This window comes from Paenibacillus sp. NPDC058177 (assembly GCF_042883835.1).
GTDB classification, from domain to species: Bacteria; Bacillota; Bacilli; order Paenibacillales; family Paenibacillaceae; genus Paenibacillus_AQ; species Paenibacillus_AQ agri.
The window spans coordinates 57,672-111,523 of sequence record NZ_JBHVVB010000003.1 but is presented as its reverse complement, the minus strand read 5'-3'; the positions used below and the strand labels follow the sequence as shown (position 1 = coordinate 111,523).

The window sequence follows — 53,852 nt, the reverse complement described above, 5'->3', positions numbered from 1 at the left end:
AGCCATAGCGTAAGTAGAGATGCTGTTTTAGCAGAACTAGAGGGTGCAACTACCGAATCAAGCAGAGATGGTGTACTTCCAGAGCTAGAGAGAGCTAGCCATAGCGTAAGTAGAGATGCTGTTTTAGCAGAACTAGAGGGTGCAACTACCGAATCAAGCAGAGATGGTGTACTTCCAGAGCTAGAGAGAGCTAACCATAGCGTAAGTAGAGATGCTGTTTTAGCAGAACTAGAGGGTGCAACTACCGAATCAAGCAGAGATGGTGTACTTCCAGAGCTAGAGAGAGCTAACCATAGCGTAAGTAGAGATGCTGTTTTAGCAGAACTAGAGGGTGCAACTACCGAATCAAGCAGAGATGGTGTACTTCCAGAGCTAGAGAGAGCTAACCATAGCGTAAGTAGAGATGCTGTTTTAGCAGAACTAGAGGGTGCTACTAGCGAATCAAGCAGAGATGGTGTACTTCCGGAACTGGAGAGAGCTAACCATAGCGTAAGTAGAGATGCTGTTATAGCTGAGCTAGAAAGTGCAACTACTGAATCAAGCAAGGAGGGCGTACTTCCAGAGCTAGAGAGAGCTAATCATAGCGTGAGTAGAGACGCTGTTATAGCAGAAATAGAAGGTGCCAGTAACAAATCAAGCAAGGATGGTAGTTTAAGTGAGACATTAAGTGCTCACCTTACAGACGGTGGCAAACCTACCACCATCCAGGAGACGGAACTTGCAGATCATAGCGACAGAGGCCACGTCATCCATGACACAAAGATTGAGTGGGCGAAACAGGAACTTACTGAGGAAGCCTACCTACATGCTATAGAGAGTGCTTCTCAACAAGGCTCTTCCACTGGCGTTATCCATGAAGGCGAAGCTGCTTATATTGATGACAGTAATAAAGCAGCCGTCATTGAAAGCGGTGATCTGGCTGACAGTACTGTGAGCAGGGAAGCCATGGTTCATGGTACACATACTGCAGAAAGTGGTCAGGAAAGAGATGCAGTTCTTTACAGAACCACGCAGGCAGACAATGGTTCAGCAGATAATCATGCAGTTATAGATGAAACTGACGTGGCGGTTCGTAAGAAGAAACAGATTGTCACTAACATTGCGGACGACTCTGACGTAACTAATAACAGAGAGCCAATGGAGACTTCAATAAGTAAACCAGAAGTAGCAAAGAGACCTAAAAAGGTCGTTGAGGTGAACACAGATAGTTCTGAGCACGCAAGAAGACCTATGAAACTCATCGTGACCTCTATTGATGGACCTGAGAGTGCAAAGCGGCCTAAGCGTGAGATAGAGACAGTCATTGAGCAGATTGAGGGCGGCGTACTCAAGACTCCTGAAGAACCTAAGAAACCACGTATTTGGCTAATCATCGGTAAGATAGCATCATGGAGCATATGGAATTGGAAGAAAACAAGGTAGGTGAGATTATTGGGGATTTATAAGAAGTGGGACGGACTAATCTTCGATGATCAGTTCAATAGCGGGAATATTCATTCTCGCTATACCCTTTCCCCGAGCGAATCCATTGTGATAGATGAAACGCTCGGTCAGGTAGTTATCCCGCATACCGAAAGTGATACATCGCTAATGTTTGACATTCCAGAAGAACAGACCGTACTCATGGAGGTAACCGCCGATTACATACCTACAGAACTATTGGATGAGGGCGGTATTATCATCTGGCAAGATGGCTACCACAGGTTAGAGTTCTTGGAAAGTAAAGATACCACTGTACAGGAATACAGCCGTTGGAGAGCAATGAAGAAAGGTAACAAGTGGTCTTTCTTTGCGAACCGTGGTAATGGTTGGGAAATATTTGACACCGCACCATTGATGGCGGAGAAGATGGGTGTCGTCCTAAAGAACCGGATGGATGATGGTTTCCAGAACATTAACCTTGAGCGAATTGTTGTGTGTAAAAGCAATAAGTTTACGGTAGGGAATCTTCCAATGGGGTATTCTGTGTTCCTTTGTGACCCAGATGGTAACTCTATCGCCTCAGCAAAGGTAGAACCAAACTGGACGGGATGTGAGATCGAGCTCCCCTTAATGCCTTACAACGGAATTATTCGAGTTTACGATACACATGGAAACCTGCTATCTAGTCTTGGATCATTTGATATCTACGGCGGGGATGTGTACCTGTTCGGGACTGATATGCAGGTTGTCTGGAACGGTAAGGAACTGAATAAGGAGAAGGATACTTATTTAGGTACGATGTATGACAATCAGATTCTAGTTCAAATGTCGCTAGTAAATCCGTCAGAAGAGAAGCCTGCATTTAATATCACACTAGGGATATTGAAATATATGGAGACTTTTGGGTATGAGTGGGCCGACATATGCCATGATGATGGTAATAACATGCCAACCGGAGACTTCTCCAAGCTGCTAGAGATGGGTGATCTTGATTCACTAGAGTCTAAGAAGTTCTGGATGAAGGTAGAGCGGACAGGTAATATGCTTAACATTAAGCCGTTGCACTTTATTTTAGACATAAACCATACGTAAGGGGGTGAGTGTTAATGGCAGGTACTAAAATGAACCTACGCCGCTATGGTGGCGGTATTACTCAGAATTGGGATGAACAAGAAATCATTGTAGACCAAGTATACATCGACTCAGGTAGAGGGTTATACATCGCACTTGATTACGAGTATGCAATGGGTACAAGTCAGCTTGATGTGTATGTCAATGGTCAGCATTTGCTTGAAGGTGGTGGTTATGAGGAAGTCAACAATACCACAATCCGGTTGGACTTAGGTGTTTACGAAGGCGACACACCACTGGCAGGACAACCTGTTCAATTGCACGTAGGCGATGAAATCTATATCCGTAACTGGAAGCAGAGTGTGCGTGAAGGAACCGGTTCTATTGATGAACTCCGATTCAAGCAACTTGAGGATGAAGTCAGGGCGGCTAGGAAGTACAAGGATGGGGAGCAGCCATACCCTAACCTTGACACTCGGCTTGATTCTATCGAGCGTAGGATGGAGACCAAGACTATGGTTTTTGTTCTGAGTAGGGTGTTTGATGGCATAGCAAAACTTAATATGCGATTCCCGTATGAGGGAGATATCATGGAGGTTTATGCTTCTGCTTCTAGTGTTGGGGCGGATGACACTTCCTTTCTAATAGAGAGATGCACGCAAGATAGTTACGATACTGGCTTGCCTGAGTGGGACACGGTAACAACTCTTGTAATTGATGCTAACGAACACTCTAGCCGCACTTCGGATAGACCATACAGCGTACCTGTACCCCGTATTGCTAAGGATGAACATTTCCGAATTAACGTTGTAGAACGGGGTGAAGGTATCGAAGGGGTTACTATAGAGTTAGTGGTAAAACTCAGGTAAATATTACAAGGTCAAAATATTTTCTAGTTTTGCCAACCTATAATGTATATGCAGTGTCAAGAGACACTGTATGACTCAGAAAGAGGTGAAGACATATGGCAGGAACTAGAGGTTTAGCAAGATTCCGTGGCGAGCAGTTGAACAACAAACTGATGCGGAATACTCACTTTGATGAACAAAACAAAATCAATGAGAAATATCTTGACATTGATTTCCATGCACACCGTGAGACTCTTGAGGATACGAAGATTGATGTGTTCGTTCAGAAGAATGATGTAAGTGTCGGTGCGGGGGAGAACTCCATTGAGATTACTGACCACATTCTAAACGTCAATGAAGCCGTTGACTCCAATACTGAAGGTACGGTACTTGGCGTTGAATTGCAATTACGTAAGAATGGCACTTCTGATTTCCCATTCATCGATCCTGACGGAGATAGAGTTTACGGTAAGGTGCGTAAGGACGCTGATAAGTTCTACCTGGATTTCTACAGCTTGGAAGGTAACCCTGAAGTAGAGACAGCTTATACGTTCGTTGACGCTGTTACTCTTGACTACAAGTACATTACACGCACCAACCTGTCCGTAATCCCTGTAGATGCAATCGTGTCCGGTGGCGCAGGTCTCGTAGCAGATGCAGTCGATGCTAAAGCCTACATGAACCTTAATCAGTTGATGAAGGATATTTACGGCAGTGGCGGTACGCTAGATAATGACGGCAATGCCAATCTTGCAGTTGACGTATTGACACAAATCGCCAATGAGATTCAGGCACGTACTGATGCGGATACTTTAATCCGTAATGACTTGGTTTCCACTGCGGCTAATAAGGGTGCTAGTCTCGTAGGGGTTGTCGTAGACCCTAACTACACTGGTCTAACTGTACAGGCTGTCCTGTCAGATTTGGCAAAGCGTGTAGTAGAACTTGAAGCACTAACTGCGGGTGTTGCTGAACGTGACGCTGACTCTGCCAACGGGTACTTCAAAGCAGGGGACTTCGGTACTGCTGAGGGACGTATCGTTGACCTTGAGACGGTTGCTGATGCTGAGTTTAAGGCGCAGAGTGACCGATTGAACAAACTTGAGACCGAAGACGAAGAGGAAGTATTTGAAGCTGCCGGCGGTGAGACGGAGTACGTCCTTGTAAAAGGAGTAGCTAAAGCTAAGACAGTTTTGCTATCCGTCAATGGTCAGCTACAAGCGCCTGGCATTAATTTCGACTACAAGACTGATGTGAGCGGCGACGTAACCGGTTTTGACTTCGCACCTGAAGCACTTAAGGTGACTGAAGGAATTCCTGACGTAGTGTTCGTGAAGTACAAGAAAGTCCAGTAGTACAGATTGACCCCTTAAGAAGGGGTCTTTTTTTATTGCTATTACGAGACAAATGTTAAGGATTCACCCTGCTATCTTATATTGAATTTAGCAATGAGATAATAGTCAAGAGGTAACTCTTGCTATAAATAAGGAGGTAATTTAATGCCCGCACCATTAGTTTCTTGGTATACCGCAGATAACTCTTCACAGGTAACACAGTGGGATATTGGTACAGTTGACGCAGGTTCACTGTCCCCCACATTTACTGTATTGATTTGGAATAACCGTGGTGGTGCAACCGCCGTTTCGGACATGCAGAACTGCACGATTACAACCAAGGATAGTTCCGGTGGTAACACAGGTGAACTTGTAACAAACACTTGGATTGAAGTTAAGGTTGAGTCGCTATCTGAATCTACATTTACAGCGATCGGTGGTACTGTGACTAAAGATATTCGTGCCTCTAAAGCTGACACACCTTCTAAAACAATTAAAGGGGCAGCTAATGACGGTAACATTAACACAGCTAACACTACTGCAAATATGAGTAAAGTTACGCTGCGTGCAAACGTACCACCAACAGCTACAGCAGGTCTAGTAACATTCCTGACCCGTGTTTCCTACCAGTACGTGTAAAAAATAACTTCAATACAATGAAGGGGAAATTATATGCTTTCAATTTTCAATAACCATAGTGGAATATCCCCTGTGGCTCAAGACTTCATTTGGTTGGGTGAGTACTATGACGGTACTTACCTTGCCGAATTTGATCTTACTACCGGAATAGAGAACAGCTTCTACAGCATTAACAAAAGTAAATTGATTCGGTTCGGAATCCTGGGACATAATTATAAACTGTTCTTTGAGCACGATGGTGTTTTCAATCTCAACGGGGCAGGTATCGAAGTCGTTTATAGACACGGTGAGAAAGAATATAACCTAACTGGTCATAGCGGAAAGTTCAGTGATATCATCACCTACAAGGATGCAGAGTCAACTGTAAACTTGGCAGGTGGGGGTGGGCTAACCAACACGGTTATCAACCAGTACAACTTTGGATACAAGTCAGTCATCGAATTAGATGGAGTGACATTCCAGTTTAAGGCTACATGCAAAATTCCTTTTGGACAAGCAATGTACATGAACTTCTGGCTAGTAGCTGACAAGAAACTAGACGGGGTGCTAGTTATCAAAAAGAACAACCGCATCGTTGAGGAAATCAATGCTCCACTGAGAAAAGGCGTGGGCGGAGAAGTTAATTTCGGGCTGTCTTGAATCTAAGACAGTCCTTTTCTATATAAGGAGGATTGGATATGCCATTTAAAATGGGAGACTTAAACTTTACAGGTCAAGCATCTACGCTTACCACAAGTTCGAGTGGCAGCACTATTGGAGATGTTATGGTAGGCGATAAGTACATTTATGTAGTCCACGGATCTCTGAGCAATGTAGGTATTTATAATAAAGATACAGGTGGCACTATAGGATCATATGTGCTGAATGTTAACTGGTACTCTAATGACACTTACACAACCTACATCTGCGAACGTAACAGTTCTATACCATACTCCTATGCTGTTTACACTGAAAACGGGCAGGACTATTTAATAGGGTGGTCTAAGAGTCATAGCGCATTGTTTGGTTGGGAAATAAATCAAACCAACCAAACAATATCAGGGCGTACTCAGTATAATGTTGCTGATAGGTCTTGTACCGCATATAGCCGTGGCGGGTGGGACGGTGGTTATTATATTTACTTTTGGAACAGGGCTAATATGGGGCTGTACAGATGGGACTTAAGGGAAAAGACTAAGGCAATGAATCTCATGTGTACTATAGCAAGTAATGGTCTATCATTGGACTCAAGTTACACTGGAAGTGGTCTACTAGTAACCAACAACAAGGCGTATTGGGGTTCTGGATCAAATGAAGCTGATGGGTTATTGGGTTGCTTTAATGCAAACACGGGCGCTGTTATTCAAGGGGTAATACGACAAGGTAATCTAGGATCCTTCGGAGTGACTCCGATTAGCGGTGAAGTAGGGTGTATTCAAATTAATCCTACTAACCGTGGTATCGCCTACTATTTTGCGGCAAGTAATATTATAAAGACGTTATTTCTGTCCACTGTTACACCCACTAACATAAATATTGAAACTACACAACATGGGTTGGATATACCCCTTTCATTTGACCTTGTTCAAGGGGATGGAGCGATATCATCATCTACCGCAAGCTGGAGAGTGGAGGTCAATGGGGTATTAGTAAAAGACTATGAAAATTTACTCCCACTCCCGGTGACTAATCTTAGTGTAGTACTGCCCAACTCGATGTTTAATATAGGCGCTAACATTGTGGCAATATTCTGTAAGGATAACTATGGGGCTGTATCACAGAAGATTATTGATGTGACGATTACAAACAATCAGCCAGTGATCGTAACGTCAGTGAGCAAGTCTACTATTCATGATGAAAAAACCATCTTTGAAGCCAACGTTACCGATGAAGTAACTGACCTGATGACGTATCGAATCCTGGTGAACGATGTAGTTTATAGTGATTGGACTGTATCTGGGTACACGTCACCACTGGTCGTAAGGCGGGCATTTCGGGCGGATGAACTGAGGATCGGTCGCAACGAAATTTCTATTGAAGTCAAGGATAACTTTAAGACTAACACTTCATCTGTAATAGGCACTAGTGTAGTAACAAAGGTTAACTCAGCGCCTATAGCTACAGCGACACTAAAGGGAAACACGCTCACAATGACATTTGATGACGCTGACGGTGATGACATCAGGTATCGAGTCCTGTTGAATGGTGAGCAGATTTTACCTGAGTCTGGATTCTCAATCGCCTTCCATTCACCACTGACAACAACCTACACGCTACCTAGAAAAAAGGTCAGAACTAACCAGCCTAACGCTATAACAGTAGAAGTTATTGATACGGCGGGTGACACAGGGACGTGGACTTTCAATGGTGTGCTTGGTTACAGCGGTCTGATGTTCAAGGACACTAAGAGCGAATACTACACCACTGACGTAGGCGTCCTTTTGAAGTATCTTGACGTAGGCGTTCTTTATGCAAGGGAGCAGTCCGGTATCTTCGAAGTAGGGGTGGAGAACACTCTAGGATACCCTGTGAAGAATGTGAAATTATCTGTAATCCAAGGAGACCTTGATCCTATCACAGAGAAGGTCGAAATCTGCAATACCAACGCACCTTTTATACCGCAGAGTGAGTTCACTTACCCTGAAGTTTTCAATACAGGCGATTCCTTTAAATTCTATTTGAGATTGTCACTAAACAATGATGCTGTGGGCGGCGGCGTATTCAAAATCAAAGTGACAGGTGACGCACTTTAGAAAGGGAGGTAGAACATGCGTATAGTTGAGACATTTAGCCCTCTAGTATTCCCTTGGAAGGGATCATATAGAAATAGTGGCGGGCAATTAAGGACTGCTGGCATCGGTCACAGTCAATCAACATCATTCACGATGACATACAAATTCCCTAGTGTCGGAAAGATTCACTTCAAGTATAGAGTCAGTAGTGAGAGTGGATATGATTGGTTTACGCTTAATTTTGATGGTTCACAGATTTCTCGCATAAGCGGTACTCAAGGGTGGTATACCTTCGAAAAGGAAGTGCAACCAGGAAATCACACACTTACGGTATCATACTCTAAAGATGGAAGTGTAAACTCTGGGGAGGATTCAGGGTTTATTACTGACTTTTGGATTGAACATAATGTAGTTGAAATCACTAACTTGAAGGTTAATCCACCTTTCACACACAAAGAAAACGTTGACCTTACTTTTAAACTGAATAGCCTTGAAGAAGAGTCTGCGAGATACAGAATCTACACTGACAGTGGTCAACAGCTTTACCCTGATAGTGGATATTCATCCACGTTCCTACTACCGATAGATGCGAAGCACACGTTCCCTGCAAGTAAATTCCCGTTAGGTAAAACGACAATCTTTGTAGAAACCGTTGATGAAAGCAACCAAATATCCAACTATGTATTAAATTTTGTGGATTTGATGAGGATTAACACCCCCCCTGATGTGGGGATGACTTTTAGTTCTACTGTGACTCACAAAGATAATATACTCCTTGACCTGCTTTTTACTGATGCTGATAAGGATAGCGTACAGTTTAGTATCTCTCTTAACGGACTGCAGAAGTATCCGGAAACAGGTCAATCGGGGCTAATTAAAACACCATTCAGCTACAGCTATACAATCAGGAATACTGACTTGGTTGTGGGTGACAACACTATTAGAGTGGACTTGACTGATGACATGGGGGTTACGAATACACGATCTGTTGTCATCCAAAAGAACAACCATATACCAACCATTTTAGATCCGGCAGTAAAAGGTCAGATGCTATTCGCCACTCTGTCAGACGGGGATGGAGATATGATGCGGTACAGGGTATTGGTTAACAATGTTCAGGTTCATCCACCGACAGTAGGCTCTTGGACTCCGTACCTACAATCACCTGCTGAAATACAATACAAGATACCTGACGAGTTTATATCTTTTGGTAATACACATAAGGTGACGCTTGAGGTGGAGGATGACATAGGTGAGACTACCCTTTGGAGCGATACACCATTAATAGATTACTCAGGACTCATGTTTATGGCAGAGGATGGTTTGTACTACTCTACGGACGTTGGAAAGGTGCTTAAGTACCTTGAGGTGGGTAGTATTGTGGCTGGAAGTACTTCCAGTACTTTTGAAATTTTCTTAAAGAATACGGTGGGATACACAATCAATAATATTACCTTAACGGTGGCACAGATAGATTTAGACCCTGTGGAAGAGGTGGTGGAGTTAAGTGAAACTGACAATCCATTTATTCCATCTAACTATCTTAACATTCCTCCACTGGACTACGGGGATATCACACCTTTCTATGTAAGAATAAATACGACACGTAAAGCCATTGGCGGAGGCTTCTTCGACATAAGAGTCGTAGGAGATCCTGCTTAATAGGGCGATAGGAGGACACATATGAGTACACAATCCGCTTACCATTCCATGTATATAGGAAACGATGGAAAAGCATACTCATTCGGATACAACGCTTATTCTCAACTTGGGTATACAGGTACTAGCAGTTATGTACCTAAAGCTATACCGAACATGATTAATGTAAAGGCGATATCAGAAGGGACTTACCACTCCATGATTCTCCTTGAGAATGGCGATTTATATTCAATGGGATATAACCACTACGGGCAGTTGGGGCATAGTACAGGGTGGAGAAGCGGGAGCGCCATAGCGCCCATAAAAATTATGACGGATGTTAAAGAAGTAGCATGTGGTTACCTTCATACAATCATTCTTAAGAAAAACGGTGACGTGTACACATGTGGCTATAACGGCTACTATCAACTAGGTTGGAATGGCAGTAGTGACCACTATTCACCCGGGAAAGTGGATAGTGGTGTAAAACACATTGGGGCGGGTTATAATGCATCATTTCTTATTAAAGAAAACGGTGATATGTATTCCGCAGGTCAGAACAACTACGGTCAACTAGGTCTAGGTAATACAACTCAGTATTCCACTTTCAGGCTCTCTATTAAGGAGGTTAGACAGGTAGATGGCGGTGTTGGACATACGATCGTGTTGAAGAATGACGGGACAGCGTGGGGCTTGGGATATAATTACTATGGGCAAACGGGTAACGCTGTAGGCAACAGTACGGGTAATGCTTACGTGACTCCAGTAAAGATTATGGATAGCATTAGGTCTGTAGCATGTGGAACCTATTTTACAGGATTAGTTACCTCAAGTGGGGACTTGTATACGTTCGGGAATAATGGCTATGGGCAACTTGCTCTAGGTAACACAAGTAATATTAACCCAATCCCTAGAAAAGTAGTGGGCAATGTGCGTCAGGTGGCCATGGGTTATGATCATATTTTGGTACTTAGTGTAGATGGTGTAGCGTATAGCGCAGGTAGAAATAACTACGGACAGCTAGGTATAAGTGAAGCTTATAACACTAACGTAGCAGTTACTACGCTTAAGCAGATTAATAACGGAGTTAGGCGGTTAATGGGTGGGGCAGAAGCGTTATTCTTATTCGCTAACGTAACAGCAACTACCTCTTTTCACAAAGATGACTTTAAGCTTACTGCGACAATCGACCATGTGTCTAAGAAGCTGACCTCTTATAAAATAAGTGTGAACGGTGTTCAAAGGTTCCCTAGTGTCGGTTGGACTGCGCCACAGCTAACAGACTTCATTTTAAACAAAGATCTGCCACATACCTACTTCGATTTAGGGACAAATATAGTTCTGCTTGAACTTATAGATGAGTTTGGAGCGACTGATGGGATAGCTTGGAGCACAATAAAAGTTAACCAAGCACCACAAGTCTACCCTGAATTGTCAGCGGGGCAGATTCATAAGGATAACGTAACCTTGGGAGGTAATATAACTGACCCTGATGGTGATCGAGTCCAGTATCGTGTCCTACTAAATAATAATCAAAAATACCCAACTTCAGGATTTACAGAATTTGAGCCCTCTCCTGCCAACATAGGTATTGTTCTAAACAATGCAGACTTTAATGTTGGGGCGAACACATTAAAGATAGAGACGAAGGATGATTTAGGAACGCTGTTCACATGGTCTCAGGTAATAATCAAGACTAACACAGCACCAGCCATCACTGGAACAGTTCTAGGTAACTTCATCAACGCGAGTGTAGCTGATGCTGATGGGGATAAAGTACAGTATCGTATTATTCTGAATGGAGAACAGCTTTACCCTGAATTCGGCTATACCGGATATAATCCAGTGCCTTTGACTATCCAGTATACCATCCCTAGACCCAAAGTTAAGAAGAAGCAGAACAACATCGTCCGCATCGAGACCCTGGATGAACTAGGTGGAGCGAAGTCCTTGGATATCACATTTACGGGTATGTTCTCTGGATTGCTATTCTGTGATGCAACTGAATCATTTTACTCAGATGACTTTGGTGAAGTGATCAAGTACCTTGACTTTGGGACTATCGTGGCGGGGCAGACGACTGCCGCAGAGCGTGTGTACGTTAAGAACACTCTAGGTTACCCTGTAGATAATGTGCGCCTACGGGTGGACAATAGAGAACTTGACGGCGTAAATGCTAAAGCTGAAATAAGTAAACTGGATGCGCCTTTTGAGCCTAGTGATAACTTAGCCTACCTTGAGCAACTTGACCACAACGCTAAGATTGGTTTTTATGTACGCATAGCAACCAATAGGCAAGCCATGTGGGGAGGGATGTTTGATATCCTAACCAAGGCAGACCCAAAGAAAAGCTAGAAATAGCCCTTACTATCTTATAATGGTAGTAAGGGATTTTTTCTGTCTAATACTAATCGAGAGGTGGTTATATAAATGGCTAATGGAATGTACGGGGGCGGGGACGGCTCTGCTAACAAACCGTACTTAATCGAAGATGCTTATGATCTATTCGAGTTCTTGAATAAAGTAGACACCATTAACACCAACATGAGTGCAAAGCTTGTTAATGATATAGACCTTAACGTACTACCGTACAACACAGGAGTAGGTTTTTTTATTAAACATAACACGCCATTCATGGGCACATTTGACGGAGACGGTTATTTAATAAAAAACTACTTTTCACGCCCGAATGCAAATTATAGTGGATTATTTCCGTACATTGGTGCGACTGGTGTTGTTAAAAACTTTGGTATGGAGAATGTTGATATCCAAGCTACAGCTTACACTTATCAATCTGCCATATGTGGTTACATGGGTACTGGTGGTTCGATTGAAAATGTCTATGTTAAAGGTGGAAGGTTCTATGTCAATTCTAACTCCGGTGCAATTATAGGTCACCTAGTCAATGGTCTGGTACGCAACGTATACGTACTGGATGTAGACATAAGACAGTACGGTAGTTACGTAGGCGGGGTCATGGGTTATATGACCGCTTCTTCCTCTCTTCTTTACAATGTGTGGGCTTCAAATACAGCAAGCAATATGAGTCATACTTCCTATTTCGGTGGTGTTGTTGGAGGTATATCAGGAGTAAGCCCGCAACAAATGCTGAATGTTTATCAAAGTAGCAGGATTAGTAATTTGGGATATAGTGTAACAACGGGAATGGTGACACTTTATCCGGATTCTACACTTAAAGACCCTAACTATATGTTTAACTTAAACGCGAATCAAGGAAGTAGCGCTAATACTTATTGGGTTGTACAACCTGTAACCTTCCCTAAGTTGTGGTTCGAAGACTTCAGAGCTTTTCTAATGTTAGATGCAGGAAGACCAATATCCAACATCGATTTTGGGGCGGTACTTGAGGGTGGCAACTCTACGATAAAGAAGGTTAGGTTAAAGAACGGATACAAATATAAGATTAAGGGGATTGACGTTGGTTGGGTAAGGGCAGATGGGGTATCGACCAAAACGGAACTTGAGTTCAGCATGGACGGTACGTTTAAAGATAACTACAATCCAATGTCAGTTAACAACTTAAACATACTTCCGGGCAGGGAGTTTGATTTATTCGTTCGAGTAAAGACCCAAATTGGGGTTACGGGTGCGGGGCAGTTCAATATAACTGTAACAGTCACTTCGGCAGAGTAATGGGTTTTTCATCTCAATACAATGGGATAGGAAGTGATTGAAATGTCAGCGTCATCCATCATCGGTGCGGAGTCTGGATTTAAGGCTTTGCACGTTGTTATAAAGAAGCTCCAGCCCGTGGCACTGACGGCTAACTATAAAGTGGTGGCTAACGTACCAACGGTATTTACAGCATCTTCAACAACATTGCCGATAAGGGGCAGTATAAGTATTGGCGCTACTCATAAAGTGGTGGCTAACGTACCAACGGTATTCACAGCATCATCAACAACATTGCCGATAAAGGGCAGTATAAGCATTGGAGCTACTCACAGCACGAAGGAATATGGACGTAGTGTACTTCCTCTCACTGCACAACACATACTTCACGACATGTCAATGAGTTTCACTGCAAACTCAAGTGAATCATTGCCGATAAAATCCACCCTCAATATAGGTGTGAAGCATAGCACCAAAGCTTATAGTTACGACACGCACGCATTTACTTTAAATCATGGGCTTTACTCAAGGTCAATGACTTTTACAGCAGATACTATGACTGACCCTATTGATTCTTACTTTACAGCTAGTCATGAAGTAAATGGAGTAGTACTTTACAACAACACTGAGCTTGTAAGTAAGATCGCGGTATCTCCCCCGATCACAGAAGCTTTAGCAAGTTCCATATCAGTTCGTGAGAACAATATAATGGATGCTACTGCTTTCATTTGGGGTGTTAGAGATTCAGACCTTGGTTCTAATGTGAAAGTCAAGAGATACGGTAATGAGTATCTTAAAACGCACATAGCGGTTCGTGAGAAGAACATTATGGGCGGGGAAGTAGAGATTTTCGGGCGGGGAGATAGTGACCTTAACTCAAGAATCTTCGCCATGGGTGTCAGCACATCATCCCTAAACGGTAGAATTGGTGTCCGTATGAGAAACGTCATGACGGGTACTACAGATATTTGGGGTACTGACGATAGCGACATTGTATCTGAAATCAACGTAAAACAAGTGACAGATTTACTAATGACGCTAGGTGTAACTCCAAGCAATAGAATGACTGCCATCGTAGATATTCAACAGCCGTCAAGAATGACTGACACCATCATAGCTAAACGTGATGCGTTCATTCGTGAAGCTTACCCTAAGCTGAACTATGGCGGAGAGCAGACCTTATTAACTGGTTACAGCGAAGCCAAGTCCGAAATATTCCGAAGCCTTATTGGGTTTGACATATCGGATATTCTGAGTATGACGAGTGACTTTAAGCTTGAGAGGATCGTTGCCAAGTTTAAGCACTCTCTAGGAAGAACTCCAACGATCCCGCTTGAACTTAGAGCCGTGAATGGCACTTGGTCGGAGTATGGGGTAACGTGGAACAACCAACCGGACTCTGGAAATGTAGTAAGCGTTGGAGAATATCTGACAGACACAGATAAAGGTTTTATTACCTTTGACATAACTGATTTCGTACTGCAAGCCAAGGGGCAGGGAAGACACGACCTTGATCTTTACTTACAAGCGGTAAACGAAAGTGACACATCGGTTCAGTTCTTCTCAATGGATGCAGGTAAGTCATTAGCACCTACCATCGAGTACACATACTATGATGAAGTTATCAGAAGCACAGGCCGTTCTGGAATTGATACCATAATCCTAGTCGTTCACCCTGCATTCAAGAACCTGACTTCCAAGATTAACGTATTTAAGAAGTCGGACAAGGATGAAATATCGTCTAAGATAAATGTAACTCCTAACGGAAACAGGGACGAAAGCTGGCCATCTCGCTTCATAGTTAACAGACCGGACTTGGACGGTTCAGCTACAGTTAGGGTTAATACGTGGCATGACCTGGACGCAACGGTTTCTGTTCGTGAAGGTGATCTATACGACCTAGAGAACTGTACTATAACAATTTCCAAACCTGACTTGTCAATGGAGTTGTATGTAAAACATACTGCTGACCTTGAATTGCAGCTAGGAGTTCGAGTAGAAGCTGAAGAACCTCTCTATGGTTGGGCTGTAGTAAACGTTAAGGTAAGACCAGCAAGTATCTATGTCAGACCTTACGATGATAAAGCAGGTAGTATTACAGTAGTACGTTCGGATGACAAAGACTTAGAGTCCAGTTTCATGATTAGTGAGAGAGTCAGGGTTGGTAGCATTTACATATTGTACCGTGACGACTTAGAAAGTGAAATTATCGTTCAGGGCGGCAAAGACACCGATATACCTTCAAGCATTACAGCTAACAGATTCCAGTTAGTAAGTACCATTGAGGTTAGCCCGTACATTGACTTGTTGGGTAAACTGTCTGTAAGACGCTCTGCTTCTGATAAAGTGGATGGTAACATTGCAGTGAGCAGACCATCTTTGGTATCCACTATCAAGGTAAATGGTTACTCTTTGCTGGATGGTAGTGTAACCGCGAGACGTACTGAACACAAACCATTGAAGTCGTCTGTAGATGTATCCAGGCCAGACATGGCGGGTACAATCACTCCTAGACTACACTCAGATTTAACCGGAGCAATTACTGTATGCCAATCAGATTCTTCTAGCCTGCCGTCCAAGACATATGTCCTGTACAGAACAGACATCCCTTCTGAAATGGACATTGTTGGAGCAAGCATGATACCTTCCAATATCCGAGTAAACTCTGGATATCTGTTCAGTAGAATCGAAGTGCCTGCCTATGGTAACCGAGATATTGAAGGTCAAGCCGTTGTCCGGATTCGGATGGTAAGTGACGTAGACTCCACGATTGATGTTTACAGCTTTAATGTATTGGATGGACAAATTGTTGTTCGTCAATTCATTGAGAACACCATAAACAGCAAGATTATAGTGAGAAAGACCGACAAGGAAGACATTACTGCTAACATTGACGTTTGGATTACCAAGAACCTTAATGGTAAAATCACTGTTCGCAGGACAGAGCCCGTTGACTTGAACTCTGAAGTATATATTCTGCATAATGATAGTATTTACGGCAAGATTTCAATACCCTATCGTGCAGATATTAACGGTAAGATTAAAGTTATGTATCCTGACATGTCGGAGTTGGCTTCTAAAATTTCGGCTAAGATTCGTGCCCACAGTGACATTGCAACCAATGTTAATGTCGTTGAAGGTGGGGCGGCAGATCTCTTAAGTATCATGGGCGTAACACCTACAAATAAGATGACAGGTGTAGTGGATATCGTACAACCAGTACGTGAGCACTCAACACTAGAAGCCATCAAGGATGCTTACATTAGAGAAGATGTACCAACCCTAAACTATGGTGAAGAGACAACCTTTGCAGTAGGAAACTATAAAGGTAAGGTTTTACGTTCCCTTATCGGATTCGACCTTTTCAAACTAAAAGATAGTTACTTAGTGGATTATGTTGAACTCCGTATGTTCTACGGTAAGCCAGTAACCAAGAAGCTGAAGCTATTCGCAGTGAATGGTGAGTGGTCTGAGACCGGAGTTACTTGGGGCAACAAACCACTGCAAGGCGTAGAGATTTCTGACACGTTCACAATAAATGATACGGATGGTTATATTTCCTTCAACGTCAAAGAGTTTATTAGCGAGAACTACTTGGCGGGGAACAACTTAATTAGCTTCTACGTACTTGCTGAGGATGAGAGCAAACCTGAATCCGACTATTTCTTTACTAAGGAAGCTAAAAAAGCAGCTCAGTTAGTAGTTACGTACTTCGACCCTGCAATTTGGAGTTTCGGTCGTTCCAACATCGACACTAGCATTAGGGTGCCTTCACGTAAGAACTTGAACTCTAGGTTGAGAATTAGAGTACCTGCTTGGCTGAATTTGGACATTCCTTCCACCCTGGAAGTAACTCGAAATAATGAGTTCACAGGTATAGTTGATGTCAGCAAACCGGATATGCTTTCCACGATTAATGCAGTGCACCGCAATCTTTTTGAGGTACCTGCAAGTCTATGGGTGGCTGAGAAATCATTCAACACCATTGACTCCATAATGACGGTGAGCAGACCTGAGATTCCAGTTAGTTTCTATATACTTAACAGGGTGGACCTCCCATCTATCATTAGACCGAAAGTCATTGGGGAGCAAGACTTCTTCTCATGGCTGAATGTCAATATTAAAGAGAGACCATCATGCATTTACGTTCTTCCGCACAATGACATTGAGCTTCGTTTTACCGTCAGAGGGAATCCGGAAGAAAATCTGAATTCAAAGATAACTGTTTCAAGACCGAACTTGGACGGATCTGTTACAATCGAGGCTACTGAATGTGCAGACCTAGATTCCATCATCGCGGTTAAACGTCTCGATGGAGAGGATATAATCGCTGGTTCGGTAATAGTTGCACGTAACCTAACAAGAGACCTGTATTCTGAAATTCTTGTCAATGTTACCTATAAAGATGGAAAAGAAGACCTGCCTTCCACAATCAATGTAGTTACGGTTGTAGGAGAGAGTGAGATTCCTTCGGCACTGATGGTTTCAAGAGACAGTCTTGAAGTAAGATTAGAGGTTCTATCCAAGAAGGATTTAAAGTCCAAGCTGAATATAGAGCCAATGTGGTTCGATTCCCTCATTAGCACCGTCGCAGTATCTAAACCTGAGATTCAATCTAGTGCTGAAATTACACTGCCTTTCGATGTACCTTCTACTGTTAAGATCAAGGTTGAGAATTTGGATGAAATGGACGGAGTATTAGCCGTCAGCCGCAGTAACGCTGAACTAAAGTTTACGGTTAAAGAGCGTAGTGATCTTTCTTCTACTCTTCATATCAGAGGGACAAAGGAAGACGAATTGGCCGGTTCATTAATCGTAAGCAGACAGCAAATGGAATCGAGCCTTTCGGTTATCAAAGTAAGTGATCTCCGATCAAACATAGACGTTGTATATGCCGGCAGCAGGGTTTTGGATGCAGTTGTTTACGTTAAGTACAAGGATGATATAACTGGAAAAATGGCGGTTGTAGGCGCAAGCATGATACTTTCATTCATCCAGATCATCTCCGGTAATTTATTCTCCGTCATCTCTGTACCTGCTTACGCTGACAACGATCTGAAAGGCACAATTGGAGTTAAGAATCGATTCATTTCAGAGATCCCTTCCATTCTGCAAGTACAAGAATGGTCTCAGATTGTTGGTACAATTCAGCCCAAAGTTTTTGGTCACAATGATAGACTCGGCAAGATATTGGTTATGGCAGTAGGTAGTGAGGATATTAAAGCTACCGTTAACATTATGTATGGTCTTCAGGAGTACCTTCCTGCTAGAATCGCTGTTAGAGAAACCAACACGATGGAGGGCACGGCTGATATTATTGGCTGGGGCACAAACGAACTCGTGTCCTCAATCCGTCCGGTAGTAAGTTACGACATGCCTTCAACACTAGGTGTACGTTTCGACAATAGCATGACAGGTCAAGTTGACTTCATCCCTGTTGGAGAGAGCGATATTGAGGGCTTGTTAGGTATCACACCTACAGCGGACATTGAAAGTAGTGTAACAGTCGTATTGTACGATGGTATCGACATTCCTTCTGGTTTGACAGTTAAAGCTAAAGGGGGAGGGAACCTACCTTCAGACCTAAGCATTATCTACAGGGTTGACAAAGACTTGTCTTCTACAGTAGGAGTAGCGAGCATAAACAAAATGACAGGTAAGGTCTTCATCATTCCTGTAGATGACAGCGACATGCCTTCCAGTGTTGAAGTTCTATACAGAAACGACCTGAACTCCATGTTAGTGGTCAGACGTTCCATGGAATCAAATAAGCCAAGCAAGATTACGGTACAGGTTAGAGGCAATAGCGAAATTGACGGTAGTATTAACACCATCCAATGGAAATTCGTTAACTCCAAAATTATTGTACGCAGAAATGATTTCTCAGAGATTCCAATGCGGTTTGAAATTATGGAGAGTGCTGACTTACTAGGATGTAGAATTACCGTTAGACGTACTGAGAACTCGGACTTAGAATCTACGGTTACCGTAAGACGAAGTGCTGACAAGGACTTTGATGGTAAAATCGTGGTAAGGAAACGTGACAACTTAGATATTCCATCGTTTATTGAAACATGGCAATTCCGCACAATTCCATCTAAGGTTAACATACCTCATCGTAACGATTTAGTATCAACTATTGACGTTGTCGCTGACTACGGATATTGCTTCATAATGTAACAAAATAACCCCTACTAGGTAGGGGTTATTTTGTGTCTGAAATTACCTATATTGGAGTTGCGGAGGATGATATTTTTAGTGGTAATTCCTGTATAAATAGGGTTCATTCTTTTCTTGTTACCTTTACATATCATGCTAATCAAAATTGATGTTTTCTATCCTACTAGCAGTGGAAGAAAGTCTTGAGGGCACGAATCATCTGATTGCTGGTGGCGCTTGCTCTTTTTAGAAGCTCAAGATGGGAGATATACTTTCCAATATGTTTATGACTCGTTTGTAATTTCCGATAGTGTGCCTGGAAGAGTTCTTGTCTCTGTTTGTAGGTAATTAAGGAAGGTCTCAACATAATTCATTTAGCATCATCTCCCATTATCAGGTGGTACATAACCCAATAAAATATGGATTATGTGACTTGCCATTACTACAAGCAGTCTATGAGAAAGGTCGGGCAAAAGATATGGACGTAGGAATCATCGTAGCAATTGTTGGCGGCGCAGTTTCGGTAATTACGGGCGTGATCGGGTATGTCAGCGGCAAAGGTAAAGACAAAGTGACTGAGAGAGAATTGCTCTCGAAGGACGAACAAGTTTTCCGTGCTGAGATGCGCCAAGAAATGAAAGACAGCAAAGACGAAGTAAAAAGACTGAGTGACGAGATTACTGTCCTACGTAGAGAAAACATGGAGCTTATCACGGAGAATAGATTACTGAATAAGAAAGTGGAAGAGCTAGTAGAGAGACTTACTAGACAAGGAGGAAATGCCTAATACTGAAGTTAACTATAATTTCTACTCTTAAAAAGAAGAACGTGAAAGGAGATTTGCGAATGGCTTTCAAGATGAAATATGAGATTGTACAGAAACTACTACCAAACAAGACTAAGAGACGTTCCGGTAATCTAATGCCGCGGGTAACTTTTATCGTAGCACACGATACCGGAAATGACGGTAGTACAGCCGCGGGGAATGTAAGTTACTACACTAACTCTGCAAATGATATTTCTGCATCGGCACACACCTTCATAGACCACAAGCAGATTATAGAATGTATACCTGCTACTATAGGTAAGCCTGAGAAGGCTTGGCATGTTCTATATAATGTACCTACTGACAATGCCTTGTTTGGAGCCGACGCTAACGATGCAGCAATTGGTGTAGAGCTATGCTATTCGTGGCAGAAGGGCAGTATCGACAATGCAGAGTCTTACAAGAGGTATATATGGTATATTGCTTACCTGTGCTACAAATTCAACATTAGCCCAACTAAAAACATCGTAGGGCACAATGAACTAGACCCTACCCGCAAGACAGACCCTTTTAAAAATGCCCTTAAAATTATGGGGATCAGTAAAGCGCAATTTCTGAGCGATGTAGTTAAAGAGTATGCTAGTTGTACTGTAGAAGAACTATTCTATAGTGTCTATCAGGGCAATAAGAAACTTAAAGACTTTCCCGATTATGTTACAGCCTTTACTTATGCTCAACAATTGGAGAATGCCAACATACGTAAGATTTCTGATGGTTCGTGGGTTTGGTCTAACAGCAAGAAGGCGAAAGAAGAGAGTGAGGATGACTCCCCTATGAAACTCGAAGCATGGCAAAAGGCGCTATTTGTTAATGGTTTGAATGCAATGAGCAAACTGAACGGACTGGACGGATCGCCACTAATTAACAGTCCTGCTGACTGGATTAAGAAGGTTGAGAGCGAGACTTTAACAGCGGGGGAGTTGGCCACAATCAACTTCGCTATAATCACAAGGCAGGTGATTAAGTAATGGTTACACTATCAGCAGTATTAGCTAATGCTTTAGCTTCTGTAGGTATGTGGCTATTCGTGGCGAGCTTAACTGAAGCAGTTACAGAAATCATCAAAAATGTATTTCCTGTAAAGGACAAGACTACGTATGGAGTCTCTATAGGAATCGGTGTCGCGTTGGCACTAGCATTCGGCCTTAACCCGTTTGGTCTGACCGGGCTATCCGCTTACGCTTCGATGGTTACTGCAGGTATTCTAGCATCCCGTGGTGCAAACTATCTCAATGGTCTACTCAAGAAATTTGACATTCTTAAATCAACATAATATCCGACAAAATTCAAAATTACACACATAAGTAAGTGAGGTTGGTTGAACTGAATTACGATTGTAAGAAATGTGGCAGTAAACACCATAATGTATTGGAGCAAGTTATGCACACATTATATGGGTGTCAGGGGTTTACTAGTAATGAAAATCAATTGGAGACACCCGAACGAGGATGAATTGAGTTGAAAGTGCCTTAACTGCTGATCGGCAGTTCTTGATTTCGCTGTGAGATGATTAGCGGCAGGAAAGAGCGTATAGCCTAGTACAAGAAGCCTTCGGGCTTCTTTTTGTTCATTAAATCACTGTTATATTCGTTTGCGATGAAATCCTTTCAGAATTAGAACATATTTGAACCGTTATGTGTTTGGTCGTGGCATTACACGAACCCTAACTGCATAAGAACCCCGGACACTTACCTTAACTCCTGGCAGAAAGGACATGTGAGATTAGTCAGAAAAGGTTTTTGTATTTGTATTTCCAGTGTTGTGCTCTATAGTAATACTAATTTTACCTATTGACCTAATGTACGTAGATGTGTTAAATTTAACCACACTAAAAGCGAACACATGTTCCTCTATTTCGTATCCAGCAACTTTATTCATACTTATCACGACTACTGAGAGTGGGAGATGATTTGCGATGGAGGCAAATAAAGGACAGCTGGTAGTATCAAGTGAAAAGCAGTTTATTTATCATGATTCGGTAAATAGAGGGCATGTGCAATTACCAAGAATGGTTGTACATAGCTTAAATTTATCGGGTACAGCTAAAATAGCTTACGGAGTTATTTCCGGTTATATATTTGAGCAAGGGCGGTCAGCGTTTCCTTCAATTTCAAGGATAGCCATGGCTTGCAACTGCTCAAAAAAAACCGCTATCAAGTACGTTGATGAGTTAGTAGAAAAAGGGTTTATACAGAAAGAGCGTAATGGTAACGGAAGAACCAATACCTATTATTTGGTTGACATTGATAAGATCTCCCACCTGCACGTATCTGAGATGTTCTGGCGGGCAGTCAACAAGGTAAACAGGGAGATTGAAACAGGCCTTTACGAGAATGTATATGACTGTCTTATGGATGTAATCTCAAAAATTAATTATAGAGGTATAAAATTCAAAGACATCTCGGTCAACGATAAGACAGAGCTAGGTCTGAAGGAAACACTTTTGGAAATGGTAAATAAGGATAGCGAGGACACATTTAAACCTCTGGATTATTTGATTGAAAAATCAAATATATTATTTTCCCCACAACAATCCATAGCTACCGCAGTACCTCTAGGTGGCGGCCCTAAAAAAGTGGGAGATGTTCTATGCGGGACAAGTCGCTATTGTTTACCTGACGATGTAAGCAAGTGGAAGAATGACAACTTTGTTCAATACTTCTATGAGAAGTTCATTAACGCGACTGACAAGACACATGTAGTTGCGCGTAATAAGCATAGGGGAATGTTTGAGCGTGTAATCAGGAATCAAGGTGGCGATAAAGCCAAAGTTAAGAACTTGATTGACTCTTTCTTTGAAATGAAGTACGATCCCCAATCGCTTGAGGTGTTCTGCACTTCCGGTAGGATAATAGAGATTGAACTATTTATAGAGAAGGGCTTGCGTCCACATTATCTAGTGGCTAAAGACAAAAAAGTACAAACGTCAGAGGAAAAACATGAAAACTACGGTATATCTGCTAAAGAATTTCTGGAACGGATTAAACAATCTGACATTTTGTAATATTTTTCAATATTTGGTGATGGTATTAATTTTTCAATTGGGTCTTCCGATATAAAAAGGGGAATTATAATGAGGGACTTATTTACTACATGTAGTTCTTGCGTTGTGCGTGATTGGTGTAAACTTAAAAGTGGAGTAGTAAAACTACCGGCAGATTACTTAAAGACATACTGCGTTGGGTATGAAATGGTGACTAAGGCAGTGTGCTTAGCAAAAGTTCCTAAAGAATACCAAAATGCAAATCTATTCAATTACGTAGCTGATAAAGACAATGCGGATTTCTCTGAAATCATTAAAGAACTACTGAACAACCCAGTAGGGTTTGTAAAATCAGGTACTAATTTAGCGTTGATTAACAATCTAAAAGGTACTGGTAAGTCTTGGACTGCTAATGCTGTCCTTAATGAGTTTCTATATAAAGTTTGCCGTGACCCTGAGTGGTTTGATTACGAAAGTCCTGTAGCTATGTACATCAAGTTCGGGGCGTGGGCTAACCGGAATAGGGATGTATTTACTAGAAATGATGACCAATTCACTTACGAAGTGCACAAGGAATTAACACAAATGAAAGACGTTCCCTTGCTTGTTTTGGATGATATCGGCTCAGGTCGAATTACACCGATTATACGTGACCTGATTTATGACGTTATTGACTGCCGTAAAGAGGAAAAAAAAAGCATCATATTTACGTCTAACTTTTCGGATGTACTACTCCGACAGGATGATATGTTAGGGGAAATGGTAGTTTCAAGAATGATGTACAATACAATGGTAATCCCTTTGGGTGGTAGGGACAGAAGAGCCGACAACACATATAAATACTAAACCTACTAGGAGTGAAGCTTTATAATGGAAACAAGGTTAGTATATTCAACACCGGATTATCACAAATTAGTTGAGTATATTGCTCTCCGTTGTTACGACGATTTTGAAAAAAGTAAGGTTGAAATCCATAAATTAATGCGTGATATTATGAAAAAGGAACACATGAATATTATAAATCACGGAAATATAGTATTTACCATTTCTTCAGTTTACGGGGTTAATTACCATGATATACTGGATTCACTAGTTTCATTGAAGGAATATAATAATAATATTAGATGGTCAAGAGACCCGCAAAGCAATTGGGATTTTGTCATATCCTTGAATATCTTATCATTCATAGATCTATCACTCTCTTGTAATGAAAACAAATTACTCCAACATTTAATGAATAAGTTGTTTATTGTACCATCCCTCAGATGGTTTGTAGAGAACACATATCAAATAGAAGGTAGTGACAATCCTTACCTCCAAAACGACACAGATCATCTTCAACCTACGGTCTTGTCATCTGATTATATTGCACTGAAGGAATTAGGTTTAACGGACTATGAATTAGAAATGCACACCACAGTTACCGTTGAGATTGTTTCCGACAGGGCAATGCTCCTTCAGGACGCATGTCATTCAGACATGCTGGGGCGCTCCGAAATTTCCCAACGCAATGTATCTATGTCAGATTTTAAATACTATGTCCCCACTGGTTTGTCTAATACAGATGTTATATACAGCGAAGCAGATGGTCTTATTCAAGTGACTTACGGAGATATCATGCACACTATTGCCTTGTCTTATGACAAAGTTATGGCGTTCTGTGAATCACGTGGAGACAGTAAGCTTAGAGCAAAAGAGTTAGCAAGTTCCATCTTACCCAACGCAATTTACTCCAGGTATATTGAAACCCGCCCACTAAAGCAGTGGAAGCACTTATTTAAGCTAAGAGATGATGTACACACACTAAACGAGAAGCAGAAGAACGCACAAGCCCTGCTGACTGCGTTTCGTAGAGTAGGTGTGCCCGTATAGAACCGTATAGAAGGAACTAGACATAAAAGGCGTATGATAAGTAATAAATAATAATATTCAAAATATTCAAAATATTCCATAAGTATGTTTTAGGATGTGGACACAACTAACCTCTGCAACTTATTACTAAGGTAGTGCGACTACTGATAGTAAAGGTATGAGGGAGGGGTCCTGATGGCGGGAATAGAAGAACTTCAACTGCTCAACCACGTTTTGAACGCAAAAGAGTGGAGCGTAGTGGAGAATGCCGGAATTACTGAAAAATACTTTCAAGTGCACAAAGAAGCTTTTTCTTATATAAGCAGGTTCAAGAAAGAAACTGGAGACTTACCGACCATCGAAACAGTAATGAATAAGTTCGAGACATTTGAGTTAGTAGAATTAGAGAATATAGAGCATGTAATTCGGTCTGTGAAAGAGGACTTTCTTTATAGGGAGTTTAAACCAATTTTAGTGTCAGCTTCGGAGACTTTCGCCAAAAGGGAAACCACAGCAGCTATACAACAACTTCAACTGGAATCCAGCAGATTTTTAAAGTCAGTGGGCTTAAGCGGACGGGGCTACTCGTTCATTGGGAATGCACAGGAACGTCTTAATACATATAACAAGATCCACGGTAGAGTAGAAGGCGAGATTATAGGATTGACTACAGGATTTAAGCCGCTTGATTTAGCGACCAACGGGCTTGAATACCAGGAAGGCGCTGTTGATTACTTCCTAGTGTTTGCACCAACAAACATGGGAAAGACACTCATATCTTCTTTTATGATGTCAGCGGCCTGGAACAGTACTTTAGAGGATGACTATCCTGCCTACTTCGCCCTTGAACAACGAGCATCGGAGATTGCCCTGAATTGGGACAATACACTGGCTCAAGTATCAAGACTCGCTCTCACACGGGGTACTCTTTCTAATGAAAAAAGAGATGCGTACACCGAGTACATTGACCGTCTTAAGCAAAAGAAAAAAGACATGGTGATATATGACCTTGATAGTAACGGGGGCAAGCCATTCACGCTTGATGAAATACACCGGATACTTGAAAGAGAAGGTCACAATCGGTGGACATTAGACCAGTTATCGAAAGTACGCCTTACCTTACGAGGCGGTGGAGATCTTAGACAACGATTATTCGATACGTCAGCAGGTATCCGCGAGGTTATTCTTGATACAGGAAAGCCTGCAATGGTTGTGGCTCAAGCGAACCGTGATGCACTTAAGAAAATAAAGAAAGACGTGACAGAGAATGTAGACGCAACAGATATCGGGGAAGCTTTCTCTATTGTCCAAGATGCTTCTAAAGGGATATCTATCGTTAAAGTAAGTGACAATACATTCCGCATAATGGTAATTAAAAATAGAAATAACGCATGCGGTCAGTCGTTTCTTGTTCGATACGATTTTGATGTAGGTATAGTCTCCGTACTAGATGACCCCATAGAGGAACAATACTTCTAAATCGACAGGAGGGAGGGGTATATTCAAATCCACTTATACCTGTCAGTTCGAGGACTCCAAAATGTTAGAGGATAAAGATGAAATATAAACTAAAAAAGGAAAATCTCAACTTAGACATTCTCGAAAACCTTTTTATAGACCCTGAAGAACTGACTGATGAATTACGTTTTACCTATCAGCACCTCACAAAAGCAATGAATAACCCTCACGCTTTTACGAAACTCAATGATACAGGCGATTGGGTCATGAGTTGTTGCCCTATACATGCTGAAACAAGAGCATCATTCGGTATTTCTAAAGAAGCCCCGTATCACTGCAACTGTTTTTTTTGCGGTTACTTAGGCACGATAGACAATCTAATTGAGAAAGCTTTGGACTTAAATGAAGGAGAAGGTATAAAAACACTTCTTTCAACCTACATCTTCGAAGAAAAGCGACAAACGTTTGATATGGTCGGATTCATCGACAACCGTAGGAACAGCTACGAAATATCACACTTAGAAGAATCCACATTACTCACTATGAAAGAATCAAGAGAGAATAACGAGAAAATTTATCAAAGTGCTATGTCGTACATGTATCAACGCGGGTTTACTGAACACACGTTGGATACCTATGAGATATGCGTTGATACCGCCACGAAAACAATCGTCTTCCCTCAACGAACAAGAACAGGACAACTCCGCTTTATTCAGAAGAGAAAAATTGGTAACAGCTACCATGGTGCTAAGTTCGTCAACGAAGGGAGCGCTATAAAAAAAGATATTGTCTTTGGGTTGCACTTCATTAACAAACTTAGAACCACCTCTAACCGGATTACTAGAGTTCGTATGGTCGAATCTCCTACGGACTGTATGTCCAATTACCAGGTGGGTATTCCTGCTGTGTCCATTAATGGACGTATTTTGTTTCGCACACAAGTACGGGAATTACAACTTGCTGGTATTACAGAGGTTGACATGATGCTAGATAACGATAGAGCCGGCATTAAGGGCATGAAAGACGCTTCTGAAATTTTGGATAGAGCAGGGATAGTTGTAAACCAAGTCCGCTATCCTGTCTTTCCTATTGTCAAAGACTCAAATGAACTCATGAATTTGGGTTTGCTAGATAGGTTAGAGTCTCAAAATGTCAACCTTATCGGTTCTTTATTCAAATAGAAAAATAGTTTCGCACCTTTTGGTAGATATGTAACGACCACTAATAGTAATAGGCAAAACATTACACATGAACCCATTGGAGGAATTAACTATGACTACTCAAATAAAAACAACCGTACAAAACTTCAATATCGAATCCATGACACCGATTTTCAACTTCGTCTTGAAAGGCGTTAGACACGAAGACCGTGAGGAAGTTAGAAGTGAAGCCGTTTTAAGAGTTCTCACTGCCATTAATGGAGGTAAAATCAAAAAAGATGTCTTCACTTTCGCTCACACCGTTGTACAACGCACAGTTTACGATCACTACCGTAGGAACAACCGCTTGATTACCAAAAATAGTACATCGGTAAACTTTTGCGATGGTGCAGACGAAGAGCATGGCTCGACTATCGACTACTTTTCCTATGCGACTGTAGATGCAGGGTTCGGATTGTCGGACGTGAAGAACGACTACTTGAATAACATTTCTGAGTTCACCACACAAGAGAGAAAGATTATGGATTTCATGCTCTTTACTGAAGAAGGTATGGACATGAAACCTACTGAAATTTCTAACATGCTAGGTCTTAATAAATCGCATGCTTCCCGTGCAATGAACAAACTTAAAAAGGTGTGTCAGGCGTAAGTTAACCTTCCCTAATTCTAAGTATACCACACATATCAAGGGTTTTGTTCAATTGGTTGTAATTACCTGTGCATGATATATCTATTGTCTTAAAGACGCAGTTTCCTGATAGTATACTATCATATGATTTACTACTTGACAAGCGTTTCATATACTATTATGCGCTTAACATAAGGTTTAAAAATCATTCATTACCACAATATTGAATAGACAACATATGGTACCAATCTCAAGTTTATAGAGGCATAAGACCACTATTTATAGTGTGAGAGTATTCTCCAGAAGATTAGGTCATTTGTCACTTAAAAAGTCATTCGCCTCTTTCAAGAAGAATAGGACTATCACTAATAATGAGAGATCAATGATCCTTAAATACAAAGTACATTTGGAGGAAACACATTATGAGTAACACAGTAGTTAGAGGTCTTGGAAACATTTTAGCAGGTGGGGCTGATTTTATTAATTTTGAAGAAGGAAAGCCTATGACTTTACTCTTCATTGATTGGTTTGAAGATTTACTTGGTATTCGTGAGCACTACGAAGCCACCCTTAACCCTAAGTACGTTCGTTGCCCTGGCAAAGATATTTGCCCATTGTGCAAAGCAAATCCTTCAAAATATCCTGCACTTCGAATCAAATTCCGAGTGTTTGATGCAGCGGATAAGAAAATTAAATTCGTTTCTCTTGCGAAGTCTCACGTTCAGAAATTGAATTCAGATTTTAACCTGGACGAAGTTGACCCAACTAAGAACTTTGTAACTATTTACCGTACAGGTAAAGGAGCAAGTGATACAAGCTACTCAGCTCGTAAGTATATTCCAACCCCTGAAAACGGTAAGCCAGTATTTAATTACCCAACTCAAGAAGTTATTGAAGCTATGCCTGATATCAATCCACAAGTTACTGCACACTCTGCAGATGAAATTACAAAATTTATGAAACTTGTAGAAGGTATGACCGAACATCTAGGTGGACAAGGGTACGGTCAGTTACAAGGAGTATCTGCACAGCAAAATAAACTTCCATTTTAGTAACTGTATATAATAGAAGGTTCTTAACCGTATCTCCTTGTTTTTACCCATCATATCACAGGTTGAAGCAAGAAACATGAAAATACAGTTAAGATTTTATTAAATTTCTCTAACCTAGGAAGTGTTAGTGTGTCTGAAGATAATAGAATCCTTGATATTTTAGACAAAGGTGAAAAGAAAACAGCTAGGACAAGAACTAAAAATACCGAGAAAGTTAAGAAATCCAAGAAGTTAACAAAAAAGGATCAGCAGATACTAGATATAGAAACGTCTATAGTTATGCCTGACAATTATACACTAATTAACACTCCTGAACTTTTGCAAAGGCTTGTTGATTATTACAAGTTATATAAGGAAAAGTATGTTGATGACTCATATGTGTTTCTTGATACCGAGACGTATGGATTGAATAACTGGAAAGACGGGCTAATCTCAATTTCAATTGGTTTTATGTCAGAGCATTATTTTAACATACCTATGACACCTTTCCTTCATGAGTCTTCTTCAGAGATTCCAACACTTTCCTTTGATATGGTAGCAGATGCTTTACGTCCCCTTCTTGAAGCAGACAGGAGGATTGTAATGGCTAACGCTAAGTTCGATATTCACGTCCTTAAGAATTGGGCGAATATTGACCTTACCTTTAATATATATTGGGACACGATGATTATGGGGGGGCTCCTGAATGAGAATGTCCCTAAAGGTCTAAAGGAATGGTACAACTCTTATGCTCTTCCTTGGTTAATTTCACAAGGTAAGTTAAGTCAGGATGAAATGACAAGACCTACATTCAAGTTCGGGAGTCTTTTCAAAAAAACACCGTTTGATAGCATACCACACAGGCTTGCAAATTATTACGCGTGTCATGATGTTTTTATGACGCACTGGGTGTTTGCGTACCAAAAGCAGATAGTAGAGAACCCATCTTATGCCCTTGGGGGCGTGTATAAGCTGTTTAGAGAGGTTGAAATGCCGTTGTTGCCTGTATTTGTAACAGCGGAAAGACGTGGCGTAGAACTCGATTCTAAGTTTCTAAAGGACGTTATTGGTCGTGTGCTTACTGAAAAGTCTAAAGATTTAAAGAAAGAAATTCATAACATTTTAGGTGCTACTATTACACTTACCCGATTCCAAACCCGTCACAGACAAGGTATCAAATTCAAGGAAGAGTATAAAGTAATTGAAGAGTTTAACTTAGGATCTTCTGCACAAGTGTCTCAGAAGATTTATGAAGATTATAAAATTCTTGAACCTGAGTTAGTTTACGATTCAGATCTTAAGAAAAAAGTACCTAAGAAATCAACCAGTAAGAAAGTTTTAACACGTAATAAAAGAGAACATAGAGTTATCGAACTTATCCTTGAGTACCGTGGGTTATCAAAACTCATTGATTCATTTTGCAATAAACTTCCTGAAGATTCTATTAACGGTATTATACACTGCAACTACAATCAATTAGTAAGAACCGGGAGAGTTTCCTGTAGTGATCCTAATTTGCAACAAATACCATCAAAATTCGATCTTATTCGCTACGCTTTCCGCGCTTCTGAAGGTAGAGTTTTGGTTAGCGCAGACTTTAGCCAACAGGAGTTACGCTGGTTGGCAATCTTTACGCAAGAAAAGACGCTTATTGATATCTTTGAGTTAGGTCTGGACATGCACAGTAAAGTTACTTGTCAGATTCATGGCTTTGATTATGATTTGTTTGAAAAGATTCGTGGTGTTAAAGGCGAGTCTGAGGAAAAAACCGACAACAATATTAAGGCTATATTAAATAAGTATAATCATTCTCAAGAATTAATATACGCTGTGACCTACTTCAATAATAAAGAGATAGATTACATCGATCCTGATAACTTCAGTGAGAACATGGTTTTCTCTTTGGCAGCCTTCTTCGAGTTACTACGTAAAAAGATCAAATCAGTAGTTTTTGGTGTTGTATACGGTATTACTTCTATGGGATTAGCTGACCAAATTGGTTCTTCTAAGGAAGAAGCACAATCACTAATTGATGGATTTAAGGCAGGACTTCCCAATTACCTTCTATGGGAAGCTTCTACACACCGTGAGATTCTGAATAAAGGTTACATCGAGACAGTTCTTGGACGGAAGAGACGTTTTGGGGAGACCATTGCAGAAGCTAAACAAGATTCTTTATTTAAAAAGTCCGGTTGGCATTGGAAAATTGAGCGTTGCAAACGTCAGTCCTGTAATGCAAAAATACAAGGTTCCTCCGCAGACCAAAGTAAAAAAGCAATGGTTAATCTGTTCTATCCTACACGCCCAGATGGTACGAAAGTATTTGATCGTGACGAGTGGTTGAGTCAAGGTTATGTATCGCAACTTGAGAAGGATGATATTCACCTTATTCTTCAGGTACACGATGAATTGATCTTTGATGCACCTTCTGATGTTGACCCCGCTGTACTCAAGGAAATTACTAATACTATGGCAAACGTTATACCTAATAATGTAGGAATTAATTTCAAGTCTGACCTTGAAGTTAGTCCTTATTGGGGCGGTAACTTCTCTCAGGAGCAAATCCGTCAGATTAATGAGGGAATTCTTGATTGGACTACAGTGTTTGAAGACGAGGTAACGAAGAAACTTGCTAAGTTTGGTATTGAGTACACGGTTGGTATGTTCGCTGATGTAGGTGAAGACGAAGAAGTTTTAGAAGGAGGAGATGAGTCTGCCTAGTGCGGATTTTTCTATGCTCTAGTACGCCAAGTGAGTCAAAACGACTAGACGGTTACTTATAATGGACTTAGAAGAATTGAAGGAGTGATTTCATGTCATCTAGTGGTATTCGAGTATGGGGAAACACCCAACTTGCACCTGAAAGAATAGTAGAAGCAGGCACAAATGACGAACTTATTATCAGTGTTAACGGAACAGATTTCCCTATTACCTTAGATGCAGGTACTTACAGTACGAGCCATACGCATGTAACTTCATTGTTCGTTGCTCACGTAAACGACAAACTGGTTGAGGCAGATTGTCCTGTCAAGGCTAAGGTAGGTGGTATTCATGATGACGTACCAAGAACAGTCCTTATTTTTGAAGCATTGAATATTAACGAGGGAGTTACTATGGAGATCTCAGGTACAGGTGCTACAGAGTTTATTGGAGATGATCCTTATGAGGTTCAGCAACCACAAATCGAGTTAGTATCATCATACTCAGATACCATGAGCCAAATAGACATTAGGAAAAATTTTTTAGTAGGACGTATGGCGGTTTGGGGACGAGCTCAAGTAGACTTGAGCGGTTCAGTTTTAACTCAAAGAAGATAACAGATAGAACTGGAAAAGACTCCGAAAGGGGTCTTTTCTGTTTTCGCATCTATTTAATAGGATAGAACAACTACTAGAGGGTAAGCCAAATAGCTCTAGGGGGAATCACTAATATCGAACTTTACGAGGTTTGTCAACGTTGGCAAGCCCACCTATCAGAACTGTATACACAAGGATGTAAAGTAAGGCTAGACAACTTAGGTGATGGTGTTAACAACTATGTTCTTGTCCATGAGCCTAATGTACTTGTTCCTAGCCATTGCGGGCTCAATACAAAAAGCTTTTAAATTAGCTTCGCAACTCCTGAAGAGTATAAAACGACGATTATAGAGAGGGAGGCAGACAATATGAAAAACTTTACAGCAACCCAGTATGCTGAAATTATCTCGAACAAAATTTCTCACATGGCTCACACAATTGCGAGGCAAGATGGTAGAGAGGCAGTAGAAACTGACTTCTCAGCAGCAATGATTATGACTTTTGCAGAAGAAATGACGTTGGTAATGAATCGAGTTTCAACAATGGCTGCAGAGCAAATAACACTGCATTAGTTGGAGGATAACACGTGACGGCAGAAGTAACAGTTCTTTCTTAAATCACTTACGGGCAAGAGTTCGGAAGAGTGTTTATCCGAGCAATCTGACAGAGTTTATACCTTTAAGGAGGATCTATATGAATGATTCATTAGAAACCAATGTACTGCCTACGGTTGGGTGCTGACTGATGGGAGGGGAATTAGAGTCAGTTAGTATCAAGCAATCCGTTAAAGGCAACGAAAGTATTATATTCTCCCAAATGGGCAGAAGCCAGCAGAATGCAGAGGTAAAGAAGCAGAAGTTACTCAACAAAATAAGTGAATCTGCGATGGATAGGCGTATACCTGCTCACACACTAAGTTGGTTATCTAGTCTCATCGCTAGGTTGAAGTGGAATCTGTGGGGTGGTTGGTAAATGCTAGGTAGATACGTTGTAGGTGGGAGGTTGGATCCTCCTTACTACCCTACCAAGCCTTCTCCGCATTTTATTGGAAGGAATATCGAGATTCCTGCCAAGGCAAAGGGTGACAGGATTATAAGGGATACGTTCACAATGTCCCATGATTTAGAATTCTATGCGATATCAATATACGCTGACGTGGACAGCATCGAGGATTTTTGGAGTCTTAAGGTGAATGGAAAGACAATCATTAAAAATCTTCACTGTAAGAATTACGAGGAAGGTCTTTATTTCCAAGTAGCCCATCCGGTCAAAGCAGGTAATGAGTTTCTGCTTGAGTATCACACTCCACATGGTGACAAGAAGAACTTAGGGTTGATGTTCCACTTCCTGACTGAGCACGGCGCTGATTTAGTTCTAACGGGCACTACTGATTTAGGTTCCTACCCTGACCCGCCAGCGGAGTTGCCTGATTATGAGGAACCTCCCGAAACTCCAAACGGAGGTATACAGCTTCCTGTCGCATGGCAACCATTCAACACTGTGGCTGAAGCGACCAACTGGGCTAAGGACTTAGGAGTCTCAGTGAACTTTGCAGGTAAGTTAGATGCGGCCAACTATGTCACAGAAGCCTTATCCCTTTTACTGAATACTTGCAGTGGCTTTGCTGATATGATTCAGAAACATAAGTTGACCATCAATATCAAGAACGGTAACGGGGCTAATGGTTACTTTAATCCTCCAACCGGAGAGGTTGTTGTAAGCAAGACCTACGATTTCAAGAATGCTGCCGCCATTGCACAAGCAGAGTACGATACCGGTCAGAAATCGTCACCTGACAGGCTTAGAACGGTCATTCATGAGATAGGGCACTGGTTACATTTCCACAATGTTGGAGAGCAGATGTTTTATAAGATTTCAGCACTTGACCCTGACAACTACGGGGCTAAGACGATACTGACAAACCCTGAAGCAACGTATATCGCTAACCACTTATGCAATTACGCTACAAAGTGGTTTCCAATTGAGCTAATACCCGAAGTGTTTACTGCTAAAATAACCGGAATTCCCATTGATAAAAATATATGGGAGTGGTATGAGCAGTATGGGGGATTCAAGTGTGGAGGATGGTGAGTTATGCATGAAAGTAGATAATAGAGCGAGTATCCTTTTTCCTGACGCAGAAGGGGGAATAATAGATTTGGACGGTGACCTTCGTATTATGTGAGGAATAAAAAAACAGATACTACGCCAGGGAGGAAAGTAAGTGGATATTACAGTGCCGTGCGTCTTCTGTAAGCATTTTAATAGGGATGATCGGGCGAACATGTCATGCATGGCTTTTCCTAATGGTATACCAAGTGCCATACAAGAGTTGAAGTTCATTCATACCACCCCGTACCCTACCGACAATGGAATACAATACGAGCCAGTAAGCGAAAAACAAGACTATTTTAACTACTTTAAGGGAGAAATTATACAATAAAAAACATAATTAAAGCAGTGTTGTCAGGTTTGATAATCGGTGTCATGGGTGCTGGTATGCTATTGCTATTATTGTTAGGGATTTTGTTTAGGCCTTTGGCGGCAATTGGTATCGGTTGGATTGTAGGTGTCGGACTCAAGCTAATCGCAGGTCCGTATGTGGCAGGTGCGCTAAGTAAGCTCTTACATACATCAATTACGGCTTCCATGCTTCCTCAAGTGTTCGTAGGTGTGATGCTTCTGTCAGTTTATATTTTTCCATCAATTAAGATATATAGAAAAATGGGAAAATTAGAGAGGTGAAGATGAATGTTAGGATTCATGAACAAGTGCCCTCATTGCGGGGGCAAATCTTCTTTTATTCCGGAAGAGATGGAGTGTGACAAGTCTCTAATGCTTTGGTGCAATCATTGCGGTAACTTCATTAATCAAACGCTGACACTTGAAACTATTAGACGATGGTGGATTCGGCATGATGAAGGAGGAGAGTCCATTGAACCACCACTAAGCAAGATTCAACTGGAAGAACTCCTTGTCCTGCAGGACAAACTAAACTTAGAGCTTAAAAGGGTTACCTTGGAGAACATAGAGATCCACATTAAAGATTTTACAGACTACCTCTACACCGAAGAGGAACCTCCAAAAGAGGACTATCTGAAGAAGTATGAAGTGAATTTTTATAACCGATTTGCGTGTGAAAATCAAATATTTTATGTGAAGGCAAAGAATGAAGCGGATGCAGAAAGGTTATTTTGGGTAACCCACTCAAAAGACTCATATTATGACTGCATTGAAGGTATAAGTGAAAAAATTGAAAATGACTATTATATAGAAGAAGGTGGAAGCTGTGAAGGTTCAGGTAACAGCTAAGTTTTCCCTAGACAATGGGGAAGTAAAGAAGGTTGATTGGTACGAAATTGACCCTATATTGAAAGGTCATATTATGGAGCATGGCGAAAAGAAGCCCGTGGAAATCATTCTGAAGTCTGCCAAGGAAGTGCTGAATGAGTACAAGAAGATTTTCCGTAAATACCATCGGGAGAATGAGGTGTTTGCGATTGAGGACATTACAGGTGAATTAGCAGGCGTTCCATTCTCTAAAGTAAGCTACTGGACTGTCAAGGCGGAAGAAATGAATGAAGATGCTACCAAGCTTGTTAATAAAGCAGTTATCAAATAGTGGTTTGGACAGGTTCGAATTCCTTCCCCGCGACTTTTTAATATCCTAAGAAACTGATTAAGGCAGGAGATTAAATTTATGAACACTAGAAGCGCAATCAACATTCGTCAGTCAGCTAGCATATCCCAACTCCAGGAGGAAGTAATGTTCTTAAAAGGACAGAATGAAGCAGTTTTTAAGATGCTATCATATCTTACTGAGCAAGCGGGTGGTTCTATTACTATCCCTCAGAACTTCACTGAGTTGGTAATTGGTTCTAACTTTACCTTTGAGCGTAATGAAGAAGGAGATTACGTTATGATTTCTTACCGTTGACCTACTATAGCGATTAAATGCGAATTGTAACTATCTAAAAGGGAGGTAACATAATACTATGAACCAGCAACAACGACCAACATTCGGTGGCAATCCATTCTTCGGATTTGGAGACAAAGTATGCATCACGGAGACATTTGACGGCAGTACTTCTCCACAAGAACTTGTAGAACTGCTTGCGATTGCTAAAGAGATCCGCAGTTCAGGTGCTAATATCGCTGAATTGAAAGCAAAGGCAGACCTTGCAGAGCTACGTGATGTGCAATTGAGCCGAATTTTGGAAGCAAATGAAAGACTTGCGGAACGTGTCGGGAGACTTGAGCAAGAATTGCTTGAAGTTAGTTTTGAGAAATTTATTGCCCCTTCTTACCCTAAGGATTTTGCGTATTACGGAAGCTTATCTGAATCACTGAATAATGTTGAGACTCAGGAACTGGTATTAGATGCGGCGAGTGTTGAGATTAGTGCAGGAGAATTCAATTACGTGGCTATGGGTAACACAGCAGTTATTCGTATGAACGATGGCAAAAAAATCATTACAGTGGTTGCTCAAAACTTCTATGAAGCTTTGGAAGACGCATTATAAAACCTTAAAGTGGGGAAAATGTTTCCTTTTATTTGTAAACCTGACTAAACGCCCGAATATTAAATGGATTGTCAACACTAATCTTAAAACCGTACACTTATAACTCTAGGAGGGAAGAAATGGCTACCAATATGTACATTCTTGGGGTTGTAGTAACAGAGGTAGAGCGAGTAGAGAGTGCTATACAAGCGTTAGAACAAGCTATGTACCACGCTTCCCCTGCCGCTGTCAACGCATTACGAAGTAGTAAGCAACAGCTTGAAGGCGTATTAGAGAGAATAATGCAATCCGAAGTGACCTCAAATCTTAGCTTGCAGAACCTTATTGAAGGTAATCGAAAGTGTCTACAGGATTGTTTTAGTGCTAGTATCTCTAACGGGAAACTTAGTTATATAGGGAGAACGAGAAGAACATGAAGATTACATTCCGTGAACTTTATCAGGCTGTAAGGGAGACTAAATTAGCGGCTAATACTCTTGGTGTTGACATTGATAATTCCCCCACCGAAGAAGGTCGAGGACTGCTCACTGAAGAGCAAGTACGCTTTCGCAACAGCTATATGAATTTGTACAACACTGATGTAAACATAAATGAAGATATTACTGAAATCAGGCGTAAAGTTGACCTCTGTCTATCGTATATTAACGTACATTAGATAGGTTAGGTTTAAACTTACCTACTCATATCCACAATATATACAGATACTGGAAAGAGACTTGAGTGTCTCTTTTTTTATGCAACTTTACTAGTAGATGAATCCACTAATGAGAGTAAAGGAGTGTGAAAAATAATGGACTTACAGGGGTTTAGTGTAGATCAGAGAGTAGCTGCAGGGCTTCATATGGTAGAGAAACCAGATAAGAAAAAAAAGGAGATTTGGTTTAAATCTAATGGCAAGTACCTGTTTCTCAGTTCTATTACAGAAGAGAAACTCTATAGCCAATCATTCGATATGTTTCAACACTGGTTGGAGGAAACTGTGATTAACCTACCGCCTTACGAGAAACTTATGGAAATTATTGAATTTGAGGGAAGTGAATTGTTCGAATGAATCCTTCAATAATGGCTGATAACAATCATGAGAGTGCTGTTGAATAACCCCTTTATGTGGAAAAAATTACATGAAGACTCTATGAGGAATATTCCAGAGGTAAGGAGGTTTTTCATATGTTGCCCGAAGTAGATGATTATATAAGAGTTACCAGTGAAGGAAGCCCTCATGATGGACTTATTGGGCAGGTGGTAGCTACAGCCGAAAAAGATATGCTAGTCTTGAGGTTATATGGAAGAGAAGTGCGGCTAGCTCAGTCAGAATTAAGTGTTCTGGCAAAGAACGGATCAAGGGCGCATTCTTTAATAAGTAGAAAAGCAGTGCAATGGGACATGAACCACTTAGACTCTATTGGTCTGTACGTCCTCATGGATATAGCACTATGGCTACGAGATTATGAATGGTGCAAAGACATTAATCAGCGTATGGCAAGAATCAGGTAGGCGAAAGCCTGCCTTTTCTATTTCCGCAACTTTCTTAAGGTATAACCCGACCACTATAGAGTAACCAATCGAAAGGAGTGACGGCTAATGAAATCAGGTGAAATTCTTCGAAGCGGTAAAAGCGACCACTACCACTCGCTTGTATTCTCTAGTAAAACCTGACGAGGAAAGAATCGAGTCTCAGTCTAGCGAAAGAAAATCTCAACGCCTCGTTACTGAAGGATGAAACTGAACGTAACACAGGTACTTACAAAGTGGACTACGTTCTAGTAAACAACTACGAAAATAAGTTTCATGCTGATACTAGGGAGTTTATCAGTGATGTTCTAGTTGCCAAAAAAGGATGATAATAAAGTGATAAAAAAAATTATACTGACGTTGGCAATAGCTGTGACAATTACTGCTTGTTCCCCGCAAGGCGGGGTATTGGCAACACAAGCTACGCCGGCGGAAAGTGTGATCAAGGCTCATGAGCCGGTACAAAAGGTGAATAATCAAGAAACCATAAGTCCTAAGATTAAAGTTAAAACGATAGCCGCTACTGTACCCGCATCAACACACACATCGAAACAAAAACCTCAGCCGACAAAGGCAGTATCGACTGTCGAGCGAAATCTAATCAACCACATGACAGGGCAAAAAGTGTCCAAAACAAATGCTAGCAAATGGACAAAGCTGATTATTAAACATTGCAACGCTTATGGCGTTGACCCTTATACCATTCTAGCAATGATTCAGGTTGAGAGTGGGTATAACCCTAATGAGGTAGGCCCTTCTCATGACACAGGATTGCTTCAGATTCTACCGTCCACTCAAAAGTATATGAGGATTTCAGGAAGTCTATTTAATCCGTCTATTAATATTGAGATTGGTGCAAAGTACCTGGCTTATAATCAGAAGCGGTTTGGAAAAGATTTGGGCATAATAGCTTATAATCAGGGTGAAGGGAATTTATCAAGAGGTACATACAGCAAGAAGTATCTCGCTAGGGTCAATAAGGTTCTAGCGACAATTGAAAGGTGATTTCGTAGTATATGTTATCAAGTGTATCTTTTCCTTATATTGTGAGTAATGCCTCAATGAATGGAAACAACGATATCCCTGATAATAAGTTTTTGAAGATATTGTAAGAGAGACTATAAGGAAAAACATGTGAATAATCCTCGGACATTCGAGCCAATGAACATTGAACCTGACCGTGCAATTCTAATCAAACCCTTGAGGTAATTGAAAGACCCTAGCGAAAGGGTCTTTTTTTTTGCCCGCAACTCCTGAAAGACATAGAACGACCATTATAGAGTACAGCAAACTAGCACAAGACCAAGCAAATGGATTTACATTCAAGATTACATCGATGAATGGTGTTATGGGGCATGACTACCGGTTGCCCGGAGACGCGCTACAAGACAAAGCTGAATACATGACTGCTCTACTACATGGCTTCCACGTTTCTAAATACTGCGCCGCCCTAAACGAGAAGGCACGGAAACTTAAATTCTATGTGAAGTGGGAAGATTTAAAAGGAGTTTGAGGGATTAGTGAAAGTGGTGTTGTAGTTACAGACGGTGGGGAGGTAGTGGACTTTCTGAAAGCTGTGCAAGAAGACAGAAAGTTCGAGGTGAAATAGTTGATAAGAGAAGACTACGCAAGGCTTAGGAAAAAAGGCGTAAGAGATATGCACAACATGGAACTTATTAAAGCCTGTAAGAGAGATAAAGATTTGCTTGGTGACTTTTTTACGGAAAATAGAGACTTCATCTTTTCCATCATTAAGCACTTTAAAGGGAATGTGGAAGAACTGAGGGCTAAGTTCAGGGTTACGGATGACGAACTATATCAACATGCTTGCATCGGTATCCTGATTGCGCTTCAGGATTTCAACTTTGATAGAGGCATAAAGTTTACCACATATGTCGTTCGCCCTATCCTATGGGAGATTAATCAGCTTCTTTACAGTGACTCACAGTCTGTACGGTTAAGCCGTGGTGCTGTTGACCTCATTAAGAGAATGGTTGAGATCGAGAATACTCTAGGTTACCGCCCGAACGAAGAAGAGATGTCGGAACTCTTGGACATATCGGTTGAACGATATCGAGAGATTGCTATGTTCAGTGATGATTTAGAACATTATGACGCTATTGATAACTTCGACATAGCGGACACTAAGGAGCGTGTACTTGAGGATGAAGTGACCAACAAAGTCTATGTAGAACAACTTCTAGTAGATTCTATGTTTACAGATTTTGAAAAAAAGGTCATGACGTTTGTTATGGAAGAGTCTAACAACACTCAGATCGCTGAGAAGCTTAACGTCTACCCTATGACTATTAACCGAACTCTTGCTCGTATCCGCCAAAAGATTGAGAGCAAAGAAGCTAACGTGAAGGAAGAGAAAGTCATAGTTGCATCCAAGTATGAACGAGAGATTACTATAATCGCTCAAGAGATTAAGGAACGCAATAACCTTATGTGCATTGAAGACATTACTGAATTACTTGAAGTATGTGAATATCCTATCGAAAAATACACGACACGTGTGTTGTATTACATGAGACAAAAAGCCATTCAGAAGTTGGATTTTTGTGTCTGAAACAGAGGGGATAAATCGCGCTCTGTTATCTCAAATTTGAAGGTGAAAGTCAAGTGGAACTTACCTTTTATTATAGCAAATCATGCGGGCATTGTCGCCGCTTCTCTAAGACTCTTGAAAAGATTGAAAAAGAACGGCCGCATCTTAAGATCTCTAGGATTGAGTATGAGCGATCCGTACATACGGATGTGAAGTATATTCCTACAGTAGTTGTTAGGCACGGAGAACGTGAACTAGGGCGTTTCAGTAGTGCTCTAGCAAAGAAAGTAATAGATAACTGGATCGACCAACTGGAAGAATATATTAAAACACATTTAGAGGATATTAAATAATGAGTTTGATCAATCGAACATTTCGTTGTAATCATTATAGAACGAATATAAGGATTAGTGTGGTACTGAATTTTATACGGTGAGCTAACCAGGGATGACAACATCATCTTACCCGTTGGAATTGAGACGTTGACAGAAGCACATTAATCAAGGAAAAGTGGCTTACCCTCATCCTATGCTCGTCATACAGACGGCCGGATGCAGGGTTATTTTGTTTGCAGAGACGCCTTTTTCGTGTCATATTAGTATTAAACTCTTTTCGCAGGCGGCGCTTTACCGCGTTACGTGCTTGCGATTGATCCCGGAGGGAAGGCATGAAGGAAATGGATGAATTGAAGAGGAAAGTGCTGGAACTGCTCAAGGAGGATGCGCGAAGCTCCACAGCGTTGATGGCCACGCTACTTGGGGCGGAAGAAGCCGATGTAAAGACTGTGATTGAGCAGATGGAACAAGACAATGTTATCGTAAAATATTCCACAGTCGTCAATTGGGATAAGGTGGATGACGAGCGGGTAACCGCACTGATTGAGGTACAAATTACGCCGGAGCGGGGCCGCGGTTTCGAAGGCATCGCCGAGCGGATTTATCTGTACCCGCAAGTGAAATCCGTCTATCTGATGTCTGGTGCATACGATCTGTTGGTGGAAGTGGAAGGCCGCAATCTGCGTGAAGTCGCAAATTTCGTATCCGAGAAGCTGTCGCCGATCGATTCTGTGCTCTCTACCAAAACCAACTTTACGCTCAAAAAATACAAACAGGACGGGATCATCTTCGAGGAGCATGAGGAAGACAACCGTCTGATGATCTCTCCGTAAAGGAAGAACGCCATATGATCACGAACAATACTCAACCTAACGGAGGCACCGGCAAGTCCATGAACTCCTATTTGGCCCCACTGGTCCGGGAGATTCAGCCATCAGGCATCCGCAAATTTTTTGATCTGGCAGCTGGCAGCAAGGACATTATCTCACTGGGGGTCGGTGAGCCTGATTTCAAGACTCCTTGGCATGTCCGGGAAGCTTGCGTATATTCTTTGGAAAAAGGCTTCACCGGCTATACCTCCAACGCAGGTATGCCTGAATTGCGGGAGGGAATTGCCAATTACCTGCATAACCGTTTTGCAGTAGATTACGATCCGGCTAACGAAATCATTGCTACAGTAGGGGGAAGCGAGGCGATTGACCTTGCCCTGCGTGCCCTGATCTCACCAGGCGACGAGATTCTGATCCCGGAGCCGTGTTATATTTCATATTCTCCTATAACTGCCATCGGCGGGGGCATTCCCGTTGGCATCGAGACCTTTGGCGAGCATAACTTCAAGCTGACTGCGGAAGGGCTGGAAGCCAAGATCACACCGCGTTCTAAAGTGCTGATCCTGTGCTATCCGAGCAATCCGACGGGTGCGATTATGACACGCGAGGACTGGGAGCCTATTGCCAAAGTCGTGGAAAAACATGATCTCATCGTGATTTCTGATGAAATCTATGCGGAACTGACCTACGGCAGCAACCATGTAAGCTTCCCGTCGCTGCCGGGGATGAAAGACCGCACGATTCTCGTTAGCGGCTTCTCCAAAGCCTTTGCCATGACAGGCTGGCGTATGGGTTACGCCTGCGGTCATCCAGAGCTCATCTCTGCCATGTTGAAGATTCATCAGTACACGGTAATGTGTGCGCCTTCCATGGGGCAGGTTGCCGCGCTGGAGGCGCTGACCAACGGGCTGGAGGAAAAGGATCGGATGACCGATTCCTATAACCAGCGGCGGCGCCTGATCGTGAAGGGCCTGCGGGATGCGGGGCTGGAATGCCATGAGCCGCAGGGGGCGTTTTACGCTTTTCCAAGCATCCGCCATACCGGTCTGAGTTCTGATGAATTCGCCCAGCGGCTGTTGCGTGAAAGTAAGGTCGCCGCGGTACCGGGCAGTGTGTTCGGTTTGGGTGGCGAGGGATATCTTCGTTGCTCGTATGCGACTTCGGTGTCGCAGCTGAATGAGGCCATCGAACGCATTGGAGCCTTTGTTACCAAACTCGAAAGGGAAAGAACGGAATAAAGAGTAAAATTTATGAAAAGAGTCTAGTAAATCTCTCAATTGCATGGTATAATTTTACTTTGAGAGAGTAAGTGTAGCCTTTAATGACAGTTGGAGGTCAACGTTGCTCTGGAAACGAAGCGGATGCTTTCTAGCCGGTTGTTTCGATGCTATTTTATAGCAGACGCTCAACAAGATTTTTAGGAGGTATGATTGTGCTCAGTGCCGATTATTACTTACCTTCCTATGGCGGGGAATGTTTTTCAGGAAGCGGGAAACGGTCCCCTAAGGGCGATGCTTCTGTACGCAGGCTCTCTTTGGAAGATGAAATTCGGGTATTACGCACCAAGATGGAGCAGCTTTTTTTGCAGGAGAAATCGTTCACCTCGGACAACGTCATTGAAATCAGCAGTCTGCTGGATCTAAAGATAAATGAATATATGAAGGTACGTCCCTGTAGAAGATAATCGTCCGGGGCGCAGCTCGGAGGGCCCATTTGGGCCCTCTTTTTTATGACGATAAAGAAGCTAATCTGGGTGTATTGCCTGACATTTCACATGGGATTGGAAACAATTGGCACAAAACTTCTGGAACCGGTCTGAGTACAAACTCTTGAATCTATCAATCACCCGAGGTGAAGACAACATGAAGAGAACTAGACAAGCGGCACTGCTTCTGCTACTGGCACCGCTGTTGTACTCAGCTCCGGCACATGCCGATAGCGCGCCTGACAATCAAGAGACTGCCATCTATTTGGATGGACGACCCCTTCAATTCGGTGTTCAGCCACTGTTCGTGAATGATACGGTCCTTGTGCCGATGCGCAAGCTGTTTGAGGAGCAGGGAGCCAAGCTCTCTTGGGACAATCAAGCCAAATCGGTGACAGCGACCAAGGGAGAGACCGTGTTGAGTTACCGGATCGGAGATGGGGCTGCTTATACGAATGGTAAGCCGGTCACACTGAGCGTGCCGGGTCAGATCGTTGCCGGGAATACGATGATGCCGCTGCGATATTTTAGTGAGGCGCTGGGCAACCAAGTGAAATGGGACCCGGTTAGTCATGAAATCCGTATTAATTCAGCCCAAGAGTACAACACCAAGATTGTGAGCGCCGTTAATCTACGCACCGTGCCGGATTCGGGAACGGACTCCAGTGTCATTGAATCGCTACCGGCTGGGGAGAAGGTTCAGGTTCTTGAAGAGACCGATGCCCTGTGGCTGAAAGTACGCACAGAGGACAATAAGACAGGTTATATATCTGCAAAACCGGGCTTTAGCGACTACACCAGTCCTTCCCTTGCAGAACTGCAAGGAAATGCGTTGCTGGCGTATGGAGAGAAGTTCCTGGGCACCCCTTATGAATTCGGTGCTTCTCCGGATCAGACACGTACATTCGACTGTTCATCTTTTGTCGGTCGGGTGTTCAAGGAGGTTCTGTCCATTGATCTGGCGCGTGTCTCCTACAATCAGGCCAAAGAAGGCAAGGAAGTAAGTATCGGAGACCTGCGTAAGGGTGATTTGCTATTCTTCAGTGCGCGCGGACTAAATATTGGGCATGTCGCCATTTATGCCGGAAACAACCGGATTCTGCACACCTATTCGAAGGAACAAGGCGTTCACTACGAAACCTTGGACAGCAAGTGGATGAAACGTTTTGTGACGGCCCGCAGAGTATTTTAGGGTGTACTTTTATCCAGTAATACAAGGTGTGAGGTTATGAATGACAAAATAACAATATTGATACCCTATAATTGTTGTGCTATGGTATTCGTAAAGCAAGCAAGGGGGTAAAGAAGGCACAGCGAATGCTGAGGGCCCTTTTGTCCGGTATTTGTGTAACTTCGATCAATATGAAAAATGAACAGGCATTAACTAAAGAAATGATTCTGGATGCAGCGGAGAGCGTGCTGCGCCGGTTTGGTCCTGATAAAAGCTCGGTAGTAGATGTTGCCCGTGTACTATCGGTCAGCCATGGAACGATCTACCGTCATTTTCCCAGCAAGGCAGTTTTGCGGGCAGCGGTAACGGAGCGGTGGCTGCACCAAATCTCTGATCCGCTGCAGGCAATAGCGGAGGAGAAGGGCGGTAGTACGGCCCAGCGGCTGAGGCAATGGTTTCTGGTCCTGTCACAGAGTAAGCTGGCTTACGCTGTAGAAGATCCGGAGATGTTCGCAATGTATACGGCGGTTACCCTGGAGACTGCGGATGTCATCTCGGAACATGTGGACTGCTTAATCTCCCAAATCGCTCAGATCGTTGAGCGGGGGATAAAGCAGGGAGAATTGAAGCCGGGTCAGCCTGAAGTGATGGCGAGAGCGCTGTTTATTGCAATGGCTCATTTTAATCACCCCGCGCATGCTTACGAATGGTCCGAGACCACACTCGGTCAGGATTTTGACTCCGTGTGGGGGCTGCTGATTGAAGGGATCAAAGCCTCTTAATTCAAATGGCTAAAGGTAATGTGTAACAAAAACATAGGGAAGTACTGCTGATTAGACTTATCAGCGGTGCTTCTTTTTTTTATGCAAAATAGAAAAGAAAAAAATAAAATGACAAATATATAAAATTGTCAGTTGATTATTGATATTTGTTATTATATAATCAATTCACCGGACGGATGCAGCACAGAATTCAAATGGGCTCATACGCCAACAAAATCTTAAGGAGATGCATAGCAGCGAAGAAACGTGCCGACATTATGAAGATTGGACTGGTAATCAATCCATTTTTAAGGAGTGACAACATGAATCAAACTCACAAATCAGTTATTCTCGTCACAGGTGCTTCTACTGGAATAGGCAACTTGTCCGCCCGCACTTTGGCGGCCGCAGGACATATCGTATATGCCAGCATGCGCGATGTTGAAGGGAGGAACGCCCCCCGGGCCAAGGAACTGCACGATTATGCAGCGGAGAATGGATTCAGTCTCAAGGCTCTGGAGCTGGATGTTCTCTCTCAGGAATCGGCAGACCGTGCGGTGCAGGTCATTGTGAAAGAGCAGGGTGTTTTGGATGTGGTTATGCATAATGCTGGTCACCTAGTAGTTGGTGTGACTGAGGCTTTTTCCCCGGAAGAAATGGCTAAAGTATATGACACCAACGTTCTCGGGACACAGCGGGTTAACCGGGCGGCTCTGCCGTATATGAGAGCACAGGAATTTGGCCTGCTGCTTTGGATCAGCAGCACTACCGTTCGCGGCGGCTTCCCGCCGTTCCTTGGACCTTATGTAGCTGCCAAAGCGGCTATGGATTCACTTGCCCAGACGATGGCGTATGAAGTCGCTCCTTTCGGGATCGAGACTTCCTTCGTAGTACCCGGTGCCTTCACGAAAGGGACTTCACATTTTCCGAATGCTACCCCTCCAGCTGATGGAGAGACTTCAGCAGCTTACGCAAGAATCAACGGGCTGCTCGATGAGGTTGGCGATAGGCTAAGCGCGCTTACACCTGATGACGCTGATCCCCAAGCTGTAGCGGATGAAGTGGCCCGTATTGTCAGCCTGCCCGCTGGTCAGCGTCCTGTACGATCTGTTATCGACTTTGTCGGTGACGGTGCCGCTGAAGTAACGGAGCTTTCGGAGAAACTGCGGATTGAATTTTTGGAGCGGATTGGACTCGGCGGTTTGTTAGAGGCTGCTGTAACTGTTGATTAAATATATGTACTGGATGGTAAGTTACTTTCTTTTGTTTGGCTTATATAGTACTACTTGTTCTATTTAATAAATCATTGGAGGTTATTAACATGGGAAACAATCTTTCTGGTAAAGTGGCAGTCGTAACAGGATCATCGAGAGGCATCGGCCGTGCAATTGCAGAGGAATTGGCCCGGAACGGGGCGAAGGTTGTGGTGAATTACAGCAGCAGCCCGGATAAAGCGGAAGAGGTTGTTTCCGAAATTAAGCAAAACGGTGGCGAGGCTGTAGCCATTCAGGCGGATATTAGTAATGTACCCCAGTTGGAGAAGCTGTTTGAAGAAACAGTGAAGGCTTTTGGCGCCCTGGATATTCTGGTGAACAATGCTGGTGTAATGATGACCAAGCCGCTTGCGGCAGTCACTGAGGAGGATTTTGACAAGCAGTTCGGCATCAATGTGAAAGGAACCTTCTTTGCTATCCAGCAAGCGGTCAAACACATGGGTCAGGGCGGCCGGATTATCAATTTCTCCACTTCTGTCGCTGGTGTAATGTTCCCGACGTACAGCGTTTACGCAGGCAGCAAGGGTGCAGTAGAGCAATTTACCCGGCAACTAGCGAAGGAGCTTGGACCTAAGGGAATCACCATTAACGCTGTCGCACCGGGTCCTGTGAATACCGAGCTGTTCACTGTGGGTAAATCGGAGGAGCAGATTGACGGTATTCGTAAAATGAATGCTTTCGGACGTCTGGGAGAGCCGGAGGATATCGCAGGGGCGGTTGTGTTCCTGGCCAGCGACGCATCCGGTTGGGTGACCGGCCAGACATTGCGTGTCAACGGGGGAATGGTGTAAAAAGGTAGAATTTCTATTTGCAGAATTGAAAACAAGCAACGAGCCATGGTCCATGGGGATCCGGCTCGTTGCTTGTTTTTGCTTCTCAAGGGTGTCACATACTTACGAGGCTACGGTACAAACCGAACCTTTTCCTCAATTAGGGCCTTGCTATGTTTATTGTAAAAATTTCAAGTTGATTTCTATATATTTGCCTTCTTTGCGCAAGTGCGTTTAAACTGTTATTATGTGATTTTTAGGACTAAGGGGGAAGCGGATTGAAGGGAAAGTGGAAAGGCAGCATAGCCGTTGCACTGCTGGTAATGATGACGTTGATTGCAGGCTGCGGTGGGGGGAACACGAAGGATACGGTGAATATCTTTATGATGTTGAACGGAGTGAATCCCGATACCAAGGTTGTTCAGGGCTTTGAGAGCCACCTGAAGGACAAGCTGGGCGACGAGGCTAAGGTGGAGTTCAGCACAGCACCGATCTATAATATCCAGAAGCTGATGGTTGAATACGCGGCTGCTATGAATGATATTGTAATCCTGTCGAAGGAAGATGTGCTCAACTATGGCAAAAGCGGGGCCAACCGCCCGCTGGACGAATATTTTAATCCGGACGATTACCCGGAAGGCGTCTTTGAAGGCGGGGTAGTGAAGGAAGGCAGCAAGGATATTGTTCAGGAGAAGCATTTGTTTGCGATTCCGTTGTCCAAGCTGAAGATGTTCAAGGATGCCGGCTTTGCGCCTGATGATGCGTTTCTGACAATTGCCGTTTCGGCGGACAGTCTGGAACAGAGCATTGCAGCGATTAAAGCCATGATGGAATAGATTGATTCACAGTATTGGTGAAAAGTGGAGGAGAGTACGTTATGAAAATTTATACACGTACCGGCGATAAAGGGGAGACCTCAGTCATCGGAGGCAGGGTAGCCAAGGACGATGTCCGGGTAGAAGCTTATGGAACTATCGATGAGCTGAACGGCTTTGTAGGACAGGCACGTAGTCTGATGGAAGACGAGAAGTTCGCCGATGTCCGGGAGCAGCTGCTGGAGATTCAGCACGAGTTATTCGACTGCGGCTCAGATCTGGCTTACGTAACACTAAGCGACAATAACTATAAGGTGAATATTGAGATGGCCGAGCGGTTGGAGGGCTGGATCGACAGTTTGGAAAGTGAGAATCCGGTGCTGGAACGGTTTATCCTCCCTGGAGGAAGTCAGCTGTCGTCTGTGCTGCATGTCTGCCGCACCATCTGTCGTCGTGCTGAACGGCGGACCGTGACGCTTGCTCGAAACAGCGAGGTGAACCCGGAGGTCGTCATATACCTGAACCGTCTATCTGATTACTTCTTCGCACTGGCCCGCACTGCTAATACAAGAACAGGGATTGCTGACGTAGAATATGTGCGCGGTAAAAAGGTGTTCCGGAATTAACATGACTAGCTATTATTCACCCATATCTTATATTATCCCACCGGAAGAGGACGGCTGGTTGCTCAAGACCATCCTGCATAAACGGATGGATGTTTCACGCAAGCTTTTGTCCAGGCTCAAAATGACGGAGCAAGGCATTATGGTCAACGGAGAGCGTGTTTATATCAGCGTGAAGATCCGGACCGGAGATATTGTAGAAATTCGCATGGAGACAGAAGTCTCCGAGGATATTTTACCCCAGCCGATTCCCTTCGAATCGTTGTATGAAGACGAGCATTTGCTGGTGGTCAACAAAGCAGCAGGGATCATCGTGCATCCGACTCACGGCCACTATACGGACACTCTTGCCAATGGCATTGTTCATTATTGGGCGGAAAAAGGGGAGCGTTACCGCTTCCGGCCGGTACACCGGCTGGATCAGGAGACTTCGGGCGTTTTAGTTATTGCCAAAAACCCGTTTGCGCACCAGCACATCTCTGAGCAGATGATTGCCGGAACGGTGGACAAGCGGTATACGGCCTTCGTACATGGCGTACCGGCAGTGCCGGAAGGTGATATCGATGGGCCGATCGATCGTGATCCGGCGGAGCCTCACCGGCGCATTGTGACGCCGGATGGCTATCCTTCCTTGACCCGTTACAAGGTCATGGAAACCTATAGCGGAGGCTCACGAGTAGAGCTGAAGCTGGAGACCGGGCGCACGCATCAGATCCGTGTGCATATGACCTCTATCGGCTGTCCGCTGATCGGTGACGGTATGTACCGGCACCCGCTATACAGCGAGGCCGTGCCGACGCCTGCCCAGCAAGCACAGCTGGCAGGGATTGCTGCGCTGGATGCTGCGATGCCGCGTCAGGCGCTGCATGCAGTGAGGCTTTCACTGCGGCATCCGGTGCTGCCGCAGAACCTGATCTTTGAAGCGCCATTGCCGCCGGATATGGCGGCTTTGGAGAGTGAGCTGAAGCAGGGGAAGCCGGAGCCCACGCTTGAAGCTTAAGATGGGCTTTGATAGCGGGAAAACATACCGTTAAATAGTACCTTTCGCAGCAATTACTAGAGTTGTACATTCGAGCAGAGGTGAGGTGCAGTGGCACTCTGCTCGCTATTCATGATAAAGGAGCACACGATGAGCACATTGAAAGTCTATCACTATACAAAATGCGGCACCTGCCGCAATGCGATCAAATGGCTGCAGGGACAAGGCCATGAACTGGATCTGCAGGATATTAAGGAACAGCCTCCAGGAGTGGAGGAGCTGCGTGAACTATTCAAGAACAGCGGACTGGAGCTGAAGAAGTTCTTTAATACCAGCGGTGATGTCTATAAATCGCATGGGCTCAAGGATAAGCTGCCAGGTCTTAGCGAGCAAGAGCAACTGGAGCTTTTGTCCAGCAACGGAATGTTGATTAAACGTCCAATCGTCAGCGATGGAACCAAGGTTACCGTAGGATTCAAGGAAGACCAGTATGCAGGGGCCTGGAGCAACGTCTGACCCCAATAACGAATAAGATGAATTAGGAGAGGTTTACACATGACAGCAGAAACGAAGGGTCGCGTGATGATCGTGGACGGAATGGCTCTGCTGTTCCGTGCCTATTACGCTACCGCCTATGGCGGATATATCCGCAAGACCAGTGCAGGACTGCCGACAAACGCCGTTTACGGCTTCTTGCAGTATTTTTTCGACGCGGTCAGCACATTTAATCCTACGCATGTAGTATGCTGCTGGGATATGGGTAAGGGCACGTTCCGTACCGAGAAATATGATGGTTATAAGTCAAACCGGGCGGAGCCGCCGCTGGAGCTGATTCCTCAGTTTGATTTGGTCAAGGAAGTTGTAGCAGAGCTTGGCGTACCCAATGTCGGGCTGGTAGGCTATGAAGCTGATGATTGCATCGGCACACTGGCAGCGGGTTATGGTGAAGAATCCGAGGTTTACATTATCACTGGAGATCATGATATGCTGCAGCTTGTTACGGACAACGTGAAAGTCGTGATTATGAAAAAAGGCCGTTCCAATTATAAAGTGTATGATCCTGCGGAACTGCTGGCTGATAAAGGCCTTACGCCTGCCCAGGTTATCGACTTGAAGGGCTTCATGGGCGACACAAGCGACAACTATCCTGGCGTTCGCGGCATCGGCGAGAAGACGGCGCTTAAGCTTCTAACAGATTATGGTACGGTCGAAGGCGTTATCGAGAATTTGCAATTGCTGCCTAAGGGTGTGCGGACCAAGATCGAAGCTGATCTTGACATGCTGCACTTGTCCCGGGATCTTGCGCAAATCCGCTGTGATGTGCCGGTAGCCTGCGAACTGTCCGAATGTCTGTGGGAAGTACGGCACGAGTCTGCCGCCCGTAAATTCAAAGAGCTGGAATTCGGCAGCCTGATGCACCTGATTGCCGAGATTCAGGAAGAAGAAGGTATTGTGCAGATCGAGCTTGGCGATTTGGGTTAGAGCAAAATAAGGTTAGAGTCTAGTGAAAAGCCCTGCGGTGCAGGGCTTTTTGGTATGGCCTCAAGAGGGAATAGGATGATAAAACTGCTAATATTCCCAATTTTTATCAGTAAAATGAGGAACACATGAATTGTGACTGCTCCGCTCTGATTGCATAGTATATTGAGTTCAGTGTTTGGATAACACATTTATTTTTCCCGGAGGTAGCATGTATGAAATCCAGAAACAGTAATACGTCGGCTTATCTGGCCGCTATTCTTTATGCCTCAATTATTGGTTTTTCCTTTTTATTCGTCAAAATGACGGTTACCGAGGCCAATCCGCTGGATGTGCTGGCGCATCGCTTCGCGATCGGCTGGATCGCGGTGGCTGTACCGTTTCTTTTCGGCTGGGTCCGGCTACGTTTCACTTGGAGTGATGTCCGCAGACTACTCCCGCTGGGACTGCTGTCTCCAGTACTGTTCTTTGCGCTTCAGGCTTTTGGCCTAATGAGCGCTTCCTCGTCGGAAGCCGGCATCATTCTGGCAATGGTTCCGCTATTTACCGCGCCGATTGCGGCTTTTTTTCTTAAAGAACGGACGAACCTTATCCAGAAGCTGTCCATCCTGCTATCTGTATCAGGTGTTATTTTCATCTTCGCGATGAAGGGAGGCGCTGGCTGGAGTGGAGGCAGTGTAGTTGGACTGGTACTGCTGGTGCTGTCGGCACTAAGCATGGCAGGTTTCAGTGTACTGGCCCGGCCATTGACGCGGAAGTACACGCCTTTGGAAATCTCTTTTGTTACGATGGCTATGGGCTTTATTTTGTTCGCGGCTGCAGCTCTGATCAGGCATGGAACGGCAGGGTCACTGAACCTCTTTTTCCAACCGTTCGCAGATTCCAAGTATTTGTTGGCTTTGTTGTACCTGGGCATTCTGTCTACGGTGATTAGCAACATGTTATCCACCTATGCTCTAGGTCGCCTGGAAGCTTCCAAGGTCAGCGTCTTCAATAACCTGTCCACGTTAATCTCTATTATCGCCGGAGCTTTGATTCTGCACGAAGAATTGACAGTGGCTCATATCATCGGGACAGTTATGATTATTATTGGGGTGCTTGGCACCAACTTCGGAAAGCTTCCGTGGAAACGACGGACGGCTATTATCCCGCTGAATGTGAAAAAAGAAACGGGGTCTTGAATTTGAGAGCAGCGTGGATCCTATATCTGACTTGGTTGGGGACGGCTCTTTTTGCACTATATAGAACGCATTAAAAACTAACATAATCAAGAAAAAAGAGACTTTATAGAAGAAGGATCGAAGTGCAATTAACGGAAATTAATAGGTAACTAACAGGAATTAATAGAGATTAACGTAGATTAGTAGGTGCAAATAGATGCTAGGGCGTGTCTGAAAACTAGATATTGCTTCATAAGCGAAAACGCAGGGGAAGGCAGACTCTCGAAATCGAATTGAGGCATGCTCAATGGTATACTGTGGAAAGTAAAAACAGGCGCTCCTTGGCGTGATTTACCTGAATGATTTGGTCCTTGAAAAACCGTGTACTCTCGATTCCGTTTATGGAGCAAAGCAGACCAAAGCAGACCTTTTGAAAAGATATTTGAGTCCTTGGCTAGCGATGCGGACTTGCAGGATGTCTCTCTAGACAGCACTTCCTGTAAAGCGCATCAGCACGCAGCAGGGGCTAAAAAGGGGCTGAAAAAACGAACCAAGAAATCGGACTTTCCCGTGGTGGACGAAATACCAAAATCCACGACGTAGTGGACGCGCTGGATCATCCGGTTCGCTTACTTTTAACGGCTGGCAATATAAATGACTGTACGGTAGCCATGTT

The 53,852-nt window shown here is 43.1% G+C and carries 48 protein-coding genes; all 48 read left to right on the top strand.

The annotated features are described in order from the left end of the window. On the top strand, positions 1-1,422 hold a 1,422-nt coding region (locus ACFVU8_RS14655), incomplete at its 5' end, for a hypothetical protein (RefSeq protein ID WP_387428115.1). Further along, the gene (locus tag ACFVU8_RS14650; RefSeq protein ID WP_387428113.1) at positions 1,423-2,514 is read left to right on the top strand and encodes a cell adhesion protein; all 1,092 of its coding nucleotides are present in this window, start codon (positions 1,423-1,425) and stop codon (positions 2,512-2,514) included. A 14-nt stretch (positions 2,515-2,528) separates the two neighbouring features. Further along, entirely contained in the window at positions 2,529-3,362 is an 834-nt protein-coding gene (locus tag ACFVU8_RS14645; RefSeq protein ID WP_387428111.1) for a hypothetical protein, read from the top strand. A 95-nt stretch (positions 3,363-3,457) separates the two neighbouring features. Beyond that, positions 3,458-4,696 (top strand): hypothetical protein, encoded by a 1,239-nt coding sequence (locus ACFVU8_RS14640; RefSeq protein ID WP_387428110.1) that lies wholly within the window; start codon positions 3,458-3,460, stop codon positions 4,694-4,696. Between the two features lie 144 nt (positions 4,697-4,840). Then, entirely contained in the window at positions 4,841-5,314 is a 474-nt protein-coding gene (locus ACFVU8_RS14635; RefSeq protein WP_066373808.1) for a hypothetical protein, read from the top strand. Positions 5,315-5,347: 33 nt separating this feature from the next. Then, positions 5,348-5,953, top strand: a complete 606-nt coding sequence (locus ACFVU8_RS14630) for a hypothetical protein (RefSeq protein ID WP_387428108.1) — start codon at positions 5,348-5,350, stop codon at positions 5,951-5,953. A 38-nt stretch (positions 5,954-5,991) separates the two neighbouring features. After that, the gene (locus ACFVU8_RS14625; RefSeq protein ID WP_387428107.1) at positions 5,992-8,046 is read left to right on the top strand and encodes a hypothetical protein; all 2,055 of its coding nucleotides are present in this window, start codon (positions 5,992-5,994) and stop codon (positions 8,044-8,046) included. 15 nt (positions 8,047-8,061) lie between these two features. Further along, the gene (locus ACFVU8_RS14620; protein WP_387428106.1) at positions 8,062-9,687 is read left to right on the top strand and encodes a hypothetical protein; all 1,626 of its coding nucleotides are present in this window, start codon (positions 8,062-8,064) and stop codon (positions 9,685-9,687) included. A 21-nt stretch (positions 9,688-9,708) separates the two neighbouring features. Next, positions 9,709-12,018 carry an RCC1 domain-containing protein gene (locus ACFVU8_RS14615; RefSeq protein WP_387428104.1) on the top strand — a complete coding sequence of 770 codons (2,310 nt, stop codon included), beginning with the start codon at positions 9,709-9,711 and terminating at the stop codon, positions 12,016-12,018. 75 nt (positions 12,019-12,093) lie between these two features. Continuing rightward, positions 12,094-13,317, top strand: coding sequence for a hypothetical protein (locus ACFVU8_RS14610; protein WP_387428103.1), 1,224 nt, complete (start codon positions 12,094-12,096; stop codon positions 13,315-13,317). 42 nt (positions 13,318-13,359) lie between these two features. Next, positions 13,360-19,476 carry a CBM96 family carbohydrate-binding protein gene (locus tag ACFVU8_RS14605; RefSeq protein WP_387428102.1) on the top strand — a complete coding sequence of 2,039 codons (6,117 nt, stop codon included), beginning with the start codon at positions 13,360-13,362 and terminating at the stop codon, positions 19,474-19,476. A 412-nt stretch (positions 19,477-19,888) separates the two neighbouring features. Beyond that, complete coding sequence (locus tag ACFVU8_RS14600) at positions 19,889-20,242, top strand: hypothetical protein (protein WP_387428100.1); 354 nt, start codon at positions 19,889-19,891, stop codon at positions 20,240-20,242. A 59-nt stretch (positions 20,243-20,301) separates the two neighbouring features. Further along, positions 20,302-21,249 (top strand): peptidoglycan recognition protein family protein, encoded by a 948-nt coding sequence (locus ACFVU8_RS14595; RefSeq protein ID WP_387428098.1) that lies wholly within the window; start codon positions 20,302-20,304, stop codon positions 21,247-21,249. After that, on the top strand, positions 21,249-21,554 hold the full coding sequence (locus tag ACFVU8_RS14590; RefSeq protein WP_387428097.1) for a hypothetical protein: 306 nt from the start codon (positions 21,249-21,251) through the stop codon (positions 21,552-21,554). Before ACFVU8_RS14595 ends, ACFVU8_RS14590 begins: the two co-directional genes overlap by 1 nt. A 642-nt stretch (positions 21,555-22,196) precedes the next feature. Next, entirely contained in the window at positions 22,197-23,285 is a 1,089-nt protein-coding gene (locus ACFVU8_RS14585; protein ID WP_387428095.1) for a helix-turn-helix domain-containing protein, read from the top strand. A gap of 69 nt (positions 23,286-23,354) precedes the next feature. Continuing rightward, a complete protein-coding gene (locus tag ACFVU8_RS14580; RefSeq protein ID WP_387428093.1) occupies positions 23,355-24,110 on the top strand; it encodes an ATP-binding protein in 756 nt (251 codons plus the stop codon). 24 nt (positions 24,111-24,134) lie between these two features. Further along, positions 24,135-25,136: an FAD-dependent thymidylate synthase gene (locus ACFVU8_RS14575; RefSeq protein WP_387428092.1), complete on the top strand. Its 1,002-nt coding sequence runs from the start codon at positions 24,135-24,137 to the stop codon at positions 25,134-25,136. 174 nt (positions 25,137-25,310) lie between these two features. Beyond that, entirely contained in the window at positions 25,311-26,594 is a 1,284-nt protein-coding gene (locus ACFVU8_RS14570; protein WP_387428091.1) for a DnaB-like helicase C-terminal domain-containing protein, read from the top strand. 77 nt (positions 26,595-26,671) lie between these two features. Then, a complete protein-coding gene (locus ACFVU8_RS14565; RefSeq protein ID WP_387428090.1) occupies positions 26,672-27,754 on the top strand; it encodes a toprim domain-containing protein in 1,083 nt (360 codons plus the stop codon). A gap of 91 nt (positions 27,755-27,845) precedes the next feature. Further along, positions 27,846-28,382, top strand: a complete 537-nt coding sequence (locus ACFVU8_RS14560; protein ID WP_387428089.1) for a sigma-70 family RNA polymerase sigma factor — start codon at positions 27,846-27,848, stop codon at positions 28,380-28,382. Between the two features lie 401 nt (positions 28,383-28,783). Further along, complete coding sequence (locus tag ACFVU8_RS14555) at positions 28,784-29,413, top strand: hypothetical protein (protein ID WP_387428088.1); 630 nt, start codon at positions 28,784-28,786, stop codon at positions 29,411-29,413. 129 nt (positions 29,414-29,542) lie between these two features. Continuing rightward, positions 29,543-32,113 (top strand): DNA polymerase, encoded by a 2,571-nt coding sequence (locus ACFVU8_RS14550; protein ID WP_387428087.1) that lies wholly within the window; start codon positions 29,543-29,545, stop codon positions 32,111-32,113. 92 nt (positions 32,114-32,205) lie between these two features. After that, entirely contained in the window at positions 32,206-32,709 is a 504-nt protein-coding gene (locus ACFVU8_RS14545) for a hypothetical protein (protein WP_387428085.1), read from the top strand. 347 nt (positions 32,710-33,056) lie between these two features. Beyond that, positions 33,057-33,260 (top strand): hypothetical protein, encoded by a 204-nt coding sequence (locus ACFVU8_RS14540; protein ID WP_066373842.1) that lies wholly within the window; start codon positions 33,057-33,059, stop codon positions 33,258-33,260. A gap of 400 nt (positions 33,261-33,660) precedes the next feature. Further along, a complete protein-coding gene (locus tag ACFVU8_RS14535; protein ID WP_387428084.1) occupies positions 33,661-34,779 on the top strand; it encodes a hypothetical protein in 1,119 nt (372 codons plus the stop codon). Positions 34,780-35,439: 660 nt separating this feature from the next. Next, the gene (locus tag ACFVU8_RS14530; protein WP_387428083.1) at positions 35,440-36,000 is read left to right on the top strand and encodes a hypothetical protein; all 561 of its coding nucleotides are present in this window, start codon (positions 35,440-35,442) and stop codon (positions 35,998-36,000) included. Next, complete coding sequence (locus tag ACFVU8_RS14525; RefSeq protein WP_387428081.1) at positions 35,978-36,310, top strand: hypothetical protein; 333 nt, start codon at positions 35,978-35,980, stop codon at positions 36,308-36,310. The genes ACFVU8_RS14530 and ACFVU8_RS14525 overlap by 23 nt, the downstream gene beginning before the upstream one ends. A gap of 78 nt (positions 36,311-36,388) precedes the next feature. Further along, positions 36,389-36,625 (top strand): hypothetical protein, encoded by a 237-nt coding sequence (locus tag ACFVU8_RS14520; protein WP_387428079.1) that lies wholly within the window; start codon positions 36,389-36,391, stop codon positions 36,623-36,625. Positions 36,626-36,683: 58 nt separating this feature from the next. Beyond that, positions 36,684-37,211: a hypothetical protein gene (locus ACFVU8_RS14515; RefSeq protein ID WP_387428078.1), complete on the top strand. Its 528-nt coding sequence runs from the start codon at positions 36,684-36,686 to the stop codon at positions 37,209-37,211. Between the two features lie 412 nt (positions 37,212-37,623). Next, entirely contained in the window at positions 37,624-37,866 is a 243-nt protein-coding gene (locus ACFVU8_RS14510; RefSeq protein WP_387428077.1) for a hypothetical protein, read from the top strand. A gap of 135 nt (positions 37,867-38,001) precedes the next feature. Next, a complete protein-coding gene (locus ACFVU8_RS14505; RefSeq protein ID WP_387428075.1) occupies positions 38,002-38,262 on the top strand; it encodes a hypothetical protein in 261 nt (86 codons plus the stop codon). Between the two features lie 116 nt (positions 38,263-38,378). After that, the gene (locus ACFVU8_RS14500; RefSeq protein ID WP_387428073.1) at positions 38,379-38,705 is read left to right on the top strand and encodes a hypothetical protein; all 327 of its coding nucleotides are present in this window, start codon (positions 38,379-38,381) and stop codon (positions 38,703-38,705) included. A gap of 354 nt (positions 38,706-39,059) precedes the next feature. After that, entirely contained in the window at positions 39,060-39,728 is a 669-nt protein-coding gene (locus ACFVU8_RS14495; protein ID WP_387428072.1) for a lytic transglycosylase domain-containing protein, read from the top strand. 661 nt (positions 39,729-40,389) lie between these two features. Continuing rightward, positions 40,390-41,295, top strand: coding sequence for a sigma-70 family RNA polymerase sigma factor (locus ACFVU8_RS14490; RefSeq protein ID WP_387428071.1), 906 nt, complete (start codon positions 40,390-40,392; stop codon positions 41,293-41,295). 53 nt (positions 41,296-41,348) lie between these two features. Continuing rightward, positions 41,349-41,627: a thioredoxin family protein gene (locus ACFVU8_RS14485; RefSeq protein WP_387428070.1), complete on the top strand. Its 279-nt coding sequence runs from the start codon at positions 41,349-41,351 to the stop codon at positions 41,625-41,627. A gap of 314 nt (positions 41,628-41,941) precedes the next feature. Next, the gene (locus tag ACFVU8_RS14480) at positions 41,942-42,442 is read left to right on the top strand and encodes an Lrp/AsnC family transcriptional regulator (protein WP_175374130.1); all 501 of its coding nucleotides are present in this window, start codon (positions 41,942-41,944) and stop codon (positions 42,440-42,442) included. Between the two features lie 14 nt (positions 42,443-42,456). Beyond that, on the top strand, positions 42,457-43,677 hold the full coding sequence (locus tag ACFVU8_RS14475) for an aminotransferase class I/II-fold pyridoxal phosphate-dependent enzyme (RefSeq protein ID WP_387428069.1): 1,221 nt from the start codon (positions 42,457-42,459) through the stop codon (positions 43,675-43,677). A 188-nt stretch (positions 43,678-43,865) separates the two neighbouring features. Beyond that, entirely contained in the window at positions 43,866-44,123 is a 258-nt protein-coding gene (locus tag ACFVU8_RS14470; protein ID WP_175374132.1) for an aspartyl-phosphate phosphatase Spo0E family protein, read from the top strand. Positions 44,124-44,301: 178 nt separating this feature from the next. Further along, the gene (locus tag ACFVU8_RS14465) at positions 44,302-45,336 is read left to right on the top strand and encodes a C40 family peptidase (RefSeq protein ID WP_387428067.1); all 1,035 of its coding nucleotides are present in this window, start codon (positions 44,302-44,304) and stop codon (positions 45,334-45,336) included. Positions 45,337-45,461: 125 nt separating this feature from the next. Beyond that, complete coding sequence (locus ACFVU8_RS14460; protein ID WP_217622527.1) at positions 45,462-46,097, top strand: TetR/AcrR family transcriptional regulator; 636 nt, start codon at positions 45,462-45,464, stop codon at positions 46,095-46,097. Positions 46,098-46,399: 302 nt separating this feature from the next. Continuing rightward, complete coding sequence (locus tag ACFVU8_RS14455) at positions 46,400-47,308, top strand: SDR family oxidoreductase (RefSeq protein ID WP_387428065.1); 909 nt, start codon at positions 46,400-46,402, stop codon at positions 47,306-47,308. Positions 47,309-47,397: 89 nt separating this feature from the next. Further along, a complete protein-coding gene (locus ACFVU8_RS14450) occupies positions 47,398-48,141 on the top strand; it encodes an SDR family oxidoreductase (RefSeq protein WP_387428063.1) in 744 nt (247 codons plus the stop codon). Between the two features lie 257 nt (positions 48,142-48,398). After that, entirely contained in the window at positions 48,399-48,956 is a 558-nt protein-coding gene (locus tag ACFVU8_RS14445) for a type 2 periplasmic-binding domain-containing protein (protein WP_083205325.1), read from the top strand. 41 nt (positions 48,957-48,997) lie between these two features. Then, positions 48,998-49,561 carry a cob(I)yrinic acid a,c-diamide adenosyltransferase gene (locus ACFVU8_RS14440; RefSeq protein WP_387428062.1) on the top strand — a complete coding sequence of 188 codons (564 nt, stop codon included), beginning with the start codon at positions 48,998-49,000 and terminating at the stop codon, positions 49,559-49,561. 1 nt (position 49,562) lies between these two features. After that, positions 49,563-50,558, top strand: a complete 996-nt coding sequence (locus tag ACFVU8_RS14435; protein WP_379465038.1) for an RluA family pseudouridine synthase — start codon at positions 49,563-49,565, stop codon at positions 50,556-50,558. 129 nt (positions 50,559-50,687) lie between these two features. Next, positions 50,688-51,053 carry an arsenate reductase family protein gene (locus tag ACFVU8_RS14430; protein ID WP_387428060.1) on the top strand — a complete coding sequence of 122 codons (366 nt, stop codon included), beginning with the start codon at positions 50,688-50,690 and terminating at the stop codon, positions 51,051-51,053. Between the two features lie 39 nt (positions 51,054-51,092). Next, positions 51,093-52,019 carry a 5'-3' exonuclease gene (locus tag ACFVU8_RS14425; protein WP_175374139.1) on the top strand — a complete coding sequence of 309 codons (927 nt, stop codon included), beginning with the start codon at positions 51,093-51,095 and terminating at the stop codon, positions 52,017-52,019. A gap of 212 nt (positions 52,020-52,231) precedes the next feature. Beyond that, positions 52,232-53,197, top strand: coding sequence for a DMT family transporter (locus ACFVU8_RS14420; RefSeq protein ID WP_379465037.1), 966 nt, complete (start codon positions 52,232-52,234; stop codon positions 53,195-53,197). Positions 53,198-53,852 lie beyond the last annotated feature (655 nt).

Bases quoted from the DNA above. Each gene is read 5' to 3' on its own strand.
- ACFVU8_RS14645 (WP_387428111.1), top strand. From the start codon at position 2,529: ATGGCAGGTACTAAAATGAACCTACGCCGCTATGGTGGCGGTATTACT.
- ACFVU8_RS14640 (WP_387428110.1), top strand. From the start codon at position 3,458: ATGGCAGGAACTAGAGGTTTAGCAAGATTCCGTGGCGAGCAGTTGAAC.
- ACFVU8_RS14635 (WP_066373808.1), top strand. From the start codon at position 4,841: ATGCCCGCACCATTAGTTTCTTGGTATACCGCAGATAACTCTTCACAG.
- ACFVU8_RS14630 (WP_387428108.1), top strand. From the start codon at position 5,348: ATGCTTTCAATTTTCAATAACCATAGTGGAATATCCCCTGTGGCTCAA.
- ACFVU8_RS14625 (WP_387428107.1), top strand. From the start codon at position 5,992: ATGCCATTTAAAATGGGAGACTTAAACTTTACAGGTCAAGCATCTACG.
- ACFVU8_RS14620 (WP_387428106.1), top strand. From the start codon at position 8,062: ATGCGTATAGTTGAGACATTTAGCCCTCTAGTATTCCCTTGGAAGGGA.
- ACFVU8_RS14615 (WP_387428104.1), top strand. From the start codon at position 9,709: ATGAGTACACAATCCGCTTACCATTCCATGTATATAGGAAACGATGGA.
- ACFVU8_RS14610 (WP_387428103.1), top strand. From the start codon at position 12,094: ATGGCTAATGGAATGTACGGGGGCGGGGACGGCTCTGCTAACAAACCG.
- ACFVU8_RS14605 (WP_387428102.1), top strand. From the start codon at position 13,360: ATGTCAGCGTCATCCATCATCGGTGCGGAGTCTGGATTTAAGGCTTTG.
- ACFVU8_RS14595 (WP_387428098.1), top strand. From the start codon at position 20,302: ATGGCTTTCAAGATGAAATATGAGATTGTACAGAAACTACTACCAAAC.
- ACFVU8_RS14590 (WP_387428097.1), top strand. From the start codon at position 21,249: ATGGTTACACTATCAGCAGTATTAGCTAATGCTTTAGCTTCTGTAGGT.
- ACFVU8_RS14585 (WP_387428095.1), top strand. From the start codon at position 22,197: ATGGAGGCAAATAAAGGACAGCTGGTAGTATCAAGTGAAAAGCAGTTT.
- ACFVU8_RS14580 (WP_387428093.1), top strand. From the start codon at position 23,355: ATGAGGGACTTATTTACTACATGTAGTTCTTGCGTTGTGCGTGATTGG.
- ACFVU8_RS14575 (WP_387428092.1), top strand. From the start codon at position 24,135: ATGGAAACAAGGTTAGTATATTCAACACCGGATTATCACAAATTAGTT.
- ACFVU8_RS14570 (WP_387428091.1), top strand. From the start codon at position 25,311: ATGGCGGGAATAGAAGAACTTCAACTGCTCAACCACGTTTTGAACGCA.
- ACFVU8_RS14565 (WP_387428090.1), top strand. From the start codon at position 26,672: ATGAAATATAAACTAAAAAAGGAAAATCTCAACTTAGACATTCTCGAA.
- ACFVU8_RS14560 (WP_387428089.1), top strand. From the start codon at position 27,846: ATGACTACTCAAATAAAAACAACCGTACAAAACTTCAATATCGAATCC.
- ACFVU8_RS14555 (WP_387428088.1), top strand. From the start codon at position 28,784: ATGAGTAACACAGTAGTTAGAGGTCTTGGAAACATTTTAGCAGGTGGG.
- ACFVU8_RS14545 (WP_387428085.1), top strand. From the start codon at position 32,206: ATGTCATCTAGTGGTATTCGAGTATGGGGAAACACCCAACTTGCACCT.
- ACFVU8_RS14540 (WP_066373842.1), top strand. From the start codon at position 33,057: ATGAAAAACTTTACAGCAACCCAGTATGCTGAAATTATCTCGAACAAA.
- ACFVU8_RS14535 (WP_387428084.1), top strand. From the start codon at position 33,661: ATGCTAGGTAGATACGTTGTAGGTGGGAGGTTGGATCCTCCTTACTAC.
- ACFVU8_RS14530 (WP_387428083.1), top strand. From the start codon at position 35,440: ATGTTAGGATTCATGAACAAGTGCCCTCATTGCGGGGGCAAATCTTCT.
- ACFVU8_RS14520 (WP_387428079.1), top strand. From the start codon at position 36,389: ATGAACACTAGAAGCGCAATCAACATTCGTCAGTCAGCTAGCATATCC.
- ACFVU8_RS14515 (WP_387428078.1), top strand. From the start codon at position 36,684: ATGAACCAGCAACAACGACCAACATTCGGTGGCAATCCATTCTTCGGA.
- ACFVU8_RS14510 (WP_387428077.1), top strand. From the start codon at position 37,624: ATGAAGATTACATTCCGTGAACTTTATCAGGCTGTAAGGGAGACTAAA.
- ACFVU8_RS14505 (WP_387428075.1), top strand. From the start codon at position 38,002: ATGGACTTACAGGGGTTTAGTGTAGATCAGAGAGTAGCTGCAGGGCTT.
- ACFVU8_RS14500 (WP_387428073.1), top strand. From the start codon at position 38,379: ATGTTGCCCGAAGTAGATGATTATATAAGAGTTACCAGTGAAGGAAGC.
- ACFVU8_RS14490 (WP_387428071.1), top strand. From the start codon at position 40,390: ATGGAACTTATTAAAGCCTGTAAGAGAGATAAAGATTTGCTTGGTGAC.
- ACFVU8_RS14480 (WP_175374130.1), top strand. From the start codon at position 41,942: ATGAAGGAAATGGATGAATTGAAGAGGAAAGTGCTGGAACTGCTCAAG.
- ACFVU8_RS14475 (WP_387428069.1), top strand. From the start codon at position 42,457: ATGATCACGAACAATACTCAACCTAACGGAGGCACCGGCAAGTCCATG.
- ACFVU8_RS14470 (WP_175374132.1), top strand. From the start codon at position 43,866: ATGATTGTGCTCAGTGCCGATTATTACTTACCTTCCTATGGCGGGGAA.
- ACFVU8_RS14465 (WP_387428067.1), top strand. From the start codon at position 44,302: ATGAAGAGAACTAGACAAGCGGCACTGCTTCTGCTACTGGCACCGCTG.
- ACFVU8_RS14460 (WP_217622527.1), top strand. From the start codon at position 45,462: ATGCTGAGGGCCCTTTTGTCCGGTATTTGTGTAACTTCGATCAATATG.
- ACFVU8_RS14455 (WP_387428065.1), top strand. From the start codon at position 46,400: ATGAATCAAACTCACAAATCAGTTATTCTCGTCACAGGTGCTTCTACT.
- ACFVU8_RS14450 (WP_387428063.1), top strand. From the start codon at position 47,398: ATGGGAAACAATCTTTCTGGTAAAGTGGCAGTCGTAACAGGATCATCG.
- ACFVU8_RS14440 (WP_387428062.1), top strand. From the start codon at position 48,998: ATGAAAATTTATACACGTACCGGCGATAAAGGGGAGACCTCAGTCATC.
- ACFVU8_RS14435 (WP_379465038.1), top strand. From the start codon at position 49,563: ATGACTAGCTATTATTCACCCATATCTTATATTATCCCACCGGAAGAG.
- ACFVU8_RS14430 (WP_387428060.1), top strand. From the start codon at position 50,688: ATGAGCACATTGAAAGTCTATCACTATACAAAATGCGGCACCTGCCGC.
- ACFVU8_RS14425 (WP_175374139.1), top strand. From the start codon at position 51,093: ATGACAGCAGAAACGAAGGGTCGCGTGATGATCGTGGACGGAATGGCT.
- ACFVU8_RS14420 (WP_379465037.1), top strand. From the start codon at position 52,232: ATGAAATCCAGAAACAGTAATACGTCGGCTTATCTGGCCGCTATTCTT.